Genomic DNA, 57,014 nt, shown 5'->3' with positions numbered 1-57,014 from the left:
GCCGCGGCGCGCGCGGGGAAGGGCACGGCGAGCAGGCCGGCGGCGGGGAGCAGGGAGAGAACCTGGCGGCGAGACATGTACGACACGGCGGACTCCAGGCCAAAGGAGGATATGCCGGGCTCACCCTACATGATCAGCACGGGAACCAGCAGGGGCCGAAGAGCCCGCGCTCACGTCTCGCACGGAACCGGCGGGCACATGGCTGACCGCCTGGTAGTAGGACCAGGCGAGCCGGTCGCAGGCCACTTTCCTGGCCCCCGCGTAATCACCGCACACCGTCCGCAGGTCGAACAGGAAAGCCTTGTCGATGTGCTCCTTGTTCGCCGGGAACCGGGTCACGGCCTTGTAATTGCGGTAACCGAAGTCGTGCCTGCGGCAGGGCATCCGGAAATCGAAGCCGAGCGGGCGGTCGGGGCTGGAGGAGCACAGGTCGGTCGTCCAGTCGAAGGCGTAGGCCGTCCACGGCTCCTGCCGCTCCCAGGCGTCCCGCCAGGCCGCGGCACTGGCGGTGGTGGGCTGGGTGAAGACGGAGAGCGCGGTGAGTTTCTGCGCCAGCGTGACGGCGTACGCGGGAGCCTGATTCGCCAGGACGGTGATCAGGGCGGCGGCCAGGAGTCGTCCAACCATGCGAGAGCCTTGCCTGTCTTCTGAAGGCGAGTTTCGACCGAGCACCCGGCGCTGGGCTGACCTACGGCGCGTCCGTTTGACCGTCCATCTCCGGCCCACGGAATATTACCCTAAGTGACGGCCTGCAACCCGGAGTGAGCATGGTTGATACGAGGCTGGTCGATGTCGCCTCCATGGCCGAGCGCTGGGTGCGAGAGTGCCCCGGCGCGCCCGCCTACCACTTCGACGACGGCCGCACGACGCGGACGCTCTCGTACGCCGGCCTGGACGACGCGGTCGCCAGGACGGCGATGGCGCTGGAGCGGGGCGGGGTGACGGCGGGGACTCGGACGGCCGTCATGGTGCCGGGGCCCGAGTTGGCGCCGCTGGTCTTCGCGTTGCTGCGGCTGAGGGCGGTGCCCGTGCTGATCGATCCGGGGCTCGGGGTCAGGGCGATGACCACGTGTCTTCATGAGGCGGCTCCGCGGGCGTTCGTCGGTGTTCCCAGTGCTCAGGTGGCGCGGGCGGTGCTGGGCTGGGGGCGGGCGAGTGTGCGGACGAGCGTCACCGTGGGGCCCCGGCGGTGGTGGTTCGGGCAGACGATCGACGGGTTGCGCGACGGTACTGGCGCCGGGTGGCCGCGGCCCGCGCTCGATGAGGATGCGCTGATCGTGTTCACGTCCGGGTCCACGGGCGCGCCGAAGGGGGTGCCGTTGCGGCATCGGCAGCTCGCGGGGCAGGCGAGGTTGCTGGGCGAGTTCGGGGCGTTGCGTCCGGGGATGGTCATGTACTCGACGTTCCTGCCGTTCGCGGTGGCGGGGCCGGCCGTCGGGTGTACGACGGTCATTCCCAGGGTGGATCTGCGGCACCCGGAGCGGATGGATCCGGCCGCGATGGAGGAGTCCATCAGGCGGCACGGCGTCTCGGGGGTGTTCGCCGCTCCCGCGCTGCTGGATCGGCTGGTGCGGCACTGCGGGGAGCGGGTGCTTGACACCGTCGAGGTGGTGATCAGCGCGGGGGCCCCGCTGCCGTACGGGGTGGTGCGGCGGGCACGGCGGTGCCTGCCCGCGCACGCGAAGCTGTACTCGATCTACGGCGCCACCGAGTCCCTGCTGGTGAGTGTGGCCGACGCGGAGGTGCTCGAAGAGACGGCGGCGGCCACCGCGGAGGGCGCCGGCACCTGTCTGGGCGTTCCTCTTCCCGGCAATCAGGTACGCATCATCCCGATCTCCGATGAACCGATTTCCGAGTGGTCCGATGAGCTGGCGCTTCCACCGGGCGTCGTCGGGGAGATCACCGTGGCGGGGCCGGCGGTGAGCGATCCGTACCTCGGCCGGCCCGGGGACACGGCACTCGCCCGGATCGGGGAGGTGCATCGGATGGGGGACCTGGGATGGCAGGACGAACAGGGGCGGTTGTGGTTCGCGGGGCGGAAGAGCGAACGGGTCGGCGAGCTCTTCACCGATCAGGTGGAGCCGGTCTTCGACGAGCTGCCGGGAGTTCGCCGTACCGCGCTGGTCGGGGTGGGGCGGCGGGCGGTGTTGTGCGTGGAGTGTGAGCCCGGCGTGGGCCGGGGCGATCGCGCGAGGATCGCCGGACAGATCAAGGATGTGGATGAGGTGCTGTTCCATCGGGGGTTCCCGATGGACGTACGGCATGCCAGCAAGATCCGGCGGCCCCTGCTCGCCCGCTGGGCCGAACGGCGGCTCGGCCGATGAAGGTTCTGGTGACCGGGGGCGGCGGGTTCGTCGGTTCGGCCGTGTGCCGGATGTTGGTCGCGCGTGGGGACGAGGTATTTGCGCTGAACAGGAGCCGATATCCGGACCTGGCCGCATATGGCGTGGCGCAGATCGCCGGGGATGTCCGTGACGGGGAGGTGGTGCTGGCGGCCGTCCGCGGGTGTGACGCCGTGGTTCACTGCGCCGCCGCCGCCGGGATCTGGGGGCCTGCCCGGCTTTACGAGGAGGTCAACGTGGGCGGGACGGTGAATGTGCTGAAGGCGTGTCTACGGGCCCGGGTCGGCCGACTGGTGCACACGTCCTCGCCCAGCGTCGTGTTCGACGGCCGTGATCTTGACGGGGTGGATGAGTCCGTACCGTATGCCAGGAGATTTCTGGCGCACTACCCGCGGACGAAGGCCATCGCGGAGCGGCTGGTCCTGGGGGCGAACAGCGACCTGCTGGGCACGGTCGCCCTGCGGCCCCATCTCGTGTGGGGGCCAGGGGATCCGCACTTCCTGCCGCGGCTCATGAAGGCGGCGCGGCGCGGGACGTTCGCGCTGCCCCGGGCGCCGGGCAAACGTATCGACGCCGTCTACGTCGACAACGCCGCCGAGGCCCACCTGCTGGCCCTCGACGCGATCGCTCCCGGCTCGGACGTGAGCGGGCGGGCGTACTTCATCGGGCAGGGCGAGCCCATCACGCACGACCGCTGGGTCAACGCGTTGCTGGCGGCGGCGGGGATGCCGGCCGTCACCAGGCGGGTTCCCGCCTGGTCGGCCCACATGGCGGCGCGTGCGGTCGAGGGCGCGTACCGTGTCGCGCGGGTGCGGGCCGAGCCGCCGATCACCCGGCTCCTGGTGCGGCAGGCCACGACCGCGCACTGGTTCGACCTCTCGGCGGCCCGCCACGATCTCGGCTACGTTCCGCGCGTCGGCATGATCGAGGGCATGAAGCGGCTCCAGGAGCACCTGTCCGCATGAGCCTGCCCGGATACCCGTTCACCTCACGCAGGTTCGTCCGTCGCGACGGAATCGGCCAGCACTACCTCGACGAGGGTGCCGGGGCGCCGGTGCTGATGCTGCACGGCAACCCGTCCTGGAGCTACATGTGGCGGCGGCTGATCCTCTGCCTGCGCGGCGAGCACCGGTGCGTCGCGCCCGACCACATCGGCATGGGCCTGTCGGACAAGCCCGGCGAGGACCGGTACGCCTACACCCTCGCCTCCCGCGTCGACGACCTGGACGCGCTCACCGAGCACCTCATCGGCACCCAGGGGGCTCCGGCCCACGGCTGGACCCTGGTGATGCACGACTGGGGCGGGCCGATCGGCATGTCCTGGGCCCGACGCCATCCCGAGCGGGTCGCCCGCCTGGTCGTCCTCAACACCGCCGCCTTTCCCAACCCCCGGGGCAGCCGGGTGCGGCCGCTGCTGCGAGCGCCGTTCTGGGTCCTGCGCGAGACCCGCCTCGGCGCCCGGCTGTTCCTGCGGCACAACGTCTTCAACCGGCTCGCGACGCTGCCGCCCCTCGGGGTACGCCGGCGCATGCCGGGACCTGTCAGGGCCGCCTTCCTCGCCCCCGGTGAGCTTCCCGGGCAGCGGGTCGCGGTGCGGCGGTTCGTCCAGGACATCCCCTTGGGGCCTGGAGACCCCGCGTGGCCGGTGCTCGAACGCACCGGTGAGGCGCTGGGCCAGTTCGCCGACCGGCCGATGCTGATCGGGTGGGGCCTGCGTGATCTGGTCTTCGACCAGGTCATCCTCCGCCGGTGGCGGGAACGTTTCCCGGCGGCCGAGGTCCACCTGTTCCGCGACGCCGGTCACTATCTGCTCGAAGACGCCCACGATCGGCTCCTGCCCGCCATCCGCGCCTTCCTGCGCGACTGACGCGAAGGGCCGGCCGCGTCAGGTCTCGACGCGGCCGGCGAGCGTCGTCAGAGGCGGGCGAGGACGGCGCGGGCGATGTCGGCCACGGTCCCGCCACTGCGGAGCAGCTCCATGGGCGGGATCTCGATGCCGTACTGATGGCGTACGGACGACAGCAGTTGAGCGCTCATCAGGGAGTCCACGCCGTAGTCCTGGAGCTTCTTGTCGGCGGCGATCTGCTCGGCGGGCATGTGCATGATTCCCCCGAGAAGCTGCCGGATCTGGCCGCTGACGTGCTCGAACGCCTCCTCAGGACTCATCGCGGCCAGCTTCTCCAGCACCTGACCGGCGTCGAGTCCGTCGTCCTCCAGGGCGGTCGGCATGATCAGCGACATGCCGGGCCCGTTGAGCGTGGGCAGGACCTGGCGCAGGCGGCTCCAGTCGCAGCGGCCCACCCCGGCGACGTCCACGTCGTCGGCGAGCAGGTCCTCGATGGCGGCGAACGCCTCGGCCGGGCTGATGGGTTCGACGCCGAACCTGGCCAGCGCCTCCCCCTGGCCGCCGCGGGCCAGCACACCGGTCTCCCCCAGCGCGCCCAGGCAGACGGCCAGGGCGGGCCGGCCCTGGCCGCGACGCCGGCGGGCCAGGGCCTCCAGGAAGAGGTTCGCGGCGACGTACGAGGTCTGCCCGACGTGCCCCAGGGTTGTGGTGATCGAGGAGTACATGAGGAACAGGTCCAGGTCGCGGTCCCCGGTGACGGCGTCCAGGACCAGCGCTCCGGCGATCTTGGGACGGAGCACGGCCTGGACGCGTTCGTCGGTGAGGTTGACCAGGGCGTCGTCGTCGAGGTGCATGGCCGAGTGGACGACGCCGCGCAGCGGGTGATCGCTCGCGTCCAGTTCACGCACGATCCGGCTCATGGCGCTCTCGTCGGCGACGTCGGCCGCGTGGGCCCGGGCCGTGACCCCCTGTTCGGCGAGCTCGGCCAGCAGGCCCGCGGCGTCGGGAGCGTCGGGGCCGCGGCGGCTGACCAGGGCCAGGTGGCGGGCGCCGCGCGCGGCGAGCCAGCGGGCGGTGGCGGCGCCGAAGCCGCCCAGGCCGCCGGTGACGAGGTAGGTTCCGCGCGGGTCCAGCCGGAGCGGGCTCGGCAGAGGTTCGATCTGCACGGGTTCGTTCTCCACGGGTTCGCCGAACGAGACGACGATCTTCCCGAGGTGCCGGGAGTGGCGCATGAGTGCGAACGCCTCGGCGACGCGGGCGGCCGGGTACACGGTGTGCGGCAAAGGGGTCGCGATCCCGGCTTCGATGAGGTCCGGCAGCTCCGCGTACACCTCGGCGGCGCGTTCGGGCTCCCTGTTCATGAGGGAGCCCACGTCCACGCCGAAGAAGCCCAGGTTCTCGCCGATGGGCCGCAGCAGGAGGGGCTTGTTGAGGTAGATGTCGCGTTTGCCGAGCTCGATGAAGCGGCCGGCGTGCGCGAGGGTCTCCAGGCTGCGGGTGAGCGCCTCCCCTGCCAGGGAGTTGAGCACGACGTTCACGCCCCGGCCGCCGGTCGCCTGCCTGACCTGCTCGGCGAAGTGCAGGCCGCGGGAGTCGAAGACGTGCCGAACGCCCATCGCCCGGAGGTAGGCGCGTTTCGCCGGGGTTCCTGCGGTGGCGATCACGTGCGCGCCGCACCGGCGGGCGTACTGGATGGCGGCCAGCCCCACGCCGCCCGCGCCGCCGTGGACGAGCACGGTCTCGCCCGGCTCGACGCGGGCGCACGTGCGCAGGGCGAAATGCACGGTGAGGTACGCGAGCGGCATCGTGGCGGCCTCGGCGAAGCTCATCTCCTCCGGCATCGGGCACGCCGACCAGGCCGGGACGACCGCCTGACTGGCGAACCCGATCGCGGACGTGGCCATCACGCGCTGCCCCACACGCAGGCCGGTCACGTCGGGGCCGACGGCGCTCACCACGCCGGCGCATTCGAGTCCCATGGGGAAGCCGTCGTAGAAGCCTTCGAGCGCCTCGCTCGGCAGCAGGTTCACCGCGTGGACGACGTCGCGGTAGTTCAGCCCCACGGCCCGGACGTCGATCAGCACCTCGGCCGGCCCTGGAGTGGGCGGGGCCATCTGGCGCCAGGCCAGTTCGTAGGCCAGCCCGGGGTTCCGGACGGTCAGCTCGTAAGCCGCGCCGTGATCTGCCCTGGTGACCCGGTCGGCGATCTTCCGCGTGCGAGCGACGAAACGTCCCTGCCGGGTCAGGACGATCTCGTCCTCGTCCCCTGGCCGGGCCAGCTCGCCGAGCAGGCGCTCGGCATCGGCGGCGGTGTCGTCCGTACGATGCAGGCACACGCGGCGCACCGGCAGCCGCGACAGTTCGTTGGCCATCGACCGGGTCGCGGCCCACACGGCGGCGTCCCCCAGGTGCGCCGGGTCACCGGTGTCAGGCAGGGCCCCGCAGGGCCTCGTGACCAGCCACAACGCCGTGCCGGCCGGCGCCTGGGCGATCGCCCGCAGGGTCGCCGAGTGACGCGTCACCTCTCCTACGGTGTCCTCGGCGTCCCCGCCGAGGAGGAGCACGTACGTCACCGGGGCATCGGGGTCTTCCGGCCCCACCTCGCGCACCACCCGGGCCCCGCGCCGCGCGAGCTGGACGGCCAGCCCGTCCGACGGGTCGTCGGCCACGACGATCCACGACGTCGCGGGGTCCAGGCCGGCCGGGGCACGGTCGGCGACGGTCCCGGCGACGGCCCCGGCGACGGCCCCGGCGACGGGCCCGATGGCGGCTTCGGTGACGGGCCCGGTGACGGCTTCGGTGGCGGCTTCGGTCGCGGCGGCCAGGAACACCGAGAACGCGCCGGGTCCCGGCTCGTCCCCGGTCCGCGCGACCTCCCCGTACCCGCTCTCGGCCAGCACCCCGGCCCAGTCCATGTCCGGCACGAGAGGCGCCATGTCCGCGTACGCGGCGACCGGCGTGCGATGCGGCTCGACGGCCAGCAGCTGGCCACCGGGCACGAGCGCCCCCGACAACCGGCGCAGCGTGCCCGGGAGGTCCTCGGCCAGATGCAGGACGTGCGTGGCGATGACCAGGTCGAAGCCGTCCACCTGGAGGTCGTCGTCGAGGTCGAGGACGCGGTGGTCGACGAAGTCGTAGGAGGCGAAGCGCTGCCGGGCGCGGGCCACGAGGAGTTCGTTCGCGTCGGTGAAGACGTACTGGGTGCGGGCGGGCGGCAGGATCGGCAGCAGTACGGCGGTGGTGCCACCGATTCCCGCCCCCACCTCCAGCACCCGCAGCGGCCGATCGTGCGGCCACCGGCGGACGATCCCCTCGACGAGCGCGCGGGCGATCCGGTTGGCGTACAGGCTGACCGGCGCGATGTCGTGGAACTGCTCCATCAGCTCCGCTCCCCCACCCGAGGCGAACACCTCGGCGGGCTCGACGTCCCCGCGCAGGATGGGCAGGAGCTGACTGCCGCACAGCGCGGACATGGCCTGTTCGGCGGCGAACGGCGTGCCCTCGGAGTAGAGATCGCCGCGTACGTCCGGGCGGGTGAGCCGGAACTGGTCCCCGTCCACGCGCTGGGCCAGCCCGTGCCGTTCGAGCAGCGGCATAGCCCGGCGCACCATGGGCATCCTGCGGGGGTCCACGACCCGCTCGATCTCGCCCAGCGCGCAGGACAGGTCGTGTGCGAACGTCTCCTCCATCCGGTCGGCGAAGCCGGCGTGGCCGAGCCGCTCCCACCAGTCCCGGCGGAGCCGGTCGATCCGCGCGGACGCCGCGTTCAGGATCTCCCCAGGTCCGGGGAGCGGCCACGGCCGGCCGGAGAGAGGCTGGGCCCGCAGTTCCGTGCGGAAGCGGGTCAGCGGCGTGGCGGCCAGGAGCCCGGTACGCCGCAACCGGCAGCCCTCCACCTCGATCGCCACCGTGCCGTCGAGATCGGCCACCGTGAGATCCCAGCGCACCTCGTCGTCACCACGTGCCCGTTCGCGCACGTGAAGCAGCCCCTCAGAGGACGGCGACCGCCACACCCGCACCGAGCCGATCGCCGACGGCAGGAAGCCGTTGCCGAGCAGGAGGGTCTCCACCAGCCAGTGCACGCCGACCTGCAGCGCGCCGTCCAGCAGCACGGGATGGACGTGATAGCGCCCTTCCGCCTGCTCGGCCACGCCGTAGGCCCCCAGCGCCTCCCCGTCGCCGCTCCACAGCTCACGCAGCACCTGGAACGCGGGACCGTACTCGAGCCCGCCCTTGACCAGCCGCCGATAGAAGTCCTCGACGTCGATCGGGACGGCGATGCGGGCGCGGAGATCGGCCACGTCCAGCGGCGACGGGCTCGGGCGCAGCAGCGGGCGGACACGGGCGCGGAAGTGTTCCTGCGGTTGCCGCTCGACGTCCTCGGTGCTGGACACGATCACCACGCCGGTCTCGGGCGACAACGAGGTCTGCGCGTACGCCGGACGGCCCTGCTCCGGCAGCACGAGGGCACGGGTGACGGCGGCCCGATCGACCTCGACCGCGTCGGTGATCTCCGGCAGCGCCAGCCGCCCTGCGGAGATCGCCATCTCCACGTACCCGGTGATGGGCATGACGGGGGCGCCGCCGATCCGGTGGTCGGACATCCAGGGCGCCAGGGGGCGTTCGAGGCGGCCGTGCCAGGTGGGGTGCGGGGCGGGCAGGCGTTCGCCCAGGAGGGGGTGCTCCAGTTCGCCGGTTCCGCTGGATTGGACCCACGTGTCGGGTCCGCCGACCCAGTACCGTTCGCGTTCCCAGGGGTAGGCGGGCAGGTCCCGTACTGATCCGGCGTGCGGGAAGTACCGGTCCCAGTCCACGCGGGCGCCGCAGGCCATGGCCGTGGCGACGGCGGTGCCCACGGCGGCGGGGCCCGGCCGGTCGCGGCGTACGGTGGCGAGCACGGCCGCGCGCCGGTGTGCCGAGCCGGCGACCCGGCGCAGGTACGAACGGAGCACCGGATGCGGGCCGATCTCCACGAGCACGTCGAAGTCCTCGTCGACGACATGCCCGACGGCGGCGGCGAACCGCACGGGCTCGCGGACGTTGCGCCACCAGTAGCCGGCGGTCAGCTCCGTGCCGGTCACCGGTTCACCGGTCACCGTCGAGATCATCTCCACGACGGCCGGCCGCGGGCTCACCCCGGCGAGGGCGGCGAGCAGCCGCTCCCTGATCGGGTCCATGGCGGCGCTGTGGAAGGCGTAGTCGAGGTCCAGGTGGTGGACGAAGGCGCCCTCTGCCTCCAGGTCGTCGCCGAGCCGCTTGAGCTGGTCCTCCCGCCCGGCCACGGTGACGTCGCGGTCGGTGTTGACCGCGGCGACCTCCACCCCGGGATAGTCGGCCAGCAGTTCCCTGGCCCGCTCCTCCGGCACGCCGATGGCGGCCATCCGGCCCTGCCCCATCGTGCTCGCCTGCGCCGTACCGCGCCCGGCGATCACCTGGGCGGCCTGTTCCAGCGACAGCGCCCCCGCGGTGCAGGCGGCGGCCACCTCGCCGACGCTGTGCCCCAGCACCGCGCCAGGCTCGATGCCGGCCTCCCGCAACGTCGCGACCAGGCCCACCTGGACGGCGAACAACAGCGGCTGCGCCACCTCGGTGGCCGACAACCGCCACTGCTCCGGCGGCAGCGTCATCTCCCGCACCACCGACCAGCCCAGCAGCGGCGTCAGCGCGCGGTCCGCCGCCTCGACGGCCGAGCGGAACACCGGGTCCCGCTCCAGCAGGTCGGCTCCCATGCCGGGCCACTGCGAGCCGTTCCCGGAGAACACGAACGCCACCCGCCCGTGCTCCACCGCCTCGGCCGTCGCCGCGGGCCCGGCCGGATCGTCCTGTCGCAGCAGACAGCGCAGCTCCGCGGCGGTGTCCGCCGGTGAGGAGGCCAGCACGACCGCCCGGTGCGGGTGGTGCCCACGGCGGCGACCGGCGGTGTAAGCGACGTCGTAGAAGGAGTCGCCGAGCCGGTCCAGGTGAGCGGCGGCCCGCTCCATCGCCTGGGACAGAGCGGCGGGCGTCTTGGCCGACACCACGAACGGCCGCGGGCCCACGCGCGAGGGGGTCTCCACCGCGTCGGGCGCGGCGGTGAGCGCCACATGGACGTTGCTGCCGCCGAACCCGAAGGAGTTGACGCCGACCAGCCCCTTCGCGCACGGCCTGGCCTGGGTGGACACGGACAGGCCGAGCCCGTCGAAGTCGATGTCGGGATTAAGCTCCTCGGTGTGCAGGGACGCGGGAATGACCCCGTGCTTGAGCACCAGCACCGCCTTGAGCAGCCCCGCCATGCCGGACGCCGGCTCCAGATGCCCGACGTTCGACTTGACCGACCCGATGGGCAACGCGCCGCGGGTCCTGCGACCGCCCAGCGCCCGGCCGAGCGCCAGGCATTCGGCGGCGTCCCCGGCCAGGGTGCCGGTGCCGTGCGCCTCGACGTACACGAGGTCGTCGGGGTCCAGGTGCTCGTACACCTGCCTGAGCAGCGCCTCCTGGGCGTCCGGGTTCGGCAGGGCCAGCCCGTTGGTGTGGCCGTCGTTGTTCGTGCCGGCGCCCGCGATCACCGCGTGGATGCGGTCACCGTCGGCCACCGCGTCGGACAACCGCTTGAGCACGGCCACGCCGCCGCCCTCGGCCCGGACGAACCCGTCTGCCCGCGCGGAGAAGGCGGCGCACCGGCCGGTCGGCGAGAGCATCCGCGCCTGGCTGAACCCGATGAAGTGGCCCGGCGTGAGCAGCACGTTCACCCCGCCCGCCAGCACCACCCCGCTGGTCCCCTCCCGCAGGGTGCGGCAGCCGCGTTCGATCGCCAGCAACGACGACGAGCACGCGGTGTCCACCGCCATGCTCGGCCCGCGCAGGTCGAACGCGTGCGACAGCCGGTTGGCCGCGATCGACAGCGTCGCGCCCAGCATCATGTACGGATTGACCGTCTGCCCGTGCAACATCTGCTGCGTGCCGTAGGAGGTGTCGGAGATGCCGACGAACACCGCGGTGTCGGTCCCCGCCAGCGTGGCCGGGTCGATGCCCGCGTCGTCGAGCGCCTCCGCCGCCATCTCCAGCAGCAGCCGCTGCTGGGGGTCCATGGCGGAGGCCTCCTTGGGCGAGATCCTGAAGTACGCGGCGTCGAACCGGCTGACGTCCTCCAGGAACCCGCCCGCCCGGGTGTAGCTCCTGTCCTCGAACGTCCTGCCCTCGTCGACCCACCGATCAGCGTCGAAACGATCCGCCGGCACCTCGGTGACCAGGTCGGAGCCCTGCTCCAGCGCCTGCCACAACCCGTTCAGGTCATTGATGCCGCCAGGCAGCCGGCATCCCACGCCGACGATCGCGACAGCCGTCTCTTCGCTCACCCTCATACCCGCCCCCGGTCGCTCTCCGTATGAGATCAACTACTATGCGGCGTACGGGGGCGGGTCAACGTGCCTGGCCGCGTCACCAGCGGACGAGAACGGTTCCCGCGCTGATTCCGCTGGCCAGGCCGACGAGCGCCACCAGGTCCCCGCGATGGAGGCGGCCACCGGTGGCCGCCAGGTGCAACTGCATGGGCAGGGTGGAGGCGGCCAGGTTGCCGTGCTCCTCGATCGTGACCATGACCTTCTCGCGCGGGATCCCGGCCAGCTCACAGACCCACCACAGCGACGCCAGCGACGCCTGGTGCACGCAGATGGCGGCCATGTCGTCCCAGTCGAACCCGTGCCGGGCCAGCGGTCGCCGCAGCACGGCCGGGTCGAGTTTGAGCACGGCCACGGCCAGGGCCACGTCATCGACCGTGAAGGCGCCGCTACGGAAACCGCCGAACCTGTCGCGGGTGACCGGCACGACCGCGGCCTGCCAGTGCTCGGACTTGGCGAAGAACTGATGGCTCAGCACGCCGGGCGTCCCGCTCGCTTCGAGCAACATCGCCGTGCCGACGTCGGAGACCGTGTAGGAGGGCACGGCGGCCTTGAAGTCCTCCTCCGACTCCAGGTGCCAGCGCATGGCGGGGGTCGTGACCTCGCCGCCGGCGATGAGGATCGTGCTGTGGCGCCCCGAGGTGATGAAGGCGTCGGCGATCTCGATCGCGTTCAGCGCGCTGTTGCAGGCGTTGCGCACGTCGAAGACCGGGCAGTCGATGCCGAGCTTGGCGGCCACGAGGTGCGCGGTGGCCGGTTCGACGGCGTCGTAGGTCACGCCCGCGAAGATGACGAGGTCGATCTCGGGCGGGGCGTGCCCGGTCTTGTCCAGCAGCTTCCGCGCCGCCGCCGCGGCCAGGTCGGACGCCATCTGGTCGGAGGCGGCGACATGCCGCCGCCGCACCCCGCTGACCTCCTCGATCATGCCCCGCGGGATGTGCACGCCCGGGTTGCGATCGGCCAGCCGTCCTTCCAGCTCGGGCGTGGTCAGGCTGCCCTCGGGCAGTTGGACCGCCACGTCGGTCAGGCGGGTGAACCGTTCTGACATCGTCGACCTCCTCATCGACCGTCACGATAGGAGCGCGATGATCGCGAACGGCGGAGCGAACCGGGCTCTTTGCCCTGTCCTGACATGCGCGCGATCTCCGGCGATCGGGGCTTGCCAAGGGGGCGTGGCCGGGAGACCGTGGCGAGGTGCGTGAGATCCCGGGACCCCCGCCCCAGAGCGACGTCGCGGCCGCGGGCGGCCTGCACACCTACCAGCTCGACCTGCACGAACGGTACGGGCCGGTGGCGCGCTTCCAGCTCCCCGGCGCGCTGGAGGCGGTGTCGGTGGCCGACCCCGTGCTGCTGGAGGCCACGGCCGCGGTCAACGAACGGCCGGACCAGCTCTTCGAGTTCCTGGCCCCGCTCTGTGAGGCGGGCAACCTGCAGACCCTCCCGGCCGGCGAGCACGGGCCGCTGCGCCGGGCGCTGCTGTCGGTGCTGGCCGGGCGGCGCTCGCACGAGGCGCACTTCGCCGGGTTCACCGCGCTGGCCACGGAACTGGCCGATCGGTGGGCGGAACGCGCCGCCGCGGGGCCGGTGGAGTCGCAGCGGGACCTGAGCGAGTTGTCGCTCCGGATGATCTGCCAGTACGCGCTCGGCGGCGGCATCGACGACCCCGCGCGGGTCGTGAGCGCGTTCGAGACCGTGCTGACGGTGTACCTGGGGGGCCTGCGCGAGGGGGACGAGGAGTCGGAGCGGGCGCTGGCGTACCTGCGTGAGGTCGTGGACGGCGTGCTGGCCGGCGGCGGCAGCGACCTGGTGGCCGCCCTGGTCAAGGCGGACCTGAGCCCGGCCCGGGTGCGTGACACCGTGCTGATGATCATGCTGGCCGCGCACCACACGACCGGCGTGGCTGTCTCCTGGACCCTGCACCTGCTGTCCCGGCACCCCGAGGCGGCGGCGCGGGTGGCGGCGGAGCTGGACGAGGTGCTGGGTGAGCGGGCGGCGCCGGAGTACGCCGACCTCAAGCGCCTGACATATCTGGATATGTCGCTCAAGGAGTCGATGCGGCTCTACCCGCCCGGCCCGTACGGCGCCCGCGAGACCACCGAGGACCTCACCCTCGGCGACTACCACATCCCGGCAGGCACCACGATCTTCTACCCCTTCTGGGCCGTGCACCTGAACCCGGACCACTGGCCGGACCCGCGGGCGTTCATCCCCGACCGGTTCACCCCTGAGGAGCAGGCCAAACGCCCCCGGTACGCGTTCATCCCCTTCGGCCTGGGCCCGCGTAGCTGCGAGGGGGCCGGGCTGGCCATGGTGGAGGCCGAGCTGGTGCTGGCCGTGCTGCTCAGGAGGTTCCGGTTCGAGCCGGTCGCGGGCCATCCCGTGGTGCCCGTGGAACGCTTCGTCCTGTGGGCCGAGAGCGACATCCTCCTGCGGGTGACCGAGCGTCAGATGGGCCAGTAGAACAGCAGCACGACGAGGGCGAGGGTGAGGACGATGAAGCCCGGGGTCCTGGGCTTCGTGGCGGCCTCCCTGCGGGCGGAGATCACCAATGTGACGATCATGGTCAGGGCCGCCAGCAGGTGCAGCCCGTACCAGGCGGGGATGGGGACCCAGCCCCAGCCCAGCGAATCCACAGATCCGTAGCCGCCGAGCACTCCGAGCACGACCAGGCCCAGGCCCGCCAGCGCGAGCACGTACCGGAAGTGGCCGAGCATGGCCCAGAGAACGGCTCCCACCACGAGCAGGGAGGAGAACTGGTGGTGCAGCTGGCGGAAGAGCAGGCCGCCGCGCACGTCGAAGCTGATCCGGAGGCTGGAGTCGTACGCCTCGCTCATCATGACGCCGCGCAAGGGCTCGTAGCCGCCGTCGTAGGCCACCTGGTCGCCGCTGGGCGAGTAGTAGAAGGCCAGGTAGGCGCCCGTGACCAGGACCATCACGAAACAGTAGATGAGCATCTCGCCCACGAGCTGCCTCGCGCGCTCGACGTTCACGTCCGGACCACCTTCTCGACGGCTCTCCGGTACGCCGGCCACCCCCGCTCCACTCCGCCCGCCCAGTCCCACTCGTGCCGCTCGACCCCGAACTCCTTGGCCTCCGGCACCCGGCCGAGTGCCTCGGCGAGCTGGAGGTAGGACAGGCCGGCCGCGGCCAGCTCGGCCTGCTGGCGGCACAGGTCCGCGAGGGGCGCGCCCATGGCCTCGTCGAACGGGAGTCCGCCGAGGGCCGCGTACAGGGCGTCCACGAAGTCGTGCGCGCTGCCGGGCAGCAGGTCCACGCGCCGTGACGCGGCCGGCGCCGGTTCGCCGATGGCCGCGTACACGGCGGTCAGGTCGCCGTTGAACCAGTGGTTGGCCGCCTTGGCGGCGAAGCGGGCGAACTGCTGGTACGTCGGCGCCCTGCCGTTGGCGGCGGCGAACTTGTCGTGCTCGTAGGAGACCCCGTTCAGCTCGCTCTGCCACCGATGGCGCAGATACTCCTCGAAGTACCGGTTGCTCCACCCCTGCCGGTGCCGCGTGACGATGTCGCGCAACGGCTCGAAGCCACCACGGGCGTGTTCGAGCTCGTCGAAGAGGCTGAGATGGATGGGTGTGCCGGCCTGTTCGAGCTCGGTCAGCACGCGACGGTAGTGGCCGCGCAGCCCGGGCACGGTGGTCCGGGAGGCCGGACCCTCACGGACGAACCACACCGTGAGCGCCACGCCATGCCAGAACTCCCCTGCGGGACCCAGGGTCTCGGCCATGAGCCGGTGCGGATAGGGCTCGCTGACGATCGTCTCCGGCCAGCGCGGCAGCGTGAGGCCGTCCCACAGCGTGTTCACCTCCTCCACCAGGTCCGGGGTGAGGATCCAGCGGTAGAGCTGCCGGATGGGACCGAAGCCCGTTTTGATCGTGTACGGGCCGTCCTCGATCAGCCCCCACAGCGGATGCATGCCCGGCACCTGCCGCGCGTGCACGGCGTCGAACTGCCCCCACCACCGCCGCAGCACCTCGGCCCGCCGCTCCACGGCCGGCACCTGGGTCGGCCGCGCGGCGGCCGGCAGGGCGGTCACGATCTTCTCGGCGGGGTTCTGCGGCAGCTCCACGTAGTCGAGATAGGCCGGCCAGTCCCCGCCGAAGTACGCGCTCAACGCCGGCTGCAGGGCCTTGGTGAGCACCTTGCGGGCCGGCGGCGTCTCACCGCGCCCCTTCTTCAGCGTCGCGCTGACCAGCTCCTGGACACGGGCGGCACGAAAACGTGCCGCCGTGCGTAACGGGTCGGCGCGGCCCAGCGCGTCCAGCAGGCCGATCCTGGCCCGCGCCTGGCCGGCCCGGTCGAGCCGGTTCCACCCCCTGCCGTAGGCGAACGGCTCCAGCTCGGCGGCCAGGCCCATGGAGGCGTACATCTGGGTGATCATCGCCCAGGTCTCCTCCTGCTCGGCGGCGGGCTTGGCGGAGCCGGAGGCGCGGACGGTGATGGGGGCGAGGAGGTCGTCGAACAGGGGGATGAGCAACGACCAGGCCGCCAGCGCGTCGGGGGTGGAGCCGAGGTGCACCCTGGCGACGTCCTGGCCCGCGAGCGTGACGGCGTGCCAGGGATGGTGCCGCAGGTAGGCGGGCAGGTTGAGGACGCCGGCCTTGAGGGAGAGCTGCTCTGCCAGGTACCAGGCGCCGCGTCCCCGCTGTGCGGACAGGCTGTGGGCCTCCTGGATGAGGATGCGTTCCTGCGGGGTCAGCGTGCTCAGGGTGAGGGCGTCGCTGTTCTTGATGCCCTGCTCCCCAGGCACGACGGCGACCGGGCGGTGACCCGCGAGGGCGGCCGAGAGCACGTTCGCGACGAGCCGGTCGAGCGCCGCGAACCTCGTGTCCTTGCCGGCCTCGCCCTCCAGGCTCAGGAACGCGTCGGGTTCGGCCGCCGCCAGGGCTGAGGCGTAGTCAGACATGAGCGCTCCCCTCGGCGTCGAGCGCCGCCGCCTTCCCCTCCAGCTCCTCGCTCCGGTAGCCCTCCCCGAACCGCTGCGCCCGCCGGCCCACCGCCACGGCGTCACGAAGCGCGCCCTCGGTCTCCAGCAGCCTCATCCACGTCTCCACGGCCGCGAGCCGGGAGAACCCCCGCGAAGGGTCCCGCTCGTCCATCGCGATGGCCTCGGGAGCTGCCTCGATCAGAGTGAGGTCCAGGGCGGCGAACGTCTCCACGAACCGCAGCCCGTCGGGGGCCGGCCGCCGCCGCGCCCACAACTGCCTGACGCCGCCCTGCAGCAGGTGGTGGTAGTCGGAGGCGATGCCCGGCAGCTCCATGCCCTCGAAGATCCACCGGACCAGCTCGTTCGTGTCCATGACCGTGGTGTCGGCGAACGCGCGGCGGTGCGCGGGCGAGGACGAGGACGAGGCGTGGCCGTCAGGGGTCGGCCAGTACAGGTAAGGGGAGCCGGGCTCCTGAAGCGGACGCACCTGAGCCTCGGGCAGCCGGGACCGATCGACGCCCGGACTGCCCGGGAAACCGATTCCCGGGATGTCAGCCATCCGCGCATACCACCGTGTCACGACGTCCCTTCCGATGAGCGAGCCAGGAAATCATCGTCCGCCGCCGGGCGAGCGTTACGGCGTCCTGCCATTGACATCGTTCGCACTCCTAACTAATTTACTTCGCACTGCCAACTGTTCGCAATACGAAGTAGGTGAGTGAGATGTCACGCGATACGAAGGCGCTGGCCGCGCTGATGACGGCGGTCTTCAGCTACGCGCTGATGCAGACCGTGGTGGTGCCCGCGCTGGGGTTGCTGACGCGCGAGCTGCGTACCACCCCGGCCTGGTCCACGTGGATCCTCAGCGCCTTCCTGCTGTCCAGCGCGGTCCTGACGCCGCTGCTGGGGCGGATGGGCGACCTCTACGGCAAGCGCCGGCTGCTGCTCGGCGTCCTGGCGGTGTACACGCTCGGCATGGCGGGGGCGGCGGTGGCGCAGGACATCGGGCAGCTCATCGCCGCGCGGGTGGTCCAGGGCTCGGCGCTGGCGCTGGTGCCGCTGTCCATGGCGCTCCTGCGTGGGGCGATGCCGCCGGCGCGGCTGCCGTTCGCGATGGGGCTGATCTCCGGGATCGTGGGCGCCGGGGCGGGCGCTGGGCTGGTGGTCGGCGGACTGCTGGCCGACTACCTGTCGTGGCGGTCGTTGTTCGTGCTCGGCGCGGTGCTCGCGCTGGTCAGCCTGCTGATGGCGGTCCGGTGGATCCCCTCGGGCGAGCCCGCCGCACGGGGACGGCTCGATCTGCCTGGAGCGGCACTGCTCGGGCTGGGGCTGGTCGCGTTGTTGCTCGCGCTCACGCTGGGGCCGTCATGGGGGTGGACGTCGGCGGGGGTGCTCGGCCTGTTCGGGCTCGCGGTCGTGGCGTTCGCCGTGCTCGTGGTCGTCGAGCGGCGCAGGGACGACCCGCTGATCGACGTCGCCGAGCTGACCGACCGGCCGATGTTCATGACCCACGCGGCGGCCTTCCTGTTCGGCGCGGGGTCGTACTTCTTCTACCTGGCCATGCCGCTGTTCGCGCAGCAGGATCCGGCGGCGACGGGGATCGGCTTCGGGGCGAGCGTCACCATGGCGGGGCTGCTGATGTTGCCGGGCATGCTGGCCATCATCCCGGCCGGCATGGTCGTCGGGCGGATGGCCGCCGCTTGGGGGCCGCGCTGGCCGCTCGTGGCGGGGTTCGCGCTGGCGGCGGCGGGGGCGGTGCTGCTCGCGGTGGCGCACGCGCAGATGTGGCAGCACCTGCTGTTCTACGCGGTGGTGGGCGCGGGCTCCGGGCTGGCGATGGGCTCGTTGCCCAAGCTGATCGCCGACATCGTGCCGCTCAGCCGTACCGGCACCGCGAACGGCGTGAACAACATCGTCCGCACGGTGGGCAGCACCGTGGGCAGCCAGCTCGCGGCGGTGGTGATCGCCTCGGGCGTGTCGGACGGCGCGTTCACCACGTTGTTCTGGCTCGCCGCGGCGGCCTGCGTGCTCGGCGTCGCCATCGCCCCGCTGGCCGTGGCGCCCCGCGCGGCCGAGGTCGCGCGGTGATCAGCGGGACTTCGGGTCCAGCCGGTCGCGTACGGCGTCGCCCAGCAGCACGAAGGCCAGCACGGTGAGGGACAGGGACAACGCGGGGAACAGCAGCAGGTGCGGATGGTTGAGGAAGGCGTCCTGGGCCACGTTGAGCTGGACGCCCCAGGAGATGGCCGGCGTCTTGAGCCCGACGCCCAGGAACGTCAGCGCCGACTCCGCGGTGATGACGCCGCCGACGTTCAGGCTGGTGACGGCCAGGAGCGGGGCCAGGGAGTTGGGCAGCACGTGACGGCGCATCACGCGCAGCGGGCCGGCGCCGAGGGAGACGGCGGCCCGTACGTAGTCGAGGTTGACGCAGCTCAGCGCGCTGGCCCGCATCAGACGGGTGGCGCCGGGCCAGCCGAACAGGATCAGCACCGACGACACCACCAGCGCGTCGCGGCGCTGGATGGTGGACAGGATGACGATCATGCCGACCAGCGCGGGGAAGCCGAAGATGACATCCATCAGGCGGCCGATCAGCATGTCGACCCAGCCCTGGTAGTACGCGGACACCACCCCGAGCACCATCGCGATCACCACGCAGCCGAGCGTGACCAACAGGCCGATCAGCACCGAGGAGCGGGCGCCGTGGATGACGTTGGCGTACAGGTCGCAACCCTGGATGTCGAAGCCGAACGGATGCCCGGCCGTCGGCCCCTGCCTGCTGAACCGCAGGTCGCAGACCCGGGGGTCGCCGTGGCCGAACAGGCCGGCGAACAGGCCGGGGAAGGCGGCGACGAGCAGGATCAGGCCCACCAGGACGGATGGAACGACGAGACGCGCCCCGAGTCGGCGGGACACCTTTGTCCGGGTGAACAAATCGGCAAGGACTTCCTGTCCTGAAGCCACATGTCCGTGGGGGCCGGACGCTGATTACTGTCCCGTACATGCCTGACCTCCCTTCCCTCTCTCCCTCCGATCTGGCCGGTTTCGCGCGCCGCTTCGCGGCCGACCCTCAGCTCAGGCGCATGCAGAACGCGATCGCCAACGTCGGCGTCGACCAGGTGGCGCTGGACCACGAGGTCGCCGTCGGCACCGGGCTGACCATGTCGCACCGCATCGACGACTGGAAGGCGACCGACCAGAAGAAGACCGGCCGCTGCTGGTTGTTCGCCGCGCTGAACCTCATGCGGCCGGGCGCCGCCGCCCGGCTGGGGCTCAAGGAGTTCGAGTTCTCGCAGAACCACGCGATGTACTGGGACAAGCTGGAGCGGGCGAACTACTTCCTCGAATCCATCATCGCCACCGCCGGCCTGCCGATCGACGACCGGCTCGTGGCCTTCCTGCTGGGCATGCCGGTCAACGACGGCGGCCAGTGGAACATGGCGGTCAACGTCTTCACCAAGCACGGTGTCGTACCCAAGTCGGTCATGCCGGAGACGCAGTCGTCCTCCGACACCGCGAAGATGAACCGCCGCCTGCGCGTGACGCTGCGCCACGGCGCCAAGCGGCTGCGCGAGCTGCCGGCCGACCGGCGGCGCGCCGCCAAGCTGGAGATCCTCGCCGACGTCCACACGATCCTCACCATCCACCTCGGCACCCCGCCGGCCACCTTCACCTGGGAGTGGACGGACCGGGACAAGGAGTTCCGCAGTGACGGCGAGCTGACGCCGCAGGAGTTCATGGCCAGGTACGTGGACCTCGACCTGTCCGCGTACGTCTGCCTCGTGGACGACCCGCGCCCCGAGCACCCCAGGAACGCCACGCTGACCGTCGAGCACCTCGGCAACGTCGTCGAGGGCGACCCCGTCCGCTACCTCAACGTGGACATCGGCACCGCCAAGCGGCTCGCCATGGAGACGATCGTGGACGGGGAGCCGGTCTGGTTCGGCTGCGACACCGCCCCGCAGTCGAACAGCGAGCTGGGCATCTGGGACGCCCGCCTCTACGACTACGAGAGCGTCTACGGCGTCCGCACCGACCTGGACAAGGAGGCACGCGTGCGCTACCACGACTCCCTGATGACCCACGCGATGCTCTTCACCGGCGTCCACGTGGTGGACGGCGCACCCAGACGCTGGCGGGTCGAGAACAGCTGGGGCACGCAGAAGGGCGACGGCGGCTTCTACACGATGAACGACTCCTGGTTCGACGAGTACGTCTTCGAGGTCGTCGTCCGCAAGGACCGCCTCGACCCCGGACTGCTGACGGCGCTCGACGCCGAACCGCTGGTCCTGCCCGCCTGGGACCCGATGGGAGCACTGGCATGACGCGCAAACTCGATCTCGTCGTGGACAACGCCGACATCCTCACCATGGACCCCGCCCACCCCCGCGCGAGCAGGGTCGGCATCAGGAACGGCCGCATCGCCGGCCTGGACGACGACCTCGACGGCTGGGACACCGCGGAACGGATCGACGCCGGCGGCGCCTGCCTGCTGCCCGGCCTCATCGACGCGCACACCCACCTGGAACTGCGCGGGCAGGCCATGTCCGCGCTCGACATCGGCGCGTGCACGACCCCGTCCGGCGCGCTGGAGCTGATCGCCAAGGCCGCCGCGGGCCGGCCGCGGGACGCCTGGATCGAGGTCGGCGGCTACGACCAGGCGGCGATCGGCCGCCACCTGACCGCCGCGGAGCTGGACGTCGCCGCCGGCGGCAGGAGGGTGTGGGTGCGCCACATCTCCTGCCACGCCTCCGTCGTCTCGACCGCGGTCCTGGCGGCCGAACCCGACCGGGAGCTGGTCGGCCGTCCCCGGCTGGCGGCCGGGCTGCTGGAGGAACTGGAGCAGAACGTCGTACGCCGGCAGCGGCTGCCGTACGCGGGCGGTGAGCTGGGCGAGGTCATCGCGGCGGCGGCCCAGGAGGCGCGCAGGCAGGGCGTGACGTTCTGCGTGGACGCCGGCAACGGCGGCGAGGTCGGCAGCCTCAGCCCCGTGGACGGCGCGGCCTACCTGGACCTGCACGCCTCCGGGCGGCTGCCGGTGCGGATGGGCCTGATGCCCAGCATGGACGTGCTGCGCGAGTTGCCCGTGCACCGCGACGACCGCTACCGGCGCGGCATCGACCTGGGGCTGCGCAGCGGGTTCGGCTCGGACTCGTTGTTCCTGGCCGGGCAGAAGGTGGTGCTCGACGGCGGCATGAGCGTCGGCACCGCCAGGATGACCGAGCCGTTCGCCGGCCTGGACGGCCTCGGCACGTGGCGCGACGACCCCGAGGCGATGGCGGAGGCGATCGTGGACGGCCACCTGGCCGGCTGGCAGATGGCCGTGCACGCCATCGGCGACGCCGCCATGGACCTGGCCGTCGAGGCGTTCACCAAGGCGCAGCGGACGCTGCCGCGGCTCGACGCCCGGCACCGCATCGAGCACGGCGGCGCCATCCGGCCCGACCACGTCGCCCGCGTCGCCGAGCTGGGCGTCTCCGTGGTCACCCAGCCGTCCTTCCTCTACGACTTCGGCGACCGCTACACCGAACTGCTCGGGCCCTCCCGCGCGGGCTGGCTGTACCGGGGCCGCTCCCTGCTGGACGCCGGCGTCCGGCTGGTCGGCAGCACCGACCGGCCGCTGCCCGGCACCCCGCTCAGGGCCGTCCAGGCGCTGGCCGAGCGGGCGTCCAGCTCGGGCCGGGTGTCAAGCCCCGAGGAGCGGGTCACCGTGCGGGAGGCGCTGGAGGCGTTCACCGTGCACGGGGCCTGGATCACGCGTAAGGAGCGGGTGCTCGGGCGGATCGCGCCGGACTTCTGTGTGCTCGGCCGCAACCCGCTCGACATCGACGTGTCCGAGATCGCCGCCATCCCGGTCCTGGGGACGGCCGTGGACGGCGAGTTCTCCTGGTACTAGGAGCGGAATGTCGCAGGCCAACACCCCGGCCCGCCCTGGTTGCCCCCTCCGCAGCCCCGTAACCTATGCGGATGGATCACGGAGCTTGCGGGACGAACGGAACCGCGCCGGGTCCCACTCTGGCCGCGATCCTGGAGACGCTCGGCTCGCACGCGCTGCGCCTCGTCACCGACGCCGGCCGGCTCGACGCGCGGATCGGCGAGATCGTCGTGAGCGGGCCGGGAGAGCCACTCCCGGCCGGCGTCGCGCCGCTGCTGCTGCTCACCGGCGGCGGCTCGCCGCTCCAGCCGATGCGGGACACGATTGACCGCGAGCCGGTCGATCGCGGCGGCGAGCCCGCTCGACCGGCGGTTCGCGGAGGTGGTGGCGGGCGATCTGTTCGCCCTGTCCAACGCGATCGCGTCGGCGGTCGGCGGGGCCGTGGCCATCGAGGACACCGGCGGCCAGGTGCTCGCCTACTCCAACCTGCCGCGCCAGGAGATCCTGCACACGCTGGCCGACCGCCCGGAACTGGTCGAGGAGCTACGCCTGAAACCGGTCACCGCGCTGGTCGAGCACGACGCGCTGCACGGCACCGCGTACGCGCAGACGCTCCTCGCCTACTTCGGCGCGCTGGGCGACAGCCTGCGGGTGGCGAGTGAGCTGGTCATCCACGAGAACACGGTCCGCTACCGGGTGCGCAGGGCGCGGGAGATGTTCGGCGTCGACCTGAGCGACCCCGACAACCTGCTGGCCACCTGGCTGCAACTCCGGCTCCTCCAGCTCCGCTCCGACGCCCCCTAGCCCTTTGGACGCTCGCATATGCGGCTGAGCGCGGCGGCCATGGACCGTCTCATGCGGCGGGCGGCACGATAGGGGCATGTTGGTACTCGCCCTTGTCACCCTCGTGCTGCACGGCGCCCTCGCGGGCCTGTTCTACACCTTCTCCATGTCCGTCATGCCGGGCCTGAACGACATCGACACCGGCCAGGCCGAGGCGGCGATGCGCAGCATCAACCGGAAGATCCTCAACCCGTGGTTGTTCGTCGTCTTCCTGGGCTCGCCGCTCGCGGCGCTGGCGGCCGGGATCCTCGCGGACAATCCGGCCGCCCTGTGGTTCTTCGCCGCCGCCGCCGTGAACGCCGTCGGCTCGTTCCTGGTCACCATGGCGATCAACGTGCCCATGAACAACGCCCTCCTCGCCGGCACGATGTCCTGGAAGGACTACGCGCCGAGGTGGACCCGCTGGAACACGGTGCGAGCCGTGGCCTGCGTGGCCAGCCTCGCGCTGGCCGGGGTGGGCGTGGCCGGGCTCTAGTAGATGCGGTACTTCTTGCCGCAGTTGTCGAACTTGCCGGCCCAGCAGGTGAAGGTGTACACCTTCTTGATCCCCCGGCCGTTCCAGGCGCCGACGACCTTGCCGTCCCAGGATCGGTTGAACTTGTGCCAGGAGCCGTTCTGGTAGAACTCGAACCAGACCCAGCCCTTCTTGCCGCCCTTCTTGTCCACGCCGTACCACTTCGTGTAGACCTTGCCGCCCGACTTCCAGGTCTTCCCGAACGTGTACGCCTTGTGGTCACTGGAGAAAAACTTGCCCCAGTTCGTTCCATTGGACTGAGTCGAGGTCTGCGTGGCCTGCGTGGTCGCCTGGGCGGCGGGGCTGACAGCGAGGCCGGTGACGGCCATCGAACCGGCGAGCGCCGCGACCGTGATGATCTTATGCATTGTGGGTTCCTCCCCTGTCGGTGCTGCCGGAGTGGCCCGGCAGGAAGGACAGTACGGAGGACTGGCACGATCATCTGTGCAGGAATCCACACATAGAACGTGATCAGGAACACGTCATCCGGCGGGCGCTCTCGGACGAACGCTCTAGAAGTGCTCCTTGCGGATGACGCCGTGCACACCCGTGGTCCGATCGACCACCTGGGACACCTCGAAGTTCGTGGCGGCCGACAGGTAGGCGTAGGCGACGGCGCGGTCCATGCCCTGGTCGTGCTCCAGGAAGTCGAGCGCGTTGACGACGGCGCGCCGCATGGCGACGTCGAGGTCGTTGACCTGCCCGTTCTGGGACCCGTCGGGGTCGGACAGACCGATCGGCAACCACGCCTCGTCCGTCTCCCCGAACGGGTAACGGAAGGCGACAGAAGGGGCGTCCCCCGGTCTGCACACGGTGAGCCGGAAGGTGGCACGCAACGAGCCCTCCATCGCGGTCAGCGCCACCTCGCCGCCACCCATCGCGTGGTGGGGGTCGCCGGTGTAGAAGAGCGCGCCCTCGGCGAACACCGGCAGGTAGAAGGTCGCTCCCACGCCGAGCAGGTTGATGTCGATGTTGCCGCCGCCCCGGGTGGGCGGGATGGAGTTGAGCGCGGGATCGGTGAGCCCGCTCGCGCCTGCGAAGGCGACCCCCATGATCCCCATGAACGGATTCAGCGGAAATGTCACCTCTTTCGACCTTCCGCGTTTCAGCACCCCCCGGCCCCGGCGTACCGGGGTGAACACGGACACGTTGCCGTACCGGGTGGGATGCCCGGTCGGCCGCCCATCGGTGCCCACGGGCGGCATGACCTCGTCCAGGGTGATCCCGTCCGGCGCGCCGCCCGAGGAGGTCCTCGCCAAAGCGCCCTTGCCGTGCCTGCTCGACACCACCCCGTACGGCACGCGGGGCATCAGCGACAACATCTCGACCTTGAGCACGTCGCCCGGCCGGGCACCGTCCACGTGGATCGGCCCCGTCACCACGTGGGGCCCGTCGACGTCGAAGTTCCTGGTCGTACGGGAGTAGTCGCGGGCGATCGCGACGGCGTCCTGGAGCACGTCGGCGCGGGACACGCCGTGCTCCTGGAAGTACGCGACGGGATCGCGCCCCTGGTCTTCGAGTATGCCCTCGTGCGACACCGTGTCGATCGTCACCGTCTCGCCCGAACGCATCCTCAGCACCGGCTCGCTCGCGAGCGACGGCACGTACCCCCATCTGACCTGCTCAGGTGTGGACGGGAGGTAGTGCCTACCGTAGATGGGTCCCTTGCGGGGCTGCAGGATCTCGCGGGGCGCGGTGGCGGACTCGGCCAGCAGGCCCGCGCCGGGGATGATCGAGGCCGCTCGCAGGAAGTTCCTTCGTCCGAATTTCGTCATGCTTCACCTCGGATCGATCATTGAGCACGCCTGTTACGGCCCCGTTACGCGATCGGCGGTGAAAGGATCAGAGGAAAGACTGATTTTTGCGAAAGGCATATGACATGGCGCCGAACATCGCGACGGCCAGCCGCGTGGAACTCCCCGACCTACTCGAATTCCTGCGCCCCCGGCATCACGGCCTGCTGTCCACCACCCGTGCGGACGGCCGCCCGCAACTGTCACCGGTGAGCTGCGGCGTGGACGCGGACGGCCGGATCGTGGTCTCCACCTACCCCGACCGCGCCAAGGCCGTCAACGCCCGCCGTGACGACCGCGCGTCCATCTGTGTCCTGTCCGACGACTGGAACGGCCCGTACGTGCAGGTCGACGGGCACGCGGAAGTGCTGGACATGCCCGAGGCCCTGGAGGGGCTGGTCGAGTACTACCGGTGCATCGCGGGCGAGCACCCCGACTGGGACGAATACCGCGAGGCCATGCGCCGCCAGGACAAGTCCCTGATCCGCATCCACATCGACCGCTGGGGCCCCATCGCCACCGGCGGCTTCCCCGCCCGCCTCAGCTCCTGAGCAGTTAGGCGAAGGGGTCATACCTTCCTGACGACTATCACGTCAGGGACCAGCTTTTCCAGGTCGTCCACATCCGAGGTGAGAACGGTGATCTGTCCCCTCTGCTGTCGTGCGATGACGGCGAGCACAGCGTCGATCGCATACTTGTGGCCATGCACCTCGGCATGGGACAGAAGCCGGCGGGCCTGGCGGGCTTCATCTTTCCCGATGACGGCGACATTGAGCCGCGAGAGCACCCAGTCCCAGCGCTGCTCGGTGATCCTGCCGTCATACGCCTCGACCATCGTCATGGGAGAGGTCACCACCTCCGCATGGCCCCGGGCCGCGAGTTCGAGCCAGGCGATCATCTTCCTGTCGCCCCGAACGGCAAGCGACAAGGCTTCGCAGTCAAGCACCAAGACCCGCCGTAGCGGTTGCGCGTGCTCGCCTCTTCGCTTACTCACGCAGCCGCGCCCTTGCCGTGCCTACCGCCGGCGCGGCGCTCATGCTCGGCGTCGAGCTCCTTCAGATCCTCGATCGCCGCCGCACGCTCGTCATCAGTGACCGGGCCGTACTCTTCCCCCAGCCAGTCCACCAGCTCCAGCAACCGGTCCCGGTCACGCTTGAAGCGCAACGCCTCGGCGACATACGCGGACAGGCCTCTTTCCGCCGACTCCGCACGGATCTCCTCAAGGAGTTCCTCGGGAATCGTCACCGTTACCTTCTTACTCGCCATACATGAGACCATACTTTATGTATCAGTCTCCTTACCAGGCCATGCCGCCTCAGCTCCTGAGCAGTTCGCGTGCCAGCGCCTCGCTCCACCACCGCTCGACCCGATCCGGTGACCAGCCCCGTTCGGTCGTGAACGTGGTGTAGACGTCGATGCTGCACATGCCCGCGTACAGGTCCACGGCCGTCGGCACGTCCAGCCCCTCCCGGAGCGTGCCGTCCGGCCAGGACGAGAAGACCGCCACCCGCGTCTCGTCGGCCCGCCTGCGCCCGTCGCGGTAGACGCCGGCCAGCTCCGGCTCGGCGCGGCCGGCCTCGCGCAGCAGCGTGATCACATCGCCCGCGCGTTCGTACAGCCTCCTGTCGAAGCCGGCCATCACCGCCAGCTGCCGCTCGGGGCTCGCGCCGGCCGCCTCCAGCTCGGCGAGCTGCTGCGCCACGTCCGCCGACACCCCGGCCGCGTCCGCCAGCGCCCGGGTCAGGCCGGCCTTGTTCCCGTACACGGAGTAGACCGTCGGCACGGACACCCCCGCCTCGCGCGCCACGTCGCGCACGGTCGTCGCCGCCCATCCCCGATCGACGAACAGCCGGCGCGCGGCCTGGGCGATCCCGGCCCGCGTCTCCATCGCCTGAGCCGTACGGCGGAGGGAGTCGTAGCGGCGCGCTTGTCCACTCATGACTTGCACCCTAAGCGTTTACGTGGCTTATATTGAATATAATCCTCAGAAAGGGAATCTGGATGGACTTCTCCCGGATCAGCGGCCTGGCCGCCATCGGCTTCGCCGCCCTGATCGTCGGCGGAAATTTGATCATGGTTCCGTACGGGCTGCCGTTAACCGGTGCCCCGCAGGCCGAGGTCACCGCCTTCTTCGGCACGAACGGCGGCATCGTCGGCCTGGCCTCCGCGCTCGGCCCCGCCACCTGGTTCCTGGCCACGCTGTTCGGCGCGGGCGCGGTCTCCGTCCTGTGGCAGTCGGAACGCGGCTGGGCATTGACCGGCTTCGCCGGCCTCATCCTGCAGAACGTCACCTTCACCGGTGTCGTCGCGGCCCGTCTCGCCCTGACCAGAACCGCCGCCCCACCCCTCTGGGCCCTGCACGACGGCGTCTTCACCCTCAACGGCACCTTCCTGGCGCTCGCCATGGTCGGCCTGTCCGTCGGCGGCCTGCGCGCCCGGCTCATCGGCCCCTGGCACGCCGGCCTCGGGCTCGTGGCGGCCGCCCTGCAGTTCACCTCGGCCAGCCTCGCCTACGTCGTGATGCAGGGGTCGCTGGGGTTCGTCGGGCTGGCCGGGTGGTTGTTGTGGGTGGTCTGGCTCGTGTTGTGGGGCGTCCGCCTGCTCCGCGTACGGTCTGTGGAGGCGGTCACACCATAGCCAGGTAGGCGGCGAGCTCCTCGGCCGAGGAGGTGGCGATCCCGACATATCCGTCGGGCCGGACGAGCGTGTACCGCTCCCCGCCGTACGGCTCCGCCGTCCGGTACGCGCGCACCTCCGGCCCGGACGTCGGGACAGGTTCGGACATCGGCACCGGCCCGGACGTCGGCACCGGTTCAGGTGACAGCAACGTGAAGTGCGAACCCCGTAGCAGGTCGAACATCCGTACCCGCGTCCCGTCGGCCAGCCGGAGCGGCCCATCGGGTACTCGCTCGCCGCCTCGCCGGGCCAGCGAGCCGCCCCGGTAGCTCAGCGAGAGCTGGTAGGTCTCCTCGTCCCTTTTGTAGGACTTCTTGTCGTGCAGGTCCACGCTGAGCCCCAGCACCCGGGCCGCCACGGGCCGCCGCTCCTCCTCGTAGGTGTCCAGCAGCCCCTCCGAGGCCCCCGCCAGCACCCGGGCCAGCTTCCACCCCAGGTTGTAGGCGTCCTGCACGCCGGTGTTGAGCCCCTGCCCGCCCGTCGGCGGATGCACGTGCACCGCGTCACCGGCCAGGAACACCCGCCCGGAGCGGTAGTGGTCGGCGAGGCGGATGTTCACCCGGTAGAAGGACGACCACAGCAGCTCGGTCACCCGCACCCCGCGCACCATCGACCGTTCCGCGAAGGTCCGCTGGTACCAGGAGAGGGTCTGCTCCGGCTCGACGCCCGGCTTCAGGGTGGCCAGCAGCTGGAAGGTGTCGGTGCCGGCCATCGGGTACAGCGCCAGCATGCCCTTGCCCGGACGTACCCAGACGTGGATGTGCTCGCGGCCGAGCCCCTCGACCCGCACGTCGGCCAGCGCCATGCGCTCCTCCTCGCGCGTCTCCCCGCTGAAGCCGATGCCGAGCGCCTTGCGTACGGGGCTCCTGCCGCCGTCCGCCGCGACCAGGTAGCGCGCCCGGACGGTCTCGCCCCTGCTCAGCCGGGCGGTCACCCCGTGCGCGTCCTGGTCGAAGTCGACCAGCGCGGCGCCGTACTCCACCTTTGCGCCCAGTTCGGCCAGGCGCTCGCGCAGCACCGCCTCCGTCCGCCACTGCGGGTGCATCATCACCGTCGGGTACGGCACCGCGTCCGTGACAGAGGCCGGCTTGTGCATGCGAGCCTGCCAGATCGGCACCCTGCCCAGCCTGACCCGGAGCGACGGGTACGGAGTCGCCGTCGCCAGCACCGGGCCGATCACGCCGAGGTCGTCGAAGACCTCCTGGGTACGAGGCTGCAGGCCCTTGCCCTTGGACCCCCCGGCCGACTCGGGGGCCTGGTCGACGACGCGGCAGGAGATGTTCCTGCGGGCCAGGTCCACGGCGAGGGTCAGACCGGTGGGGCCTGCGCCGACGATGAGCACGTCCGTTGTCTCGTTCATGCCTCCACCGTGCCGGGGCGCTCTGCCGGATCTCTGTCAGCGGCTGCCATGGCCACGGAAAGCATTCGCGCGCTCACCCTGCGTACGGCATCCTGGTCGCGTGCGACCTCCCTGGACCGCGACGGCGGTGGGCCTCGCGGCCGGTGGCGGGCTGTTCAGCCTGGGGATGCTCCTCTACGCCAAGGGGCCCGAGGCGGCCGACCACTGGTCGGGCGTCCTGTCGGCGTCCGTCGCCGTCCTGGTCGCGGCGGCCTCGGTGATCGGGTGGCTGCGGCGGCGCGACCAGAGCGGCGAGTTCCAGGCGGGGCTGCTGGCCGCCAGGGTGACCGAGCGCTGCGCCACCGAGGAGCGACAACGACGGCTCCTCGACCCCTTTCCGCTGCCCGTGTCCTGGCACACGCTCGGCCCGCCGGTCAGCGACCACTGGTCGGTCATCCGCCAGGGCGGGGGCGACGGGCCGCTGCCGCTCGACGGCACCCTCGACGACCTGCATCGCGTCGCGACCACGCTGGTGCCGTCGGGGCGGATGGTGGTGCTCGGCGCGCCCGGGTCGGGCAAGACCAGCCTGATCATCCGGTTCGCCAGGGCCTGCCTGTCCGCGCGTGCCGCCGACGCCTCCCAGCCCCTGCCGGTGATCCTCAGGTTGTCCACCTGGGACCCGGCCGCCCGGCCGCTGCGGCGCTGGATCACCGAGCAGGTGGAGCAGGACTACGGCGTGGCCGGGCTCGCCTGGGACGAGTCGATCCTGCCGGTGCTCGACGGGCTCGACGAGATGCCCCCTGCGGCACGGGGAGCGGCTCTTCGCGCCATCAACACCGCGTTCGCGCCCGGCGTACCGCTGATCGTGACCAGCCGCACCGGCGAATACCACGACGCGGTACGCGACGCGGACGTGCTCACGGGAGCCGCCGTGATCGAGCTCGACCCGCTCTCCCCGGAGGTGATCTGCGCCTACCTGACGGGCGCCACCCGGCCCGATCGGGTCGGGGAGTGGGAGGAGGTGTTCGACGACGTACGGGAGGAGCCGGGCGGTCCGCTGGGCGCGGCGCTGTCGGTGCCGCTCAACCTGTCGCTGGCCCGCCTCGCCTACGCCGACGGCGACCATGGCCGCCCCGGTCACCTGCTGGGGTTGCTCGCCTTGCGGGGGCACCTGCTCGACCGGCTCATTCACGTGCTCTATCCGGAGGTGCCCGACGGCGAACACGCCTGGCGCCGGAGCGACGCCCGCCGCTGGCTGGCCTTCCTCGCCCGGCACCTGCACCGGCGCGATGCCTATGACCTGGCGTGGTGGGAGCTGGGCAAGGCCGTGCCACTGCGGGCCCGCGTGGTCGTCTGGGCGGTCGTGGCCGCGATCGTGTTCGGCGCGGCCAACACGCTCGCCGGGCTTCCCTGGAGTCTCACCGGGAGATTCCACATGGGGGAGGACCTGCTGTGGGGCCTCGGGGTCGGGCTGCTGGCGGGGGCCGTGAGCAGCCTTTGGGCGCCCTTGTTCCCGAGGGTGCCGAAGTTCCATCGTTTCACCGTTCGCCGGACCGGGCGGGCGCTGCGGTGGCGCCTGTTCGGCGGGCTCGGCGCGGGGCTGCGGCGCGGGCTGAGAAGCGGGGTGGAGTCCGGGGTGCCGGCCTTGGCCATCGTCATCCTTCTCGCCGGATTCGTCCTGGACCCACCCACCGCGTACGACATTTCCGGCTATCTACGGCACTATGCCTTCGTCTTTGTGCTCGGCTTCATGTTCGGGTTCTGCTGCGGCTTCGTGTACGGGTTCATCGCCGGATTCGGCGCCGAGTTCGTCACGGTCTTCGACGACCTCGACGCCTTCAACGCTGGGAGCGGCGCGACACCCGCCGAGACCCTGCGTGCCGACCGGGCCTGGACCGCGATCGTCGCCGCCGCGACCGTGGCCATCACCGCGTCCGTGACCGTCGTCTTCGCCCTCACCCTGTTCGAGGGCCCGCACGACGCCTGGACGGTCACCGGCCAGGCCATCCGCTTCGGCCTGGCGGGCGGTCTCGGCCCCTCACTGGGCACGGCCTCCTCACAGTTCCTGCTCGCCCGGCTGTCGCTGGCCGCCTCAGGCCGCCTGCCGTGGCGCACCATGGCCTTCCTCCAGGACGCCGCGACGCGGGGGGCGTTGCGGCAGGTCGGCGGCACCTTCCAGTTCCGCCACGCCCTACTCCGCGACCGCCTGGTCGGCGCCGAGACCCCGGCCCGCTCGGACCGGGTGGCGGCCCAGTAGAGATCCGTCAGGCGTACTGTGGATGGTGTGCGCTCAGGGCGCCGCCGGTCCGCGGGAAGGGCTCAGCCCACCTGACGGTCATCGAACGACCCCGGCGTGACCTCTTTTCCCGGCCTGACCATGCGGACACCAGGCCAGACGGAAAGGAGGCCCTTGTGCCCGTACATCGTCTGCCCGACAACCCCAGCCTCGAACGGCTCCGCAAGCAGGCCAAGACGCTGCTCCAGTACACGAAGGCGGGAGTCCCCGAGGCGCGCGGGCTCGTCGCCGAGTTCCATCCCCGGCCGCCGGAAACGCTCAAGCTGGCGGACGCGCAGCTCGTCACCGCCCGCATGTACGGCTTCCCGAGCTGGCCCAGGCTGAAAGAGCACATCGGCACCGTCGAGCGCTACTCCCGCTCACCGCACCGGGTCCCGCCGCGCGAGGAGCCGCCGGAGGAGTTCGTACGGCTCGCCTGCCTCACGTACGGCACCGACCACCCCGGGCAGGCCGACCCCATGCTGGCCCGGCACCCGCACCTGGCCACCGCGAACGTCTTCACGATGGCCGTCACCGGCGACGCCGACGCGCTGGCCGGGATGCTCGCCGCGGATCCGGGACTGGCCCGGGCGCAGGGCGGCCCGTTCGGGTGGGAGCCGCTGCTGTACCTCGCGTACGCGCGTCTCGGCACTCCAGGCCGGTACGTGGCCGCGGCCCGGCTCCTGCTCGACCACGGCGCCGATCCGAACGCCGGATTCCTGTGGGACGGCCTGACCTCGCCGTTCACCGCGCTGACCGGCGCGTTCGGCGGCGGGGAAGGCGACCAGCCGCCCCATCCGGAGGGACCCGCGCTGGCCAGGCTGCTGCTGGAGGCCGGGGCGGACCCCAACGACAGCCAGACCCTGTACAACCTGGGCCTCGGCGGCTCCTTCTCCGACGACACCGCCCACCTCAGGCTGCTGCTGGAGTACGGCCTGGGGCAGGGCGAGGGCGGTCCGTGGCATGCCAGGCTCGGCCCGACGCTGCAGTCCCCGCGGCAACTGCTGCGCGAGGAACTGGCCACCGCCGCGCTGCGGGGCGGTCCACGACGGGCCCGGCTGCTTCTCTCACACGGTGCCGAGGTCGACGGGGTGGGGGAGCATCCGGCGTACGGGGGGCGCACTCCGTACGAGCTCGCCCTGCTCAACGGGCACACCGAGGTCGCCGAGATCCTCGCGGACGCGGGCGCCTCGGCGGCGCTGGACGAGAGGGACGCGTTCATCGCCGCCTGCATGCGCGCCGACGCCGACGCGGCGGCCGGGTTCGGTCCCGGGCCGCTGGCCCGGGCGCTCGCCGAGTCCCCCGGGCTGATCGACCGCGCCGCCGAACAGCGCAAACTCGCGGCGGTACGGCTGCTCGCCGGACTCGGCTTCGACGTGAACCACCTGCACCGGCGTACCCCGCTGCACGCGGCGGCCTGGAACGACGACGTCGAGACCGCCAGGGCGCTGGTCGAGCTCGGGGCCGATGCGACGATCAAGGACGTCGACCACGACGCGACGCCGCTGGGGTGGGCCGAGTACGGCGGCAGGGATCGTGTGGCGGCCTATCTGCGAACCGTGGGAGGCGGGTGAACGACCCGGCTCACGTACCCGCGGCTCCGCACGTACCCGCGGCTCCGCACGTATCCGCGCCCTCGCACGGACGGTCCTCTCGCGCTCCTTGACCTGAGTGGACCGTCCGGCTGGGGCTCGGCATTTCCCGCTGGAGCGCGCGGTCTTCGTGCTGCGGGAGGTGTTCGGGTTCAGCTTCCGGGAGATCGCATCGGCGGTGGAAAGATCCGAGGCCGCGTGCCGCCAGCTCGCGATGCAGGCGCGCCGCCACATGGACGCGGGCCGTCCCCGATTCGAGGCCGACCGCAAAGAGCGCGAGGAACTCGCCGGACGATTCTTCGACGCCTTCAAGGAAGGCGACCTCGATGGGCTGCGGGAGCTGCTGGCCGCCGACGTTCACATGATCGGTGACGGTGGCGGTAAGGCACCGCAGGTGGCCGCCCAGATCGTCGGCATCGAGAACGTGGCCCGGCTGCTCGCCGCGCTCGTCCCGCCGTTCCTCCGGATCGGCGGCGTCGTGGAGCCGCACGAGTTGAACGGTCAGCCGGGCGCGATCTTCCGCGACCGGGACGGCAGGGTCGTCAACACCTGGGCGTTCGACATCTTCGGCGGGCAGATCCAGACGATCCGTACGGTGAGCAATCCCGACAAGATCGGCCACATAGGTCCGGTGGCCGACGCCTGGGCGATCTTCCGCGAGGCGACCGGCCCCGCCGGCCCGCGGATTGACGGCGAAAGCTGACCGCGCCGGGTCGCCCCAGGCTGCTCGATCTCGACCCGGGCGGGTGATCACGCCTGCGACACGCTGCACATGGGCATCATGCGATAGAAAGCGCGGACGTACGGAGGAAATGTGAGCAGATTAGGACCGATGCGGGTAGTGGCTGCCCTGGTGTGCGCGATGGCCCTGGCCGCGGGGCCGCAGGGCGCGCATGCGGACACGGCTGATCCCGCGAACTGGCCCACGCCCCGGTTCATCACCTACAACGTCAAAGGGGCGGCGCAACCGATCTACGCGGGCAACCGCCAGGCTTGGGCGGACAAGATCGTGGGTGCCATGGACTACTGGAACACCGACCTGATCATGTTCCAGGAGATGTGCTACGGGCAGTACCAGACGCTGCGCCAGGCGGTCGGCGACGCGTACGACTCCGTCTGGGGCGCCTCCCTGGCCTCGGCCTCCGGCTGTTCCCAGTGGGGGTCCGACAAGCGCTTCGGCCTGGCGATCTTCGCCAAGGGCGGCCCGGGAACCATCGACAACGGCACCCGCGTCGTCCACACGCTGCCGAGGCCGGCCGGAGGGGAGGCGCGGATCGAGCTCTGCGCGCGGACGGTGATCCGCTCCCATTCGGCCTGGGCGTGCAACACGCATCTGGACTTCCACGCCGGCAACAAGGAAGCGCAGGCGGCAGCGGTCGCCGCCCACACCGACGCCTACGTCGACGAGGGCTATCCCGTCGTGCTCGCGGGCGACTTCAACATGTTCCCCACCGAGGCCCCGCTGAAGCACCTTTACGACCACCACGGCGGGACCGGGCTCTTCCAGGAAGTCGACGAGAACGACAAAGCGCACTTCACCGGAACTGAATGCCCTCAGTCCGGCGACCGGTGCCGCAGCGGCGAGGCCACCGAGGACCCCGTGTGCTCGCCGGACACCGACCAGACGGGCAAGATCGACTACATCTTCGTCAGCGCCCTGGCGTTCGGCACCGTCCGGGGCGACGCGGCGGCGTGCACTCCCGGGCTGTCCGACCACCACCTGCTGCGCGGCGCGGCCGGCTGGGCCTAGTTCTCCAGGTGAGTTCTGCACCGGTGGTCAAAGTGTTGGTCCTCAGCGGACGGCCGCAGCTGGAAATCCACGTCGATCGCAGGCACACTTTCCCAGCTCACGCAGCAATCGGGGACGCAAAATTGTCGGTGGCGACCGGCATGATGAATGCATGACCGACGCTCCCCCCACCACTCGTCTCGCCGACGCCACGGCCTACGCCGAAGCCGTCCAGCTCGCCGTTGACTCCGCGGCGGCCTACTACGCCGACGGCACTTCCACCCTCGACGACGACGCCTACGACCAACTGGTCCGCGGCATCCAGGCGTTCGAGGAGGCTCATCCCGAGCAGGTGCTGCCGTCCTCGCCGACCGGCAAGGTAGCCGGCGGGGCCGTGGTGGGCGACGTGCCGCACACGGTGCCGATGCTCAGCCTGGACAACGTCTTCGGCGCCGACCAGCTCGCTGACTGGGCGGCCTCGCTGGAGCGTCGGCTGGGCCGCCCGGTCACGGTGTGGAGTGTGGAGCCCAAGCTCGACGGCCTGGCGATCTCGGCCCGCTACCGGCACGGCCGCCTGGCCCAGCTCGTGACCCGGGGTGACGGCACGGCGGGCGAGGACGTCTCGCACGCCATCGGCACCATCGTCGGCCTGCCCGACCGGCTGGCCGAGCCGGTCACGGTGGAGCTGCGCGGCGAGGTCATGATGACCGCCTCCCAGTTCGATGACGCCTGCGCCAAACGGCAGGCGCACGACGGCACCACGTTCGCCAACCCGCGCAGCGCCGCCGCGGGCACGCTGCGCGCCCAGGACCGGCCGTATGTGTGCGAGCTGACGTTCTTCGGCTACGGCGCGCTGCCCCAGCCCGACGACACCGGCGAGCTGGCGGTGCGCCTGCGCGAGCTGCCGCACAGCGAGATCATGGGGTGGGTGAGCGCGCAGGGTGTGCAGACCACCGCCGCCACGCCGGTCGCGGGCATCGTCGCCGAGACGCTGGAGCGCGTGCAGGAGCGCGTCGAGGAGATCGCGGCGGCCCGGGCGGCGCTGCCGTTCGGCATCGACGGCATCGTGATCAAGTGCGACCTGGCCGCCGACCAGGCCCAGGCCGGATTCAGCTCACGCGCCCCGCGCTGGGCGACCGCCTACAAGCTGCCCGCCACCGAAAAGATCACCAAACTCCTCGCCGTCGAGTGGAACACCGGCCGCACCGGCGTCATCGCCCCCCGCGCCGTGCTCGAGCCGGTCATGCTCGACGGCAGCAAGGTCACCTACGCCACCCTGCACAACGTCGCCGACATCACCCGGCGCGGCCTCATGATCGGCGACAGCGTCACCGTCTACAAGGCGGGCGACGTCATCCCGCGCGTCTCGGCCCCGGTGGTGCACCTGCGCACCGGCGACGAAACTCCCATCGAGATCCCGCAGGTCTGCCCCCGATGCGGCGATGCCATCGACAAGTCGCAGGAGCGGTGGCGGTGCGTGCGCGGGCGCGAATGCCAGATCATCGCCTCCATCGTCTACGCCGCCGGCCGCGACCAGCTCGACATCGAGGGCCTGGCCGAGAACCGCATCAAGCAAATGCTCGAAACCGGCCTGATCGCCGACTTCGCCGACCTGTTCTTCCTGACGCGCGAGCAGTTGCTCGGCCTGGAACGCATGGGCGAGACCAGCAGCGACAACCTGCTCGCGGCCCTCGACCAGGCCAAGTCGCGCCCGCTCAGCCGGGTGTTCTGCGCGCTGGGCGTACGCGGCACCGGCCGCTCGATGAGCCGCCGCCTGGCCCGCCACTTCGCCACGATGGACAACATCCGTGCGGCCGACGCGGAGGCGATCCAAGACGTGGACGGCATCGGCCCGGAGAAGTCCCCCGTCGTGGTGGCCGAACTCGCCGAGCTGGCCCCGCTCATCGACAAGCTCATCCAGGCCGGGATGAACATGACCGAACCCGGCGCCACCCCGCCCACCGCCTCGGAGCCGGACGCCGGCCCATCGGCGGACCTGCCGCTGGCGTCGATGTCGGTGGTGGTCACGGGCGCGATGACCGGCCCTCTGGAGGCCCTGTCGCGCAACGAGGTCAACGAACTGATCGAACGAGCCGGGGGCAAGGCCTCCTCCAGCGTCTCCGCCAAGACGTCCCTGCTGGTGGCGGGCGAGAAGGCCGGCTCCAAGCGCACCAAGGCCGAAACCTTGGGGGTACGCATCGTAAGCCCGGAGGAGTTCGCCGACGAGGTCAGCGCGTTCCTCCTTTGACGACGTCACACCGGGCCCCATCACGTCCGGGCACCATCACGTCCGGCGGCGGAGCCAGGCGGTGGCGCGATGGGCTACGGGGCCGAGCAGGCTGACCTCCTTGGTGGCCTTCTTCAGGGCCTTGACGGCGTTCTGCGACTCCGCCGTGACCTTCTTCAGCTCCGCCGTCGTACGTCGCAGCTCGACGGCGAGCCGGTCCACGTCGCTCGTTGGTGAGGCGGGTTTCGGCTTCTTGCGCTGGTTGACGCGTACGAGGTTGCGATCGCCGAGCACATCCGTCGTGTGCCACAGGTCCTCACGCGTGCCGAGCCATGCGAGCAACCGCTCCTGGACCGGTACCGGATCGCCCCACGTCCCGTACAACTTCTGGGAGCTGATGCAGACAGGCGCAAGCCCGAGACCGGCGACGGCCTCCCAGACGGCGAGCGCGACGCCCGGCGTGTGCTCGCTGCGATAGTCGTCGAAGGCGACGATCCCACCCTCCTTGAGCACCGTACGCGCGGCCAGGACATCGCCCTGGACATGCGTGTACAGATGGGAGGCATCGACGTGGACGAACCTGCAGGTGTCCGCCTTCACATGGTCGAGGATGACCGACGTGGGGCCGTGCACGATCTCGGGCAGGGCGGGGTGGACGCTCAGGTAGTTCTGCTCGAACTTCTGGCGGGTGAGGCTGGCGTACGACCTGGTGGTCTCGACGTCGTTGTCCGCGTCCGGGGCGTCCGACTCGAACAGGTCGCAGACGGTGAAATTCTCTCCTGTACGTACGTGGCTGCCGACCAGGACGGCGCTCTTGCCCAGGTACGTACCCATTTCCAGGACGTCACCAGGACGGTCATCCGACAAGAACCACTCGAACAGGCGTTGATCGGCCGGCCAGAACCAGCCGGGGATGCGCTCCAGCGCGGCAGTGAGATCCGGTGCTGACATGCCCGGACGGTAACAGCCCCGTTTCCCGAGCTTGAAGAGGGTTTGCCGCATGGCCATCGAGAGGTCGCCGAGAGTTCGGACAGCGCCACGTTCACGCCCAACCCCGGTCACGTTCGAAGAGCCGCCATGACACTGAATCCGAACGACTCCGTTTCTTCGTAAAACATGGGGTCATGTCTAGTTGCATGACCTTACGTGGTAGTTCGAGAGGCGAAGGAGTCGCATGAAAACGAACGTACGCCTGTCGCAGGGGCTTGGAGCGGTGCTGGTGGTGGGGGGTGCCCTGGTGGCCGCCGCAACCGGGGCCAACGCCGCCACGCTACCGGTCCCGGACAAGCCTCACTTGATCAGCGCGGTCGCTACCGGTTGCACGGCGCCCTGCGCGTCGGGCCGGGCCGGGCAGGTCACGCTGACGTGGGAAAGGTCGCAGATCCCGGCGGGGGCCCCGTCCGATACGGTCGTCCTCTATCGCGAATACGCCAACGGCTTCAACATCGGCGGGCCGACCACCGTCAGGCAGACTGCCAAAACTGTGGAGATGTCCTTCCCGATCTGCTCGGCGGTCAACAGGCCTTCACCGGAGTGCTACTCGGCACGGGTTGACGCGCTGAAGGGTGACGAGGTGATGACTGTCGTCGCCTTCGCGGTAAGCGGGAACCCGGACGACGGCACGCAGGCGATAAGCGCCGCGTCGGCGCCCAGCAACGGTCTGGTCCCAACCCGAGGGTGATCAGAACTGGATTCTGCACCGACGCCGCCCTGGCCCGGCATATATCAGCGAATAAACCTCACTTCCCAGAATTCTCCCCATACAAAACCGACGATTCCGGGCCACTTCCATACGCGTACTCGCAGGCGAGGATTTTCTGTCGGACCCGTAGTTCATAATCGCCATCGGCACCGTTCTTCAGGAGGAATCGATGGCGAGGCGATCCGGGCGCGGCAGGCGTCGGCGAAAGTCGACGGGCAACGGAGGATTGTGGCTGTTGGGGCTGGGAGCCGTCGTGCTCGCGGTCATCCTCGTGGCCCAATACATCGCAGAAAACCCGGGATGGGCGATGGTCATCGCCTCCCTGGCGATCGCGGCCCTAGGCGGCGGCCTTTTCCTGCGATATCGGGTCATCCAAACCCGGCGCGTGCGTTTTCTGGCCGCCAACACCGAATTGGCGAAGGTCGACCTCATGACCGGCACCCAATTCGAGCATCTGGTCGCCGAACGCATGATCGCCGAAGGATTCCGGCGCGTCCACGAACGGGGTGGCAGCGGTGACGGCGGCGTCGACATCACCGCCGTCGCACCCGGCGGCACACCATACGCCATCCAGTGCAAACGCTACGGCGGCACCGTCGGCGCACCCCAGGTCCGCAACTTCCTCGGCGCCCTGGCCAACGCCTTCACCGGGCACACCGGGGTCCTCATCACCTCCGGCCGCCTCACCCGCCAGGCCCGCACGGAGGCGCTCAACGCCCGCCAGTCCCTGCACGTGCTCGAACGCGACCTCCTGGCCGACTGGCTGATCGGCAGAAGCACGCTACTCCCCCAGCGCGACGCCACCAGCCGACCCACCCCCCAGCCAAACCCCGGCACCCGAAACACCCCATATCCAGCACCGTTGACAGAAGGAGAGGAGCTGACGGGCTGAACCGGTCGCAAGGAGGAGGAGCGGCTCGTAGGCCCCGACCGCCAAACACATAGCCCGAGTGATCGACGCAACCCGTGGCGTTGGCGAGCAGAGGCGGCGCGCACTTGGTGCATCGCCCGAGTGATCACGCCTCCCGGGAGCGGAGGATGGCGTCGAGAGCGGCGCGTACGGCGGCGCGTGTCGGCTCCAGGGCGATCCCGTGCTCGCGCAGAAAGGCGCTGGACTTGTCGCGCAGAAGGCCGAGGAGCATGTGCTCGGTGCCGATGTAGTTGTGCCTGAGCTCCGCCGTTTCCGTCAGCGCCGCCTGCAGGGTGCGACGGGTCTCGGCGCCGATCGGAACCGTCGCCGGCGATCCGGGCCCGGTGGGCAGGCTCTGGTCCAGAGCGGTACGGAGCGCGGCGGGGTCCACGCCTTGGGCGGCGATGGCCAGGACGGCGAGGGTGTCCTGGTCGTCGAGGATGCCGAGCAGCAGGTGGTCCGTGCCCACCGCGGTGTCGCCCAGGCGGCGGGCGTGGGCCTCGGCCCGTTCGAGGGTCTGCTTGGCACGCCCCGTGTACCGGTCGAACGCCCCCGACTGGGCGAGGTCGGCGACGGTGAGGCTGGACCAGCGGCGCCCGTACCGTTGCTGCGCCGCCTGCCGGCTGATGCCGAGATGGTCGCCGATGTCGGACCACGAACAACCCTCGGCTCTGGCCAGTTCGACGAGGTAGCCGAGCAGCCGGTCGCCGAGACCCTGCAGGTCGGACAGCACCCCTTCGGCCACGGTGAGGCGGGTCAGGGCGTCGGCGCCCGCGCTGCGTTCCTCGACGATCGACAGCAGGGCGGTGAGGTCGGGTAGCTCTGGCACCACACCATTATGACTGTCAACATATGCCTTGACAATTCTGAGACGTCAATGCGAGCGTTGACGCCATGGATGTTGGCTTGCTGGCAGAGGCGCTGGACGCGTACGTACCGGAGATCATGGGGCACTGCGGGACACCGGGGCTGTCGGTCGCGGTGGGCGTGGGCACGGAGGTGGCGCTGGCCAGGGCGTACGGGCTCGCGGACCTGGCCACCGGCCGGCCCATGACGGTGGACACGGTCGGGCCGACGGGCTCGGACTGCAAGACGTACACCGGAGTGGCGGTCATGCAGCTCGTGGAGCGTGGCCTGATCGGGCTCGACGACCCGATCGACGAGCACTTTCCCATCGTCAACCCGCACGGAGCGCGGCCGATCACCCTGCGGGACCTGCTGACCCACCGCAGCGGCCTGGGCACCAACATGGGCAACTGGGATCGGCTGCCGCCCTCGCCGCTGGGCGAGCATCTGCGGCGGGTGTTCGCGGCCGGGCGCTCCGACGCGTACGGGGGGACGGTCGTGCCGTTCTGGGCGGGGCCGGTGGGAGCCCAGTACACCTACAGCAACGTCGGGATCGCCCTGGTCGGCCACCTCGTGGAGTTGCTCAATCCCGACGGGGTCACGCTCTCGGAGTGGGTACGGCGGCACGTGTTCCAGCCGCTGGCGATGGACTCGACGGTGTTCCCGAGGGCGCAGCACCCCGACTTCGTACCGGCCGGGATGCTCGACCGCCGCTCCACCGGGTACGCCACCCTGCCCGGCTTCACCTTCACCCTCCCCCAGATGTACCCCGGCGACTACCCGGCAGGCTCCGCCCTCAGCACACCGTCCGACCACGCCAGGTTCGTGCTCGCGCTGCTCAACGGGGGAGGCGGCGTGCTCAAACCGGAGACGGCCGAGCAGATGATCACGACCCAGGCGTCCGGCGGCACCCTCATGGGGCCGAACCAGGATCACTCCGTCGGGCTCGTGTTCAACGTCTTCGGCGGCGAACACCCGTACATCGGCCACGGCGGCGAGTACCCATGGGGCTGGTGCCACTTCACGCGCGGCTGGACCGAGGACCGGGTGGCGCTGGTGGTCTCCGCAAACCAGTACGACCTCGGCGACCTCCGCCTGTCCGACCGCCCCAGCCACGCGGCCGCCCGACTGGTCGCCGAGATCGTCACCGCCTGGGTCCACGGCGCCGACCTCCGTCCCCGGCGCGGTCCGGCGGCCGCGCGCAGCTACCTGGCCGGGCTGCTGATCGGCGACCGGCTCACCACCCGCCTCGGCATCGCCACGCAGCCGGCTCCCGAGGACGTCGCGCGGATCGCCGAATCGGCAGTCGTCGAGCTGCCGTGGGATGCGGAGGCGTTCCGGCAGGGGGTGGCCGAGGTGCGCATGACCGCGCATCCGCTGCGGGACAACGCCGAGACCGTACGCCGCGAGGTGCCCGCCCATGAGATGGAAGTGCTGAAGCGACAACTTGGCGTGCCGGGACTGGGGAGCAAGTGAGCAACGTCAACGTGGCAGCTCAGCGTGCCGGGACTGGGGAGCAAGTGAGCAACGTCGATGTGGCAACTCGGCGTGCCGGGACTGGAGGGTAAGTGAGCGACGTCGTACTGGAGGCGCTGTCGATCGCGGTGTCGGCCGGGGTGCCGGCGTTGTTGTGGGGCAGTCCGGGCACCGGCAAGACCTCGGCCGTCGTGGCGCTGGCCGAGTCCCTGAACTGGCCCATCGAGGTCGTCATCGGCTCCATCCGCGAGCCGAGCGACTTCGCGGGCCTGCCGGTGATCACCTCCGAGGGCACGGTACGGCTGGCGCCGCCCGCCTGGGCCGAGCGGCTGGCCACAGCCGGGCACGGACTGCTCTTCCTGGACGAACTGACCACGGCTCCCCCGGCGGTGCAGGCCGCGATGTTGCGGGTGGTGCTGGAGCGGGCGGTCGGTGACGTACGCCTGCCGGACAAGGTGCAGGTGGTCGCCGCCGCCAACCCGCCGGAGGAGGCAGCCGACGGCTGGGAGCTGGCGGCGCCGCTGGCCAACCGGCTCGTCCATCTCAACTGGCCGGTCGATGGCAGGCAGATCGCCCAGGGCCTGGCCCTGGGCTTTCCCCCACCACCGCTGACCGCTTTCACGCAACCTCCGTCCCACGCACAGGCGACGGAAGCGCGAGCGACGGTCGCGGCCTTCCTCCAGGTCAGGCCCGCACTGGCCCTGCAGGTCCCGTCCAGCGGCGGCATCTCGGGCGGAGGTACGTGGGGCAGCGGCCCCGGCGGAGGCATGCCGGGCAGCGGCACCTCAGGCGGAGGTACGTGGGGCAGCGCCCCAGGCGGAGGCATATCGGGCAGCGGCAGCGGTGGCACGCCGGGCGGCGGCCCGGGCAGCGGGACGCCGGGTGGCGGCCCGGGGGGAGGTAGGTGGGGCGGCGGAGGCACGCCGGGTGGCGTCTGGGGTGGAGGTACGTGGGGCGGTGGCGGGGGGCAGGGGTGGCCCAGTCCTCGGTCGTGGGAGGCGACGGCGAAGCTGATGGCCGCGTGCAAGGCCGCCGACGCCTCGGCCGATGTGCTGGCCGTGCTCGTGGCCGGGGCCGTCGGGGAGGGGGCGGCGTTGGAGTTCCTGTCCTGGATGGAGCATCTGGACCTGCCGGACCCGATGGCGGTGCTCGACGATCCGGACGCCTTCGAGTTGCCCCGGCGTAGCGACCGGGCCTTCGCCGTGCTGACCTCGGTCGTGGCCGTCGCGGTCGCCGCCGGGGATGTCTCCCACTGGGACGCCGCCTGGATGGTGATCGCCAAGGCCGCCCGTACCGCGCCCGACGTGGCCACCCTCGCGGCCCGCACCCTGGCCGGCCGCCGCCCACCGGGGGCCCGGATTCCCGCGACGCTGCTGGAACTGACGCCGATCCTGCGTGCGGCCGGGTTGTTGTGAGTAGCCCGCCAGAGAAATGGGCGGCTGCCCGGGTGTGGGCCGCCCATCGGTTCCCCTATCTCGCCAACGCCCTGCTTGCCATGGATCCGGTCGTGGTCACCGGGTTCCCTGGGAAGTTGGGGCGGTTTCCTGCTGATGTGGGATGGCACGTCTACATCGAGGTCGCGGAACTGGAGCGGCAGAGCGTGGCGGAGGTCGGATCCTGGCTGGTCCACCAGGTGAGCCACCTGCTGCGGGAACACGCCCGCCGGTATCCGGGCGAGGCCGTCGGGCGGGAGCAACTGGACTGGAACCTGGCTGCCGACGCCGAGCTCCGCGACGCTCTCGGACTCGACAGCCTTCCGGGAAAGGTCACACCTGAGCAGCCCAGCCCGCCAGACGCGACCACACCCGGACGGCCCGACCACGCGAACGGTGGGACGGCCGAACAGTACTGGCGGGCCCTGCGCACGCGGCCCCCCACCGAACACCCAGAGCCCCCGAACGGAGACTGCGGGAGTGGCTGCGACGGGATACCCCGGGCGTGGGAGTGCGGGCGGCCCGGGTTGTCGGCCACCGGGGCCCGGCTCACCGCGCTGGACACCGCGCGCCGCATCCGCGAACGGCTGAACGCCAGCGACGACGTTCCGGCCGGTTGGCTCCGGTGGGCGGACGACGTACTCAAAACCAGGGTGAACTGGCGGCGGCACCTGGCCGCCAGGGTGCGCCACGGCCTGGCCCAGGCGGCGGGGCAGGTGGATTACACCTACAGCAGGCCATCACGCAGGGCCGCCGCGCTGCCCGGCATCGTGCTGCCCAGCCCGCACCGCCCGCTGCCCGCCGTGACCATCCTCATCGACACCTCGGGCTCGATCACCGAAACCATGCTGGGGCAGGCGCTGGCCGAGGTGACCGGGGTGCTGCGGGCCGTCGGCGCCGGGCGGCGGCTGGTGAAGGTGATCTCGTGTGACGCGCGGGCGTACCGGCCGCAGACTCTCAGCCTGGTCTCGGAGCTGCGGCTGGGCGGGGGCGGCGGGACGGACCTGCGGGCCGGGTTCGCCGCCGCGCTGGCCGCGTGCCCGCCGCCGGACCTGATCATCGTGCTCACCGACGGCCGTACCCCATGGCCGGACCGCCCGCCCAGGACCCGGGTGATCGTCGGCCTGCTCGACGCGACCGGGCAGGCGCCTTCGTGGGCGGAGACCGTACTCATCGATTCAGGAGCGTGATGACGATGCCGTTCAGCGAGGAATTCGACGCCGCCGGGATCCCGCCCGAGGAGGCGCGCCGGTGGTGGCAGTGGCGGATGACCCCGGAGGAGGCGTGCGCCTGGCGGCGGGCCGGGGTCCGCGACCCGGCCCTGGCCGTCCAGTGGGCCACCGCCCGCGTCACCCCCGAGACCGTCGGCTCCTGCCGCGCGGCCGGGCTCACCGCGGTGGAGGCGCTCCTCTGGCACGAGTACGAGTTCGGCCTCGACGAGGCCATCGTCCATCGGCGCCAGGGCCGCACCCCGGACCAGGCGTTCCACCTCAAGCACGGCCGCGAACCACGGCCCGCGGGCGATCCCACCGCGCCCGGCGACGCGTTCACCAGCCTCATGGCCTTCGCCGGCGGCGGCGATCCGCGTGACCGGGCCCAGCGGTTCATCGCGCGGGCGGGGAACGCCGACGTCCTGGTGATCTACACCTACCTCAACGAGGAGTGGGTCGACGAGGAGGCCGGCAGGTGGATCGCGTACAACATCGACGCCGCCACCGCGCGCATGTGGCAGGAGCTCGGCCTCAGACCCGGGGAGGCGCGGCGCTACATCCAGCGCGGGCTCAGCCCGATGGCGGTCGCGCGGGCGTGGTGGCAGGCGGGCATCCCGTTCGAGGAGACCGCGTCGTGGGCCGGCGCCGGCCTCACCCCGGAGGAGGCCGCCGACCAGCGCGCCAGGGGTGTCACCGCCGAACAGGCCGAGACCCTCCGCACCCTCCGCGACGACACCTGACGCCACAAGACCCCTTGGTTGTGATGGACGGTGGGTCAGGAAGGGGTCCCACACGTTCGGCATTCCTCCTTGCTGCAGGATGGACGAAGTAGTCAAGTCCGATGCAAACTGATCGCCATGCACGATCATCAACCGCAAAGGAATGCCGCTCTGCCGGGCTGGGAGAGACCGGCATGGGCGTTGATCGGCCCAGGAATCGCCGCGCTCACCGGTCTGTACCTGCTGACGATGCCCTTCGGGCCCGCGGCGCGGATTTCTCTGCAGTCAGATCTCGATTTGTCCAGCCAAACCACCCTGCTCATGACTGCCGTTGCGTACCTGATCAGCGCGGCAGTGGGTGGGGCGCTGGGCGTCGGCCTCGGTGGACGTCTGCTGACGACGGTGGCCACGTCGGCCATCGCCTTCATGATCATCGGTGTGCTGCTGAACGCGTTCGCCCCGGACGCCGGAATCTATCTGACCGGCCGGGTGCTGAGCGGGCTCGGCGCCGGTGGCGTGGTGGGGGCGACGGTGGCACTCGTGCGGCGGGCGGGCCGCCACCGGGGCGCGCTGGTCGCGATACTGGCAGGTCTTGGTGTGCTCGCCCTGGTTCTTGGCCCGTTCGTCAATCATGGGCTGTCGAGCGCGTTGTCGTGGAGGCTGGGATACCTCGTCCCGGTGCTTCCTTTGGCCGTGGGGCTGATTGCCGCTGCCGTCAGCGGATTCGTACTTCTCCTGACCCGGCGACCCGCGCAACCGAACGCGGCCGGCATGCCCTATCCACCAGCCGGGCAATGGAGCGAACGCCCGAGGTAGCCCGCAGATCGCGAGCTACCCATCTGCGGCTGTCAGCCTCGTGCCCCCAGGGGAATGCCGTGGCTTATGCCTCAAGGCCGACCGGTACGAACCCGGTGCCCGCGCGGTAGTTGGGCGACTGGTGCCGGAAGTAGGTGTTGTAGACCTGGCAGTAGCGGCCGCCGCGAGCCAGGAGCGTGGCGTGGTCGCCCTCCTCCACGATCTGTCCGTGGTCGAGCACGATGATGCGGTCGACGTGCTCGATCGTGGACAGGCGGTGGGCGATGACGATCGACGTGCGGCCGGCCAGCACCACGTCGAGGCCCTCCTGGATCTGGGCCTCGGTGAGCGGGTCGACGCTGGCCGTGGCCTCGTCGAGGACCACGATCGCCGGGTCCTGGATGAGCAGCCGGGCCAGCGCGACGAGCTGGCGCTGCCCCATGGACAGGGCGCGGCCGTGCTCGCCCACGTCAGTGCGCAAACCGTTGGGCAACGCCTCGATCCAGTCGCCGCCGCCGACCGCCGACGCGGCGGCCAGCACCTGATCGTCGGTGGCCTCGGGTCTCGGGTAGCGGATGTTGTCGGCGACCGTGCCGCTGAACAGGAACGGCGCCTGCGGCACGGCGCCGATCTGCCGCCGGTAGGAGGGCAGGTCTAGTGTGCGGATGTCGCGGCCGTCGATCAGCAGCCGGCCGTCCTGGAACTCGTAGAAGCGGGTGATCAGCTTGCTCAGCGTCGACTTGCCCGCCCCGGTGTGCCCGACCAGCGCGACGCTCTCACCGGCCTCGATGAGCAGGTCGAAGTCACGCAGCACGGGATGCGCCGCGTCGTAGCCGAAGGTGACCCGCTCGAACTCGATGCGCCCGGCCAGCTCCCCGGCGGGCACCGCGTCGCTCTGCACCACCCGCGGCGGCGCGTCGATCAGCGCGAAGACCCGCTCGGAGGCCGACAACCCTTGCTGGAACTGAGACCAGAACGCCGCGATGGACGTCAGCGGAAACCAGAAGAGCGCGGCGCCCTGGAGGAACAGGTACCAGTCGCCGGCGGACAGCCCGTTGGTCAGCACCGCGGAGCCGCCGAACTGCACCAGCGCGACCGAGGCGAGCCCGGCCACGAGGAACAGCACCGGGAAGATCCCCGAGAAGACGAACCCCTGCCGCAGCGTCACCTGGTAACTCTGCTGGTTGATCGGCCGGAACTCGTCGTAGACCTGCTGCTCCTGCCGGAAGTTCTTGGCCACGGCGATGCCGCCCATGGTCTCCTGCAGGTTGGCGTTGACCCGGCTGAGCGAGCGCTGCGCCCGCCGCGTGCTGGCCCGGGCGAGCCGCCTGAACAGCAGAGCCAGGCCCACCACGATCGGCACGATCAGCAGCGTCACCAGGGCGAGCTCCACGCTGCGCAGGAACAACATCGCCGTGACGAAGACGACCATCAGCACCTGGCTGATCAGGTCCATCGTCAGCGTGGAGACCGTGGCGAAGTCGTCGGTGTCGGAGGTGACCCGGCTGACGATCCTGCCGGACGGCGTCTCGTCGTAGAACGACATGTCCCGCTCCAGCACGGCGTCGAACGCGTCCTCGCGCAACTGGAGCACGACGTCGCCGGTGACCCGGGAGCTGAACCACTGCCGTACGAAGTTGAAGACCCAGCCCACGGCGCCCGCGAACAGCACAGCCACCACGAACATCCAGCCCACCTGGGCGATCGTGCCGTCGGCGATGGCGTCGACGACGAAGCTGGTCAGCAGCGGCACGGCCGCCTGGCTCACCGACGACAGCACGATCATGCCGGCGACCAGGAACATCGTCCCGGCCTTGGGCCGGAAGTAGGACAGGATCCGGCGCACCAGGTCGCGGTCGTTGTAGGTGCGGTCGTAGTCTTCGGCGTCGAGGCCGTCCATGATGAAGCCCATCAGAGAGCACTCCCCTGCTCGCTCGCCAGAACCGGGGCCTCGTCGTCGTCCGGCCCCACGCCGGCCTCGTCGTAGTGGGCGAAGATCCGCCGGTAGAGGCGGCTGCGTTCGATCAGCTCGTCGTGCGTGCCGGAGTCGACCAGCTCGCCGCGCCGCAACAACAGCACCTTGTCGGCCCATCTGATCTGGGAGAGCCGGTGAGTGATCAGCAACGTGGTGCGGCCGTCGAGGATGCGGCCGATGGCCTGCTGGATCTTGTCCTCGGTGGCGGAGTCGATGGCGCTGGTGGAGTCGTCGAGCACGAGGATCGCCGGGTCGGTCAGCAGCGCCCGCGCGATGGCCAGCCGCTGGCGCTGGCCGCCGGAGAGCGTGACGCCGCGCTCGCCGATGACCGTGTCGTAGCCGTCGTCGAGCTCGGCCACGAACTCCGCGGCCTGGGCGTCCTCCGCGGCCCTGATCACCGCGTCGCGGTCAGCCCGCTGGCCGAGGCTGAAGGCGATGTTCTCGGCCACCGAGCGGGAGAAGAGCACGATGTCCTGCTCGATGGTGGAGATCTGGGAACGCAGCGAGTCGAGGTCCCACTCGCGCACGTCCACGCCATCCACCAGGATCCGGCCCGAGGTGACGTCGTAGATGCGCGGCACCAGCTTGGTCAGCGTGCTCTTGCCCGACCCGGTCTCCCCCACGATCGCCACCGTCTCGCCCGGTTTGACAGTGAACGTCACCCCGCGCAACGCCGGCTCGTCGTCGTCGTAGCCGAACGACACGTTGTCGAAGACGATCTCCCCGCTGATGGGGGCGGTGTGCCCGTCGGCGCGCTGCGTCAGCTCGGTCTCCGAGGCCACGATGCTCAGGATCCGGCGCGCGGAGGCGATGCCGATCTGCACCAGGGAGAAGGTGAAGATCGACATCTGCGTGGGGAAGCCGAGCATGACCATCAGCCCCATGAACGCCACCACGTCGCCGACCGTGATCGCGCCGATGCCCTGCAGGTAGAGGGCATGCCACAGGGCGCCGGCGACGGCCCCTGCGAACAGCAGCGTCGGCAGGTAGCGGGCCTGCACCAGCCCGTTGCGTACGAAAGAGTCGCGGTAGAGGCGCGCGTAGGTGCGGAAGCGGCCCCGCTCCTGCCCCTCCTGCGCCATCACCTTGATCACCTCGATGCCGCGCACGGACTGGTTGAGCCCCGCGTTGAGATCGCCGAACTGCTCGCGCATCCGGGTCGACACCGGGTTGAGCTGGCGCATGTAGTGCCAGAGCGCGGCCACGAAGAACACCGCGAAAACGCCGGGCACCAGCAGCAGCCGCGGATCGATCGCGGCGATGAAGACCAGCGGCACGAGGCCGGTGAGGCCGGAGTCGACGATCAGGTCGATGCCCGGCGTGACCATGATGGACAGTTGCCTGATGTCGTTGGCGGCGCGGGCCATCAGGTCGCCGACGCGCTGCCTGTTGTGGAAGGTCTGGCTCTTGCCGAGCAGGCTCACGTAGAGCTCGTCGCGGGCGTCGCGCTCCAGCCGCTTGGCCAGGACCTCGCTGGACAGGCGGGCAACGAGGTCGAACAGGCCGCGGGCCACGACCACGCCCAGCAGGATCATCGCGATCAGGCCCAGCGCCGAGCCCGCCTCGCCCCGCTTCCCCAGCACCGCGTCAAAAGCGGCGCCCGTGAGCTGCGGCACGACGGCGTTGAGCACCGTCATGACGAGCGAGCCGCCGAGGAAGCCGAGCAGGTGCACGGGATGGCGGCGCATGTGCGACCATATCCAGCGCACCGGGCCGCGCCGATCGTGGCGCGGGCCGGAGACGGAGAACTCCGAGCTGTCGCTGGTCATCACACTCAAGCCCCCCGGCCCTGGCCAATTGAACCTCGAACTCGCTTTCTACCATCGGCCACCGACAGTTCTCGAACCCTTTTCCCGGCCGGGCGAGTCCGGGAGGCCGCTGCACGTCTGCTTTCAGGCCGCCTTGACGACGAGTGCGTCGAAGTAGGCCGTGGCGTCCACCGCCCTGAGCCCGATGCCGCCGCCCGGCAGCGGCGAGCTGTCGGGCGAGCACAGGTATCGCGCCTCTACCAGCCGTGATGGCACGCACTGGACCTGGTACGGCACCCGGGTGCTGCCCGCCGGCCCACAACCGCGCATCGGACTGGGGGCCTTCGAGGCCGCAGAGCCGTTGACCGCGACCTTCGACTACGTCCGCTTCCACCGGCCGTGACACCCCCTCACCCTGTCAACGCTCCCGTTGGCAGGGTGAGACCTCCCTGTGTGCCTCCGCCCGGTCGCGGTCGTTCACTCACGCCATGTTCAACCGGAGCCGAACGCGGCACCCCCGTCTCGGCGTGGCGCGGCCCTAGCCGGAGGAAGGGTGTGGCGTAGCGTTTGCTCATGGAACGCATGAGCGACGACGAATGGCGAAGCTTCGTCCTGGCGGGAACCCGCACCGGCAAGCTCGCGGTGACCCTCGACGACGGCACACCGCACGTCACTCCCATCTGGTTCCTGCTGGACGGCGACGAGGTCGTGTTCAACACCTCAGAAACAAGCCTCAAGGGCAAGGCGCTACGCCGCGACTCCCGGGCCGCGCTGTGCGTGGACGACCAGGAGCCGCCGTACTCGTACGTGATCATCAAGGGCACCGTCACCCTCTCGCTCGACCTGGAGGAGATGCTGGCCTGGGCCACGGAGATCGGCAGGCGGTACATGGGCGACGAGCGGGCCGAGGAGTTCGGCACGCGTAACGCCATGCCCGGGGAGTACCTCGTTCGGCTGCACATCGACAAGGTGATCGCCCACCGGAACATCACGGGCTGAGCACCGATCTCATCCCTTTCATCCGCAGATGGCCTGCGCGACACGGTGGTTCTGAAGCATGGAGACGACCTCGCCTTACGAAAAGGACCTCCAGCGCCCCTCGGAGACGACCTCGACGGTGCCGTCGGTCACCTTGATGGCCGTCTGGTCGTCGATGGCGTACGCCGGACCCGCGATGTCGGCGGCCCATCTCTCGGCATCGGCCATGGTGTTCCCCGGCATGAGCTCGTGTCCCAGGTGCGGGAAGATCGAGAAGTCGACGGCCCCTAGGGTGCGGTCGCTTCCGGTGGGCGGCGTCCATTCGACGAAGTAGTCACCGATGCGTGGGGTCATCACCATGCTTCCGGCGCTCACACCCACCCAGACCGTCTCGGGCAGCGACGGCAGGAGATCCGCCAGCCCGGACTGCAACATCCAGTGGCACAGGTACGTCGCATCGCCGCCGTCCACCAGCAGGACGTCAGCCTCCCGGACCCAGGGGACCCAGCGGTCCTCGCCGATGCTGGGCAGTGCGGTGAGCTCGAGGACGCCCACCGACTTCCAGCCCAGGTCGCACATGGGTGCCGGGGTCTGTCCGGCGATGAAGCGCCAGGCTGAGGCCGGCGTGCACATGGGGTGGCCGTACTCCGCGGTAGGGATGCAGAGGGCACTGGAGTCGGCGATCGGCTTGCCCAGCAGGTCGACCAGCGCATCGCGGATGCTCTTGTTCGTGACGCCTCCGGACGTGAGAAGAAGCTTCAAGATGTCTCCTGATTCGAACGCGATGGAGCGGTGTGACGGGTAGACCTGGGACCACCGCGAGACTCATCGCTGCTGGGGGCAGAACTTGCCTGCAACAGGGCGCTCGCGCGGTAGATCAGGATCGAGCGCACGCAGCACCACCGACGCAAGCGGCATGTCTGAAGGTGCTCACGTGCCCGTGCACCCCTGATCGAGGAGGACAGGCGACGGCCGCCGCCTGAGGGCGTGCTCATCGGAAGATCCGGTATACGCGGACGCTCAGCGCGCCGGCCAGGTAGACGATCGTCAGCAGAATCGCTGTGAAGCCCTCAGCCATTTGAGAAGCCGGACGTGGGCGTGGCCCTCACCTGTAGCCACCGACACTTCCTGGGCTTAATAAGTTCCCGCCCGTAAATAACAGTTCCAACTGTCCGTATATCCCTTTCCATGGTTTCTCCATGCCTTTTCGATACACGACCCGGCGAACACCCGAAGAACCTCACTTGCGCTCGTTACGCTTCGTGTGGTCAACTCGCCCGTCGGCAGCCCCAGGGGACCAGGATGGCGACGCAGGAGCAGATCAACGCCGCTCGCCGGCAGATCGAGCAATTGCGTGATCAGCACAGCGGCGACATCCGCGGGCTGATTCACCTCATCGACTCCGGCGCGATGAAAGGTCCCGCAGCTGACAAACTGGTGCGCGACGCCCAGGGCTGGGACCAGGCATACAAAGGCATGTTCAGCCGTGCCCTCGCGATGCTGGAAACTCTCCGCCCGGAGGGAACCGGCTGATGAGCCCGACACCACTCAGCATCGATCCGGCACTGATGACGCAGCTCATCTCCCTGATGAAGCGCCTCAGCGCAACCGTCCCCGAGGTGGGCGCTCAGGTGGACAAAGCACTCGGCTCTGTTCAACTCACTCTGTACGGGCCGGGCACGGCTCGCGACATCGGCCATCAGATCGGCACGAAGGCCCCTGACCTGCAGCGGCGACTCGACCTCATGCTGGCCGCGCAAAAGGTCGCGCTCGACACCTCGAAGTCACTCTGGGCCGACGAGTCCAAGTGGCTGTCCGACACACCCGCCGCCGGTGCCGCCACGGCCAAGCGCCTGGCCGATGCCCTGCGTGCCGGCATGAAGAACGGCACCATCGACAAGAAGACGCTCGCCGAACTGCAGGCGCACAAGGACGACCCGTACTTCGCCGTGGCGTTCGCCACCCAGATGTCACCGCGGGAGCTCAAGCAACTGCTCACGTCGCTCTATCGCCGCCAGACCACCGTGGCAGGCCCCGATCCGGCAGCCGTCGCCGAGCTGGACAAACTGTCGGCCGCCCTGAGCACCATCCTCGGCACCGCCTCACGAGGTGCCGGCAACATGAAGCTCCCCAAGGACTACGTCGACCAACTGCTGAAGCACCTCGACACCCCCGAGACCGCTTTCGCCCTCAACAAGCTCCTGCGGACCGGAAAATTCGACGACGCCTTCCTCCGCGAAGTCGCCACCAAGGTCTACGACTACGAGCGCGAACAGCCTCAAGGCTCCCTGTACTGGCGCAACATCATGCCCGCCACCCAGCCGGCGAACCACCTCCCGGCCGCCTACAAGGACCCGATGGCGGCAGTCGCAGCCGCCCTGGCCAACAATCCTCGCGCCGCCCAGGACTTCTTCACCGACCCCCAACGCAAGCCACTCGACTACCTCATGCGGGAACGCGTCTGGTACGAAGCCACAGACAGCGACCTCGGCCACGCCCTCGAAGCCGCGACGACCACTTTCCGCGACCACGACCTGCCGCCTGACCAATCCCGCGGCCACAAATCAGCTCTGATCGCCTCCTGGGCCATGCGCTTCTGGAGCAACCCCGAAGTCCAGTCCAACCTCCGGAACACCCGGCAGAGCGTGGGCAACATCCTCAGCGCTTACCTCAGCGATGTGAATCGAGTGTCGGTAGATCGAGTGGCTCACAAACCGGGTGTCGTCTCACAAGACCCCGACACGAACCTCAAGGGCACGCAACCTTACGGCGCCATACTGGACCGCGACGGCATCAAGGGCGTGATGAAGTGGGCCTTCGCGAATCCGGGCGTGCTCAAGACGGTAGTAACGGCCCAAGGTCAGTACAGCATCGACGTTCTCAACCAGCGGGCCGCCAAGCTTGCGGAGCAGAATCGCGCCGAATTCGAGCAGTGGCACAAGACCCATCCGCAAGCAACGACCGCCGAAATCAACAATGAGCGCCAGAAGATCCTTGAAGAACGGATGACCGGCTCCGATGGAGCGACCTTCAGTCAGGCCATCGAGAAACTCAGTCACACCTTTTATGTGATCACTGACGCGGGCAACATCGCCAACATCACGAAGGCGGATGAGCATGACAAGATGTTCGCTGCCTTCAAGGACGCCATCACCAGTGTGGCCAATCTGATTCCCGGCCCTCAGGGGAAGATCGCCGGGTTGCTCGTCGACAAGGCCAAATCGCAGGTGTACGGCCAGTTCACAAGCGAGCAAGGAGCGGCGGCACGCAGCCAGGCCAGCTCAACGACCGGTCAGACCATCGACATGTTCACCGACATCACGGCGGACGTGATGATGCAGAACGGCCTCTTCGGCGACGGAGAAGTGCCCGCAAGGACTCACCCACATGCTTCCACGAACAATCCGCGCGGCTCGGCCGGCGACTTCATGAACGGCAACAAGGTCATCCCGTGGAGCAAGATGACCGAGGAGCAGCGTGAGGCTTACACGGAATGGCTCACCGATCCGGAGACCGGAGCCGTGTTCCGCGACCCCTCCAACGCCGTGAATGAAGGCTTCGGCCAAGCGGCCCGTGCCCAAGGACAAGGCGGATGAGAACATCCTTCCTCTCAGCGCTGCTGATAGCAGTGGCGCTATCACTTTCGGCTTGTTCCTCCCCGCCGCCTTCTGACACGCGACCCCTGGGAAACGTGACGGCGAAACCGCAGGAGTGCGGCCTGATCTCCAGACAGGCCATCGCACGAGCTACCGGCCTGGACGGTCTCCTCGCCACAGGAAGCCGGCCGGGAGAACGCTTCGACCGCTGCATCGCTCGAAAACTGCACAGCGACGACATTGGCGCGGAGCTGTCGATCACCTTCGACGACCAGTCCTCCCTTTCTTTGGATGAACTGGAGGGCACCAAGCAACACGATCGCGGGGTGAATCTGCCCGCTGACCTCGGACCCGGCTTCACCGCACAGATCGAGGGCAAGAACGGGCCGAGCACATATGCCTACGCCTGGACTCCTGACACGCGCCGTCGGCTCTCCATCTGGATCACGCCGGGTGCCCCAGGGCGGGACCACCGAGCGGACGCCATTGAGTTCGTCCGCCAGCTCAAACCCATCCTGCTCTCCACGTCCAAATAACGCAGCAACCGACGGACGGTGACTCGATCACGACGGATCATCCGGCGCGCCCGTCCAAGAGAGGGTCCAGGGAAGCTTCGTCCGGGCAGCTGAGAGTCACGCTGTCCCGTGCCCCTCTTCTCTGTCTTCGGAGCGAACAACGCGCCGAATGAACATGAGCCCACCCACCAGGCAGAGCTCGTAGATCACGGACATGCATTCACACGTGTGGTCGCGCACCCGTACACGGTGCGTCCGACGGCTCGTCGTCCGCCAGTCGAGACGCTGATACCCATCCTCGAACGGCGCAGGGTGAGAGCCATGCCAATCCTGGTCAGCCACGACGCGTGTCTCCTCCCGCCGATACCGCAGAGAAGATCGTTCGAGATGGCCATCCACTCGATGCCCAGCAACGTCTGCAGGCCGGCTCCAGCAGCGGAACTTCCTCCCCCAGCACTATGCCGACCGCATCAACCTGAGCGCCATCGCCCTCACACGACAGGTCCGCCCACACCACCCGCCCTTCCTCGTCACCCGCGACGCCAAGCCTTTCGGCGAGCGCGACCACAATGGCGAGCCCTCGCCCACCTTCAGCCAGTTGCCCCTGACTTCCTGTGCGAAGCACAGGCTCATGCCAACCTCCGGCATCCTTCACCGCCACCCGGGCAGCACCCCCGGACGACCAGATCCCGACCGTGAAGACATCACGTGCCGATCTGGTGTGCAGGATCGCGTTACTGGCCAGCTCGACCAGACACGAGACCGCGTCATCACGGACCTGGGAATCCCGGAGCAGCGCGCCGGCAAGCCGTCGCACATTCGCCACTTGTACGCCCTCGCCGGGGAAGTCGCCCCGCCAAGTCATCCCCTTCATCGTCCCGCCCCTCCGTCCACGGACGGCGATGTCCACCGCCGTCTGAAACCGCGTCCGATGTCACGCTGCGCAACCGCCTCGATACTGACATGCACCGTGCAAACTTGCATAGCGAAAACCTGAATCACTCTGAGGTGCGTGTTGCAGGTGTAACCTTCGGGACAGCCGATCGAGGTGGTGAGCATGAGCGGGAAGCGCGGAGTGACGCTCCGAGCCCAATGGCTCGGCAAGCATCTGCGAGAACTACGCGAACGCGCCGGCCTCACGCTCAAAGAAGCCGGCGAGTACCTCCAGCGCGACGGCTCCACGGTCAGCCGCTTCGAGGCCGGCCTCTACCCGGCCCGCACCCCTGACGTCCTCGCTCTCCTCGACCTGTACGGCGTCACAGCACCCCAGGAGCGCGACGGCCTGGTCCGCCTGAGCCGCGACGTATGGCAGAACGGCTGGTGGGACGACTACTCGGGAGACGTGTCCCACGGCATCGTGGACTACGCCTGGCTGGAAGCCCGCGCTGAGAGCATCAGCTCCTTCGACGCCCTCGTGATCCCTGGCCTCCTCCAGACCCGGGACTACATGGAAGCCGTCATCCGCGCCGAGGACCCGGACGCGACCGACGACCAGGTCAACCGCTGGGTCGAATTTCGCCGCACCAGACAGGAAATCCTGACCGACGACGGCCCCCGCCTCTCCACGATCCTGGACGAGTACGTTCTCCGCCGCGCGATCGGCGGACCCGACGCCATGCGCGCCCAACTGGCCCATATCGCAAAGCACGCCTCCGCACCCAACGTCGAGATCCGCATTCTTCTCCTCAACGCAGGAGCGCACGCCAGCCCTGACGGCACCTTCCGCATCTTCCAACTTCCCCAG

The 57,014-nt window shown here is 70.2% G+C and carries 49 protein-coding genes (1 of these 49 only partly in view); 29 read left to right on the top strand and 20 right to left on the bottom strand.

Translation table 11 applies throughout. The features are described from left to right. Positions 1-77: the start of a polysaccharide lyase family 8 super-sandwich domain-containing protein gene (locus ACFPZ3_RS14310; RefSeq protein ID WP_379514599.1), read on the bottom strand. Its footprint begins 2,413 nt before the window's first position; the window shows 77 of its 2,490 coding nt (coding positions 1-77); its start codon is at positions 75-77; the stop codon falls past the left edge of the window. Between the two features lie 43 nt (positions 78-120). Then, a complete protein-coding gene (locus ACFPZ3_RS14305; protein WP_379514548.1) occupies positions 121-627 on the bottom strand; it encodes a phospholipase in 507 nt (168 codons plus the stop codon). Positions 628-767: 140 nt separating this feature from the next. Here ACFPZ3_RS14305 and ACFPZ3_RS14300 point away from each other — a divergent pair, with 140 nt between their 5' ends. Genes ACFPZ3_RS14300 through ACFPZ3_RS14290 form a run of 3 tightly spaced genes read left to right on the top strand, consistent with a single transcriptional unit; the run spans position 768 to position 4,209 of the window. Beyond that, positions 768-2,324 carry an AMP-binding protein gene (locus ACFPZ3_RS14300; RefSeq protein WP_379514547.1) on the top strand — a complete coding sequence of 519 codons (1,557 nt, stop codon included), beginning with the start codon at positions 768-770 and terminating at the stop codon, positions 2,322-2,324. Further along, complete coding sequence (locus ACFPZ3_RS14295; RefSeq protein WP_379514546.1) at positions 2,321-3,307, top strand: NAD-dependent epimerase/dehydratase family protein; 987 nt, start codon at positions 2,321-2,323, stop codon at positions 3,305-3,307. Before ACFPZ3_RS14300 ends, ACFPZ3_RS14295 begins: the two co-directional genes overlap by 4 nt. Beyond that, the gene (locus ACFPZ3_RS14290; RefSeq protein WP_379514545.1) at positions 3,304-4,209 is read left to right on the top strand and encodes an alpha/beta fold hydrolase; all 906 of its coding nucleotides are present in this window, start codon (positions 3,304-3,306) and stop codon (positions 4,207-4,209) included. The genes ACFPZ3_RS14295 and ACFPZ3_RS14290 overlap by 4 nt, the downstream gene beginning before the upstream one ends. A 47-nt stretch (positions 4,210-4,256) precedes the next feature. Here ACFPZ3_RS14290 and ACFPZ3_RS14285 read toward each other — a convergent pair whose 3' ends face one another. After that, positions 4,257-11,522 carry an SDR family NAD(P)-dependent oxidoreductase gene (locus tag ACFPZ3_RS14285; protein ID WP_379514544.1) on the bottom strand — a complete coding sequence of 2,422 codons (7,266 nt, stop codon included), beginning with the start codon at positions 11,520-11,522 and terminating at the stop codon, positions 4,257-4,259. An 82-nt stretch (positions 11,523-11,604) separates the two neighbouring features. Beyond that, positions 11,605-12,612, bottom strand: coding sequence for a 3-oxoacyl-ACP synthase III family protein (locus ACFPZ3_RS14280; RefSeq protein WP_379514543.1), 1,008 nt, complete (start codon positions 12,610-12,612; stop codon positions 11,605-11,607). Positions 12,613-12,758: 146 nt separating this feature from the next. Between ACFPZ3_RS14280 and ACFPZ3_RS14275 the strand changes: the two genes are divergently transcribed. Further along, entirely contained in the window at positions 12,759-14,024 is a 1,266-nt protein-coding gene (locus ACFPZ3_RS14275) for a cytochrome P450 (RefSeq protein ID WP_379514542.1), read from the top strand. On the opposite strand, the gene ACFPZ3_RS14270 is transcribed toward ACFPZ3_RS14275, so the two are convergent. Genes ACFPZ3_RS14270 through ACFPZ3_RS14260 form a run of 3 tightly spaced genes read right to left on the bottom strand, consistent with a single transcriptional unit; the run spans position 14,009 to position 17,062 of the window. After that, positions 14,009-14,554: a hypothetical protein gene (locus tag ACFPZ3_RS14270; protein ID WP_379514541.1), complete on the bottom strand. Its 546-nt coding sequence runs from the start codon at positions 14,552-14,554 to the stop codon at positions 14,009-14,011. The genes ACFPZ3_RS14275 and ACFPZ3_RS14270 overlap by 16 nt on opposite strands. Beyond that, positions 14,551-16,482, bottom strand: coding sequence for a hypothetical protein (locus tag ACFPZ3_RS14265; RefSeq protein ID WP_379514540.1), 1,932 nt, complete (start codon positions 16,480-16,482; stop codon positions 14,551-14,553). The genes ACFPZ3_RS14270 and ACFPZ3_RS14265 overlap by 4 nt, the downstream gene beginning before the upstream one ends. After that, positions 16,475-17,062, bottom strand: coding sequence for a hypothetical protein (locus ACFPZ3_RS14260; protein ID WP_379514539.1), 588 nt, complete (start codon positions 17,060-17,062; stop codon positions 16,475-16,477). Before ACFPZ3_RS14260 ends, ACFPZ3_RS14265 begins: the two co-directional genes overlap by 8 nt. A 164-nt stretch (positions 17,063-17,226) precedes the next feature. Here ACFPZ3_RS14260 and ACFPZ3_RS14255 point away from each other — a divergent pair, with 164 nt between their 5' ends. Further along, positions 17,227-18,591 carry an MFS transporter gene (locus ACFPZ3_RS14255; protein ID WP_379514538.1) on the top strand — a complete coding sequence of 455 codons (1,365 nt, stop codon included), beginning with the start codon at positions 17,227-17,229 and terminating at the stop codon, positions 18,589-18,591. Here the strand turns inward: ACFPZ3_RS14255 and ACFPZ3_RS14250 are convergent, their stop codons facing one another. Continuing rightward, entirely contained in the window at positions 18,592-19,419 is an 828-nt protein-coding gene (locus ACFPZ3_RS14250; RefSeq protein ID WP_379514537.1) for an ABC transporter permease, read from the bottom strand. An 86-nt stretch (positions 19,420-19,505) separates the two neighbouring features. Between ACFPZ3_RS14250 and ACFPZ3_RS14245 the strand changes: the two genes are divergently transcribed. From ACFPZ3_RS14245 to ACFPZ3_RS14230, 4 genes are all read left to right on the top strand, one after another. After that, positions 19,506-20,828 carry a C1 family peptidase gene (locus tag ACFPZ3_RS14245; RefSeq protein WP_379514536.1) on the top strand — a complete coding sequence of 441 codons (1,323 nt, stop codon included), beginning with the start codon at positions 19,506-19,508 and terminating at the stop codon, positions 20,826-20,828. Continuing rightward, positions 20,825-22,399, top strand: a complete 1,575-nt coding sequence (locus ACFPZ3_RS14240; RefSeq protein ID WP_379514535.1) for an amidohydrolase — start codon at positions 20,825-20,827, stop codon at positions 22,397-22,399. The genes ACFPZ3_RS14245 and ACFPZ3_RS14240 overlap by 4 nt, the downstream gene beginning before the upstream one ends. A 303-nt stretch (positions 22,400-22,702) precedes the next feature. Beyond that, positions 22,703-23,182 carry a helix-turn-helix domain-containing protein gene (locus tag ACFPZ3_RS14235; protein ID WP_379514534.1) on the top strand — a complete coding sequence of 160 codons (480 nt, stop codon included), beginning with the start codon at positions 22,703-22,705 and terminating at the stop codon, positions 23,180-23,182. A gap of 76 nt (positions 23,183-23,258) precedes the next feature. Continuing rightward, on the top strand, positions 23,259-23,696 hold the full coding sequence (locus ACFPZ3_RS14230; protein WP_379514533.1) for an anthrone oxygenase family protein: 438 nt from the start codon (positions 23,259-23,261) through the stop codon (positions 23,694-23,696). Here ACFPZ3_RS14230 and ACFPZ3_RS14225 read toward each other — a convergent pair. Together ACFPZ3_RS14225 and ACFPZ3_RS14220 are read right to left on the bottom strand one after the other, a co-directional pair. Then, on the bottom strand, positions 23,693-24,103 hold the full coding sequence (locus tag ACFPZ3_RS14225; protein WP_379514532.1) for a hypothetical protein: 411 nt from the start codon (positions 24,101-24,103) through the stop codon (positions 23,693-23,695). The two genes, ACFPZ3_RS14230 and ACFPZ3_RS14225, sit on opposite strands and share 4 nt — an antisense overlap. A 144-nt stretch (positions 24,104-24,247) precedes the next feature. Beyond that, complete coding sequence (locus ACFPZ3_RS14220) at positions 24,248-25,510, bottom strand: acetamidase/formamidase family protein (RefSeq protein ID WP_379514531.1); 1,263 nt, start codon at positions 25,508-25,510, stop codon at positions 24,248-24,250. 104 nt (positions 25,511-25,614) lie between these two features. Here ACFPZ3_RS14220 and ACFPZ3_RS14215 point away from each other — a divergent pair, with 104 nt between their 5' ends. Continuing rightward, complete coding sequence (locus ACFPZ3_RS14215) at positions 25,615-26,079, top strand: PPOX class F420-dependent oxidoreductase (protein WP_379514530.1); 465 nt, start codon at positions 25,615-25,617, stop codon at positions 26,077-26,079. Between the two features lie 17 nt (positions 26,080-26,096). On the opposite strand, the gene ACFPZ3_RS14210 is transcribed toward ACFPZ3_RS14215, so the two are convergent. The 3 genes from ACFPZ3_RS14210 to ACFPZ3_RS14200 all read right to left on the bottom strand — a co-directional run bounded on the left by ACFPZ3_RS14210 (position 26,097) and on the right by ACFPZ3_RS14200 (position 27,467). After that, positions 26,097-26,426, bottom strand: coding sequence for a hypothetical protein (locus tag ACFPZ3_RS14210; RefSeq protein WP_379514529.1), 330 nt, complete (start codon positions 26,424-26,426; stop codon positions 26,097-26,099). Positions 26,427-26,518: 92 nt separating this feature from the next. Continuing rightward, positions 26,519-26,773, bottom strand: a complete 255-nt coding sequence (locus tag ACFPZ3_RS14205; protein WP_379514528.1) for a CopG family transcriptional regulator — start codon at positions 26,771-26,773, stop codon at positions 26,519-26,521. A 70-nt stretch (positions 26,774-26,843) separates the two neighbouring features. Next, positions 26,844-27,467 (bottom strand): TetR/AcrR family transcriptional regulator, encoded by a 624-nt coding sequence (locus ACFPZ3_RS14200; RefSeq protein ID WP_379514527.1) that lies wholly within the window; start codon positions 27,465-27,467, stop codon positions 26,844-26,846. A 62-nt stretch (positions 27,468-27,529) separates the two neighbouring features. On the opposite strand from ACFPZ3_RS14200, the gene ACFPZ3_RS14195 reads away from it, so the two are divergent. After that, positions 27,530-28,165, top strand: coding sequence for a hypothetical protein (locus ACFPZ3_RS14195; RefSeq protein ID WP_379514526.1), 636 nt, complete (start codon positions 27,530-27,532; stop codon positions 28,163-28,165). On the opposite strand, the gene ACFPZ3_RS14190 is transcribed toward ACFPZ3_RS14195, so the two are convergent. Further along, positions 28,155-29,564 carry an FAD-dependent monooxygenase gene (locus ACFPZ3_RS14190; RefSeq protein ID WP_379514525.1) on the bottom strand — a complete coding sequence of 470 codons (1,410 nt, stop codon included), beginning with the start codon at positions 29,562-29,564 and terminating at the stop codon, positions 28,155-28,157. The two genes, ACFPZ3_RS14195 and ACFPZ3_RS14190, sit on opposite strands and share 11 nt — an antisense overlap. Before the next feature lie 100 nt (positions 29,565-29,664). On the opposite strand from ACFPZ3_RS14190, the gene ACFPZ3_RS14185 reads away from it, so the two are divergent. The 5 genes from ACFPZ3_RS14185 to ligA all read left to right on the top strand — a co-directional run bounded on the left by ACFPZ3_RS14185 (position 29,665) and on the right by ligA (position 37,387). Next, positions 29,665-31,800 carry an NACHT domain-containing protein gene (locus ACFPZ3_RS14185; RefSeq protein ID WP_379514524.1) on the top strand — a complete coding sequence of 712 codons (2,136 nt, stop codon included), beginning with the start codon at positions 29,665-29,667 and terminating at the stop codon, positions 31,798-31,800. A 155-nt stretch (positions 31,801-31,955) separates the two neighbouring features. Next, positions 31,956-33,392: an ankyrin repeat domain-containing protein gene (locus tag ACFPZ3_RS14180; RefSeq protein WP_379514523.1), complete on the top strand. Its 1,437-nt coding sequence runs from the start codon at positions 31,956-31,958 to the stop codon at positions 33,390-33,392. Positions 33,393-33,489: 97 nt separating this feature from the next. After that, entirely contained in the window at positions 33,490-34,113 is a 624-nt protein-coding gene (locus tag ACFPZ3_RS14175) for a sigma factor-like helix-turn-helix DNA-binding protein (protein WP_379514522.1), read from the top strand. A gap of 129 nt (positions 34,114-34,242) precedes the next feature. Then, entirely contained in the window at positions 34,243-35,160 is a 918-nt protein-coding gene (locus ACFPZ3_RS14170) for an endonuclease/exonuclease/phosphatase family protein (protein ID WP_379514521.1), read from the top strand. A gap of 151 nt (positions 35,161-35,311) precedes the next feature. Beyond that, on the top strand, positions 35,312-37,387 hold the full coding sequence (gene ligA, locus ACFPZ3_RS14165) for an NAD-dependent DNA ligase LigA (RefSeq protein ID WP_379514520.1): 2,076 nt from the start codon (positions 35,312-35,314) through the stop codon (positions 37,385-37,387). A 36-nt stretch (positions 37,388-37,423) separates the two neighbouring features. On the opposite strand, the gene ACFPZ3_RS14160 is transcribed toward ligA, so the two are convergent. After that, complete coding sequence (locus ACFPZ3_RS14160) at positions 37,424-38,317, bottom strand: class I SAM-dependent methyltransferase (protein ID WP_379514519.1); 894 nt, start codon at positions 38,315-38,317, stop codon at positions 37,424-37,426. A gap of 223 nt (positions 38,318-38,540) precedes the next feature. Here ACFPZ3_RS14160 and ACFPZ3_RS14155 point away from each other — a divergent pair, with 223 nt between their 5' ends. Continuing rightward, positions 38,541-39,047: a hypothetical protein gene (locus ACFPZ3_RS14155; RefSeq protein ID WP_379514518.1), complete on the top strand. Its 507-nt coding sequence runs from the start codon at positions 38,541-38,543 to the stop codon at positions 39,045-39,047. 256 nt (positions 39,048-39,303) lie between these two features. Continuing rightward, positions 39,304-39,960, top strand: coding sequence for a restriction endonuclease (locus ACFPZ3_RS14150; RefSeq protein WP_379514517.1), 657 nt, complete (start codon positions 39,304-39,306; stop codon positions 39,958-39,960). Between the two features lie 124 nt (positions 39,961-40,084). On the opposite strand, the gene ACFPZ3_RS14145 is transcribed toward ACFPZ3_RS14150, so the two are convergent. Beyond that, positions 40,085-40,807 carry a Clp protease N-terminal domain-containing protein gene (locus ACFPZ3_RS14145; RefSeq protein WP_379514516.1) on the bottom strand — a complete coding sequence of 241 codons (723 nt, stop codon included), beginning with the start codon at positions 40,805-40,807 and terminating at the stop codon, positions 40,085-40,087. 65 nt (positions 40,808-40,872) lie between these two features. Here ACFPZ3_RS14145 and ACFPZ3_RS14140 point away from each other — a divergent pair, with 65 nt between their 5' ends. The 5 genes from ACFPZ3_RS14140 to ACFPZ3_RS14120 all read left to right on the top strand — a co-directional run bounded on the left by ACFPZ3_RS14140 (position 40,873) and on the right by ACFPZ3_RS14120 (position 46,479). Then, the gene (locus ACFPZ3_RS14140) at positions 40,873-42,300 is read left to right on the top strand and encodes a serine hydrolase domain-containing protein (protein ID WP_379514515.1); all 1,428 of its coding nucleotides are present in this window, start codon (positions 40,873-40,875) and stop codon (positions 42,298-42,300) included. Positions 42,301-42,392: 92 nt separating this feature from the next. Beyond that, positions 42,393-43,715: an AAA family ATPase gene (locus ACFPZ3_RS14135; protein WP_379514514.1), complete on the top strand. Its 1,323-nt coding sequence runs from the start codon at positions 42,393-42,395 to the stop codon at positions 43,713-43,715. Further along, positions 43,712-44,923 (top strand): vWA domain-containing protein, encoded by a 1,212-nt coding sequence (locus ACFPZ3_RS14130; protein WP_379514513.1) that lies wholly within the window; start codon positions 43,712-43,714, stop codon positions 44,921-44,923. The genes ACFPZ3_RS14135 and ACFPZ3_RS14130 overlap by 4 nt, the downstream gene beginning before the upstream one ends. Then, positions 44,923-45,684: a hypothetical protein gene (locus ACFPZ3_RS14125; protein WP_379514512.1), complete on the top strand. Its 762-nt coding sequence runs from the start codon at positions 44,923-44,925 to the stop codon at positions 45,682-45,684. Before ACFPZ3_RS14130 ends, ACFPZ3_RS14125 begins: the two co-directional genes overlap by 1 nt. A gap of 117 nt (positions 45,685-45,801) precedes the next feature. Next, a complete protein-coding gene (locus tag ACFPZ3_RS14120; RefSeq protein WP_379514511.1) occupies positions 45,802-46,479 on the top strand; it encodes an MFS transporter in 678 nt (225 codons plus the stop codon). Positions 46,480-46,543: 64 nt separating this feature from the next. Here the strand turns inward: ACFPZ3_RS14120 and ACFPZ3_RS14115 are convergent, their stop codons facing one another. Continuing rightward, on the bottom strand, positions 46,544-48,370 hold the full coding sequence (locus tag ACFPZ3_RS14115; protein ID WP_379514510.1) for an ABC transporter ATP-binding protein: 1,827 nt from the start codon (positions 48,368-48,370) through the stop codon (positions 46,544-46,546). After that, positions 48,370-50,202, bottom strand: coding sequence for an ABC transporter ATP-binding protein (locus ACFPZ3_RS14110; protein WP_379514509.1), 1,833 nt, complete (start codon positions 50,200-50,202; stop codon positions 48,370-48,372). The genes ACFPZ3_RS14115 and ACFPZ3_RS14110 overlap by 1 nt, the downstream gene beginning before the upstream one ends. A gap of 160 nt (positions 50,203-50,362) precedes the next feature. Here ACFPZ3_RS14110 and ACFPZ3_RS14105 point away from each other — a divergent pair, with 160 nt between their 5' ends. Together ACFPZ3_RS14105 and ACFPZ3_RS14100 are read left to right on the top strand one after the other, a co-directional pair. Further along, a complete protein-coding gene (locus tag ACFPZ3_RS14105; RefSeq protein ID WP_379514508.1) occupies positions 50,363-50,584 on the top strand; it encodes a hypothetical protein in 222 nt (73 codons plus the stop codon). 170 nt (positions 50,585-50,754) lie between these two features. Continuing rightward, a complete protein-coding gene (locus tag ACFPZ3_RS14100) occupies positions 50,755-51,180 on the top strand; it encodes a PPOX class F420-dependent oxidoreductase (protein WP_379514507.1) in 426 nt (141 codons plus the stop codon). Positions 51,181-51,255: 75 nt separating this feature from the next. Here the strand turns inward: ACFPZ3_RS14100 and ACFPZ3_RS14095 are convergent, their stop codons facing one another. Beyond that, a complete protein-coding gene (locus ACFPZ3_RS14095; protein ID WP_379514506.1) occupies positions 51,256-51,921 on the bottom strand; it encodes a Type 1 glutamine amidotransferase-like domain-containing protein in 666 nt (221 codons plus the stop codon). A 540-nt stretch (positions 51,922-52,461) separates the two neighbouring features. On the opposite strand from ACFPZ3_RS14095, the gene ACFPZ3_RS14090 reads away from it, so the two are divergent. The 3 genes from ACFPZ3_RS14090 to ACFPZ3_RS14080 all read left to right on the top strand — a co-directional run bounded on the left by ACFPZ3_RS14090 (position 52,462) and on the right by ACFPZ3_RS14080 (position 55,291). Further along, the gene (locus tag ACFPZ3_RS14090) at positions 52,462-52,692 is read left to right on the top strand and encodes a hypothetical protein (protein WP_379514505.1); all 231 of its coding nucleotides are present in this window, start codon (positions 52,462-52,464) and stop codon (positions 52,690-52,692) included. Further along, a complete protein-coding gene (locus ACFPZ3_RS14085) occupies positions 52,692-54,755 on the top strand; it encodes a DUF6571 family protein (protein ID WP_379514504.1) in 2,064 nt (687 codons plus the stop codon). The genes ACFPZ3_RS14090 and ACFPZ3_RS14085 overlap by 1 nt, the downstream gene beginning before the upstream one ends. A gap of 95 nt (positions 54,756-54,850) precedes the next feature. Next, complete coding sequence (locus ACFPZ3_RS14080; RefSeq protein WP_379514503.1) at positions 54,851-55,291, top strand: hypothetical protein; 441 nt, start codon at positions 54,851-54,853, stop codon at positions 55,289-55,291. Between the two features lie 313 nt (positions 55,292-55,604). On the opposite strand, the gene ACFPZ3_RS14075 is transcribed toward ACFPZ3_RS14080, so the two are convergent. Beyond that, on the bottom strand, positions 55,605-56,144 hold the full coding sequence (locus ACFPZ3_RS14075) for an ATP-binding protein (RefSeq protein ID WP_379514502.1): 540 nt from the start codon (positions 56,142-56,144) through the stop codon (positions 55,605-55,607). A gap of 183 nt (positions 56,145-56,327) precedes the next feature. Here ACFPZ3_RS14075 and ACFPZ3_RS14070 point away from each other — a divergent pair. Next, the coding region (locus tag ACFPZ3_RS14070) for a helix-turn-helix domain-containing protein (protein WP_379514501.1) at positions 56,328-57,014 on the top strand (687 nt) is incomplete at its 3' end.

The organism is Nonomuraea insulae (genome assembly GCF_042656245.1).
The sequence above is the reverse complement of the archived record's forward strand: the minus strand, read 5'-3'. Positions and strand labels throughout refer to the sequence as shown.

Excerpts from the sequence above, each read along its gene's own strand:
- ACFPZ3_RS14305 (WP_379514548.1), bottom strand. The coding sequence starts at position 627 with ATGGTTGGACGACTCCTGGCCGCCGCCCTGATCACCGTCCTGGCGAAT.
- ACFPZ3_RS14300 (WP_379514547.1), top strand. The coding sequence starts at position 768 with ATGGTTGATACGAGGCTGGTCGATGTCGCCTCCATGGCCGAGCGCTGG.
- ACFPZ3_RS14295 (WP_379514546.1), top strand. The coding sequence starts at position 2,321 with ATGAAGGTTCTGGTGACCGGGGGCGGCGGGTTCGTCGGTTCGGCCGTG.
- ACFPZ3_RS14290 (WP_379514545.1), top strand. The coding sequence starts at position 3,304 with ATGAGCCTGCCCGGATACCCGTTCACCTCACGCAGGTTCGTCCGTCGC.
- ACFPZ3_RS14280 (WP_379514543.1), bottom strand. The coding sequence starts at position 12,612 with ATGTCAGAACGGTTCACCCGCCTGACCGACGTGGCGGTCCAACTGCCC.
- ACFPZ3_RS14265 (WP_379514540.1), bottom strand. The coding sequence starts at position 16,482 with ATGTCTGACTACGCCTCAGCCCTGGCGGCGGCCGAACCCGACGCGTTC.
- ACFPZ3_RS14260 (WP_379514539.1), bottom strand. The coding sequence starts at position 17,062 with ATGGCTGACATCCCGGGAATCGGTTTCCCGGGCAGTCCGGGCGTCGAT.
- ACFPZ3_RS14255 (WP_379514538.1), top strand. The coding sequence starts at position 17,227 with ATGTCACGCGATACGAAGGCGCTGGCCGCGCTGATGACGGCGGTCTTC.
- ACFPZ3_RS14245 (WP_379514536.1), top strand. The coding sequence starts at position 19,506 with ATGCCTGACCTCCCTTCCCTCTCTCCCTCCGATCTGGCCGGTTTCGCG.
- ACFPZ3_RS14240 (WP_379514535.1), top strand. The coding sequence starts at position 20,825 with ATGACGCGCAAACTCGATCTCGTCGTGGACAACGCCGACATCCTCACC.
- ACFPZ3_RS14230 (WP_379514533.1), top strand. The coding sequence starts at position 23,259 with ATGTTGGTACTCGCCCTTGTCACCCTCGTGCTGCACGGCGCCCTCGCG.
- ACFPZ3_RS14225 (WP_379514532.1), bottom strand. The coding sequence starts at position 24,103 with ATGCATAAGATCATCACGGTCGCGGCGCTCGCCGGTTCGATGGCCGTC.
- ACFPZ3_RS14220 (WP_379514531.1), bottom strand. The coding sequence starts at position 25,510 with ATGACGAAATTCGGACGAAGGAACTTCCTGCGAGCGGCCTCGATCATC.
- ACFPZ3_RS14215 (WP_379514530.1), top strand. The coding sequence starts at position 25,615 with ATGGCGCCGAACATCGCGACGGCCAGCCGCGTGGAACTCCCCGACCTA.
- ACFPZ3_RS14210 (WP_379514529.1), bottom strand. The coding sequence starts at position 26,426 with ATGATCGCCTGGCTCGAACTCGCGGCCCGGGGCCATGCGGAGGTGGTG.
- ACFPZ3_RS14200 (WP_379514527.1), bottom strand. The coding sequence starts at position 27,467 with ATGAGTGGACAAGCGCGCCGCTACGACTCCCTCCGCCGTACGGCTCAG.
- ACFPZ3_RS14195 (WP_379514526.1), top strand. The coding sequence starts at position 27,530 with ATGGACTTCTCCCGGATCAGCGGCCTGGCCGCCATCGGCTTCGCCGCC.
- ACFPZ3_RS14190 (WP_379514525.1), bottom strand. The coding sequence starts at position 29,564 with ATGAACGAGACAACGGACGTGCTCATCGTCGGCGCAGGCCCCACCGGT.
- ACFPZ3_RS14170 (WP_379514521.1), top strand. The coding sequence starts at position 34,243 with ATGCGGGTAGTGGCTGCCCTGGTGTGCGCGATGGCCCTGGCCGCGGGG.
- ligA (WP_379514520.1), top strand. The coding sequence starts at position 35,312 with ATGACCGACGCTCCCCCCACCACTCGTCTCGCCGACGCCACGGCCTAC.
- ACFPZ3_RS14160 (WP_379514519.1), bottom strand. The coding sequence starts at position 38,317 with ATGTCAGCACCGGATCTCACTGCCGCGCTGGAGCGCATCCCCGGCTGG.
- ACFPZ3_RS14155 (WP_379514518.1), top strand. The coding sequence starts at position 38,541 with ATGAAAACGAACGTACGCCTGTCGCAGGGGCTTGGAGCGGTGCTGGTG.
- ACFPZ3_RS14140 (WP_379514515.1), top strand. The coding sequence starts at position 40,873 with ATGGATGTTGGCTTGCTGGCAGAGGCGCTGGACGCGTACGTACCGGAG.
- ACFPZ3_RS14125 (WP_379514512.1), top strand. The coding sequence starts at position 44,923 with ATGACGATGCCGTTCAGCGAGGAATTCGACGCCGCCGGGATCCCGCCC.
- ACFPZ3_RS14120 (WP_379514511.1), top strand. The coding sequence starts at position 45,802 with ATGCACGATCATCAACCGCAAAGGAATGCCGCTCTGCCGGGCTGGGAG.
- ACFPZ3_RS14115 (WP_379514510.1), bottom strand. The coding sequence starts at position 48,370 with ATGGGCTTCATCATGGACGGCCTCGACGCCGAAGACTACGACCGCACC.
- ACFPZ3_RS14110 (WP_379514509.1), bottom strand. The coding sequence starts at position 50,202 with ATGACCAGCGACAGCTCGGAGTTCTCCGTCTCCGGCCCGCGCCACGAT.
- ACFPZ3_RS14100 (WP_379514507.1), top strand. The coding sequence starts at position 50,755 with ATGGAACGCATGAGCGACGACGAATGGCGAAGCTTCGTCCTGGCGGGA.
- ACFPZ3_RS14090 (WP_379514505.1), top strand. The coding sequence starts at position 52,462 with ATGGCGACGCAGGAGCAGATCAACGCCGCTCGCCGGCAGATCGAGCAA.
- ACFPZ3_RS14085 (WP_379514504.1), top strand. The coding sequence starts at position 52,692 with ATGAGCCCGACACCACTCAGCATCGATCCGGCACTGATGACGCAGCTC.
- ACFPZ3_RS14075 (WP_379514502.1), bottom strand. The coding sequence starts at position 56,144 with ATGAAGGGGATGACTTGGCGGGGCGACTTCCCCGGCGAGGGCGTACAA.